The sequence below is a fragment of the Ferrimonas marina genome (genome assembly GCF_900129905.1).
GTDB classification, from domain to species: domain Bacteria; phylum Pseudomonadota; class Gammaproteobacteria; order Enterobacterales; family Shewanellaceae; genus Ferrimonas; species Ferrimonas marina.
This window is the reverse complement of sequence record NZ_FQXG01000005.1, coordinates 292,182-347,616: the sequence shown is the minus strand read 5'-3', so window position 1 is coordinate 347,616 and position 55,435 is coordinate 292,182. Positions and strand designations below refer to the sequence as shown.

Here is a 55,435-nt window from a genome sequence, read left to right as displayed (position 1 = left end):
GGGTATTGAGGCCGAGCAGGCCACCGTTGGCGTCGGCGTGGCAGGTGAGGCACTGGTTGCGACTGGGGAAGGTCCAGGTACGCTGCAGTGGGCCCACCGGGGTTTGCTGGGTGAAGGACCACTCCAGCCCATCACTGAGCAGCTCGGCGTCGGTGCCCGCCTCATTCCAGCGGTAGGTGACGCCATAGAGGTCGCGCTCGGTGCGCACCACGAAGCGGGTTTCCAGTGGGAACTCGGAATCGGGGTCGCTGCGATCGGCGCGCATGCCGAAGTGCTTGATCGCCACGGTGCCGGCGGGGAACTGCCATAGGTCCTGCTCGGCAAAGACGATCTGCTCCGCGGCGCTGTCGTGGCTGCCGTCGTTGGGCAGGCACAGCCAACGGTATTTCTCCGCCCCGTCAGACCAGAACGGCACGTTCATGCTGTAGGGGATGCAGCCGGGGTGGGGCTGCAGGCTTTGCAGATCGGTAAAGGCACCGGTTTGCGATAGCCATTGCGGCGGATCGTCCACCAGGCTGGCGCCGCCATCCCGGGTCAGCAGCTCGATGGTGCCGCCGGGGTCCTGACCGCCGTTGGTCTTGGCCATCAGGATCTGTCCTTTGCTGTCCAGCAGGTAGGCGTTGATGCCGTTGGGGAAGCCGGCGGTGACGCTGGTGATCTGCTCGATGTCATAGCCGTCGTTGCTGGCGGTTGCGGTCCAGAATCGGCCGGAGCCGAAATCGGAGAACAGGTACTTGCCCACCAGCTCCGGGTGGCGGTTGCCGCGATAGACCCCGGCTCCGATCACTGCCAGGCCTAGGTCTCTGTCGTACTCCCACACTGGCCCCCGTGGGGTGCCGATGATCTCATCCGGCTCCGACATTACCCCGCTGTGGTTGCCCTCGCGATAGCCCCACTGGTGGTTATCGCCCTTGCGGACCAGGTCGATCTCCTCCCACTTCTTCTCACCCACGTCGGCCACCCAGATATCCCCGGTGGTGTGGTCCAGGAACATGGTCCAGGGGTGGCGCAGGCCGATGCTGTAGAACTCCTCCAGCACGTCACCATCCGAGCTGAGGAAGGGGTTGTCGTTGGGGATGCTGTAGCCCTGGCTGTAGGAGCGGGGCCAGTGGTTGCCGTTGTCCTTGGGGTCTTTGCCCGGGTGGTGGGGCTGGCGGCGGATGGGGTGGCTGCGGTTGGGATCGTTGTCGACGTCGATGCGCAGGATCCCGCTCCACAGGCCGCCATCGATGCGCTGGGTGGAGAGGGTGCGGCTGCAGCAGCGGCCCTCATCGCCCACCGAAACGTAGAGGTAGCCGTCGCTGCCAAATTCCAGGTCCATGGCGATGTGCCACTGTTCCTGGTCGAACTGGTTGATCAGCACCTGCTCGGTGGCCAGATCGACCTTGCCGTCGAGCACCTCGAAGCGGGACAGCCGGTTGTAGCCGTCGACGGTGAACTCCTCGGAGAAGCTGCCGCTGTCGTCCGGTGACCAGCGATAAGAGAGGAACACGGTGCGCTCATTGGGTGAATCGGGATCGCCAAACTCCGGGTGAAAGGCCAGATCAGAGATCCCCCCTTCACCGGCCCCGGCCTTGCCGTGCATGATGGGGCGGATATCGAGAAACTCGGTCTTATCGGTGGCACCGTAACGGTGGCTGATCAGGTGGCCCATGCCGTCCTTGCCGAGGATCAGCAGCTTATCCTGGGTGGGGTGTTCGATGATGCGGATCGGCTCAACGAAGCGCACCTCGGGGAAGTAGTTGATCTGGACCCAGTCTCCTTCCTCCACCGCGGCATTGGGCGGCTGGTCCGGGAAGGCAGCATCAAGGTAGGCACCGACCGGCTCGCTCTGGGTCAGGCCCGGGGCGGCGTTAACGGCAAGGCTGAGTAGCAGGGATCCAAGCAGGGCAGGGCAGTGGATACGATCCATCATTAGGGTACCTTCCTGGCAATGACGCGGCACGATAACGGACTGCATTGGTCCGGGTTTTTCCGTCGCTCGTTACAGCCCACCAATTCATTGGCAGGTCCGGTCTTTCCCCTAAATCCCAGCAAGTATAGGTGACGCTGCGGCGCTGAGGTCCACCGCCGCTGGGTTTTTTGCTGGCAACAAAAACGCCGCCCCGGAGGGCGGCGTTGTCAGCGCAATGAGCGATTACAGCTCAGCGTTGTGATAGACGTTTTGCACGTCGTCGCAATCTTCCAGCATCGCCATGAACTTCTCGAACTGGGCCACGTCGTCGCCTTCCACCTTGGTGTAGGTTTGCGGGACGAAGGTGATCTCTTCCATCTCGAACTTGATCTCCGGCATCGCCTCGGTCAGCGCGGTCTTGACCTTGAAGAACTCGGTGTTGGGGGCGAATACGGTGGTCATGCCGTCTTCCACTTCCACGTCGGTGACGTCAACGTCGGCCATCATCAGGATCTCGAGCACGGCATCCTCGTCGTCGCCGGCGAAGGCGAAGATGGACTGGTGGTCGAACATGTGGGACACCACGCCGGGGGAGCCGATCTTGGAGTCGGTTTTAACGAAGCACTGACGTACGTCGGTGAAGGTACGCTTGTTGTTGTCGGTCAGACAGTCGACGATCACCATGCAGTTGCCCGGGCCAAAGCCTTCGTAGCGAGCGGTCTCGTAGTCTTCACCGGCGCCGCCCTTGGCTTTGTCGATGGCCTTGTCGATCACGTGGGAAGGCACCTGGTCCTTCTTCGCCTTTTCGATCAGGCTACGCAGCTGCAGGTTGGCCTCCGGATCCGGGCTGCCGTTTTTGGCCACCACGTAGATCTCTTTACTGTACTTGGAGTAGACCTTGGTCTTCTGACCGGCGGTCTTGGCCATGGAGGCCTTACGCACTTCAAAACTGCGACCCATCGGGAATCTCGCTCTTGTCTGGTTCAATCAATAACGGTGCAAGAGTGTACCAGTTAGGCCCCAGAGGGCAAAGGCTGTACGCCGGACATCTGGGCAAAGGGTCTTCGATTTGTCGTCAACGGCGGGTAAAGTGTGGGCTGGATTTGTTCAGAGCGTTCTCCAAGGAGTGGGAAGTTTGGATTATCAGACACTGAAGTTGCAGCATCGTGCCGAGCGGGAGCAGTGGCCCGAAGCGCTGTCGGTACGGGTTCACCGCGCCCTGAGCTGGCTACAGCGCGCCGAGCTGTGTGAGCAGGATGAGGACGCCGAGTTCCTGTTCCTCTGGATCGCCTTCAACGCCGCCTACGCCAACGACATCCGATCGGAGCACCCACCGGAAGCCAAGGCGTTTGCCGACTTCCTCTACCAGTTGCAGCGCTTTGACCGGGACAAGCAGCTGGAGGCCCTGGTCTGGCAGCAGTTCTCCGGCCCCATTCGGGTGCTGCTGGATAACCCCTATGTGTTCCAGCCGTTCTGGGAGTGCCAGAAGCAGCCCGGCTGTACCGATGGCTGGAAGTGGTCCTTTGACAAGGCTCAGACCCGGGTCAGTCGCGCCTTGAGTCAACGGGATACGGTGAAGATCCTGCGGGTGGTGTTCAGCCGGATCTACACCCTGCGCAATCAGCTGACCCACGGTGGCGCCACCTGGCAGGGCAAACTCAACCGGGAGGCGATCCGCGACAGCGTCGCCCTTATGCGGGCCTTTGTGCCGGTGATGCTGTCGATCATGATGGCCAGTCCCAACCAGGACTGGGGTCAGCTGCACTACCCCGTTCTTGCCTGAGCCGGCACTGAGCAAACACTGAAAAGCCCTGATCCGGCAGCGACTCGACACCGCCTGCGCCGAATCCGCCTACCCTTAGTGACACAGTGGCTCACTAGGAGGGTGACGGCGGCTTGGATATCCCCAAGAAGCGCAGGCCGGGCAAGCAGGCAGCGGCCTTGCGCCAGCTGGCGAAGCTGTTCCCCCACTGCGTGCAGGAGCGTTACGACCCGCAGGGCCGGTTGTGCCCGGCGGCGGACTGGCAGGCCCTGGCCGAAACCCTGGGCGGGGCGGAGCTGGAACGCTACCAGCTTAACTGGCCCGGCAAGGCGGCCGCCCAGGCCCTGGCAGACTCTGTCCCCAACGCCGCCTTTGCCCCGAGTGCCTGTCCCGACCTGACATCCCACAGCTTTATCGAGGGGGACAACCTCGAGGCGATGAAGCTGCTGCAGCCCAGTCACGCTGAGCGACTTAAGCTGGTGTACATCGACCCGCCCTACAACACCGGCAAAACCTTCGCCTATTCCGACAACTACCGAGCCAGCCCCGGCCAATACCCCGACTCCGATGCCGCTGCCCAGCACAGCCCCTGGCTGAGCATGATGCTGCCACGACTGATCCTGGCCCATCGACTGCTGCGACCGGACGGCGCCATCGTCATTCACATCGACGAGCACGAGCACGCCAACCTGGAGAAGCTGCTGGGGGAGGTGTTCGGCGAACATAACCACCTCGGCACACTGGTCTGGGACAAGCGCAACCCCAAGGGCGATGCCCGCGGCGTCGCTCAGCAGCATGAGCTGATCTGCCTCTACGCCAAAGACAAGGCCCGGCTGCTCAAAGCCGGCGGGCTGAAGCGGCCCAAGCCCCACGCCGAAGCGATGCGGGCTAAGGTGGCGGCGCTGGTGCGTCGCCATGGCGGAGTGAATGAGCCGGTGCGCAAGGCTTTCCGGCAGTGGCTGGAGGCTCAGCCGTTCAGCCAGGGGGCCAAGGCCTATCGCTTTATCGACGACGAAGGGGAGATCTACCGGCCGGTCTCCATGGCCTGGCCCAACAAGAAGGTGCCCCCCGAGGCCTACTTCCGCCCGCTTCGGCACCCCGGCACCGACCAGCCCTGTCCGGTGCCCAAGCGGGGGTGGCGCAACCCACCTGCGACCATGGCCCGGCTGCAGGCCCAGGGGGAGATCCTGTTCGGTGAGGATCATCGCACCCAGCCCACCCGCAAGTACCGCTTATGCGATCACATGCTGGAGAACCTGCCTTCGGTGATCTACCACGCCGGCAGCGATGATGCCCTTCTGGCCCAGCTGGGGATCCCCTTCGACACCCCCAAGGTGGTGGCGATCAGCCGGATGCTGATCGCCGCACTCTGCGGCCCGGGCGACATCGTACTGGATTGCTTTGCCGGCTCCGGCACCACCGGTCACGCGGTGCTGGAGCACAACCGGGCGACGGGGGATGGCCTGGTGTTTGTGCTGGTGGAGCTGCCGGTGCCATTGCCTGAGGACAGCGTGGCGGCCAAGGCGGGATTTACCACGGTGGCACAGCTGGGCCTGACCCGGTTACAGCGTGTGCTGCAGCCTGGGGAGCAGATGGGGCATGTCAGGCTGGTGGCCAAAACCAAAAGGCACAAAAAAACCCGAGCCAAGGGCTCGGGTTCAAATCGGGGTTCAGAGCAAGGCTCTTAGTTCATGCCGTACTTCTTCAGCTTCTTACGCAGGGTGCCGCGGTTGATGCCGAGGATGTTGGCGGCGCGGGTTTGGTTACCGCGGGTGTACTGCATCACGATGTCCAGCAGCGGCTGTTCCACTTCGCACAGCACCATTTCGTACACTTCAGAGGCTTCTTGGCCGTCCAGTTGAGCAAAGTAGTTGCTCACGGCGCGCTTTACGGAGTCACGCAGAAGCTGGGGCTTAACAGTGCCATTCGGGGTCTCGATCTGACCTACGGTCAGTTGGTGCGCTTCAGAAAAGGAGTTCTGCTGATCAAACATACTGTCTTTGCTCTGTCTATTTTAACAATCAAATTGTTCGAAGAAGCCGGCTAGGGCGTCCCGCTGCGCGGCGGCCGATTCAAGCTGGTTGAATTGGCGACGCAGTAGCGGCTGCTGCTGGTTATCCAGGTACCACCCCACGTGCTTCCGGGCGATGCGCATGCCGCGCTCTTCACCGTAGAAGTCGTGCAGGGATTGTAGGTGTTCCTGCATCAGCGCCTGTCGCTCCGCTTTTGGCGGTGGCGGCAGGTGCTCCCCGGTTTCCAGGTAGTGATGGATCTCGCGAAAGATCCAGGGACGGCCCTGGGCCGGCCGACCCACCATCAGGCCGTCGGCCTGGGTGTGTCTCAATACCTGGGCGGCTTTCTCCGGGCTGTCGATGTCGCCGTTGGCGATGACAGGGATGGAGATCGCCTGCTTAATGGCTGCAATGGTGTCGTACTCGGCCTCGCCTTTGTACATGCACTGTCGGGTTCGACCGTGCACGGCCAGGGCAGCGATGCCGGATTGCTCGGCGATGCGGGCAATCTCGACGCCATTGCGGCTTTCCGGGTCCCAGCCGGTTCGGATCTTTAAGGTCACCGGCACCTCGACGGCGTTAACCACCGCTTCGGCAATGCTTCGGACCAGATCCGGATGGCGCAGCAGGGCTGAGCCAGCCAGCTTCTTGTTAACTTTTTTGGCCGGGCAACCCATGTTGATATCGATGATCTGGGCACCGCGCTCCACATTGAAGCGGGCGGCCTGGGCCATCAATTCGGGCTCGCAGCCGGCGATTTGGACGGAGCGGATCCCGCTCTCCTCGCTGTGGTCCATCCGTGACATCGACTTCTCTGTCTTCCACACCTCAGGGTTGGAGGACAGCATCTCTGACACGGCCATTCCGGCACCAAGCCGGCGGCACAGTCGGCGGAAAGGCAGGTCGGTGACACCGGCCATCGGCGCCACGATCAGCTGGTTGTCCAGTTGATAGGGTCCAATTTTCATCGGTCACTCAGGTCCGCTTCCGAAACAAGGGGGCGAATCTTACTCTTTTTTATAGGGCCTGGGAAGGTTAGAAAATGAACGCAACGCAAATTTTTTAGCTTGACTTCTTTGTGAGCAAAGCCAACGCTGCGGCGGTTAGCCAAGTTAGCGGTTACTCACTTCCGCGTTTGTGCCTGAGTTGACTAATTTTTCACCAGGGAGGTTGGGCTGGGCGCCGAAATGCCTCGGCGCCCCATGGGGTTAGCGCTTAATGCCATCCAGTCGGCACCAGTCGCCATCGATGGCGGTGGGATTGAGCTCGAAGTACTCGCCGTAGATGGCACGCAGCTCCTCCGCCTGCTCCTGCAGCAGGCCGGACAGCGCCAGTTGACCACCGGGCTTAACCAGGCCACTGATCACCGGTGCCAGCTCCCGCAGCGGGCCGGCCAGGATATTGGCCACCACCACGTCGGCCTGCAGGTTCTCCGGCTGGTCCTTGGGCAGGTAGACGGTGAGCTTGTCCTCGATGCCGTTGCGCTGGGCATTGTCGGCGGAGGCGGTCAGCGCCTGGGGATCGATGTCCAGGCCAATCACCTCCTGGGCGCCGAGTTTGATGGCGGCGATGGCCAGAATGCCGGAGCCACAGCCGAAGTCCACCACCTGCTTGTCGGCCAGGTCGAGGCCGTCGAGCCAGGTCAGGCACAAAGCGGTGGTCGGGTGGGTGCCGGTGCCAAAGGCCAGGCCCGGATCCAGCAGTACGTTGACCGCGTCCGGCTCCGGCGCTTCGCGCCAGCTGGGGCAGATCCACAGTCGGTTACCAAACTTCATCGGGTGGAAGCTGTCCATCCACTCCCGCTCCCAATCCTTGTCTTCCAGCGCCTCCACCTTATAGGTCATCTGCTCGGCCAGCTCCGGCAGGGTTTTCAGCTCGGCAATCACCGGCTCCATCTCGGTGATGGCATCGAACAGGCCCACCACGTCGGTGTCACCCCAAAGGCGCGTTTCACCGGGGGCCGGTTCGAACACCGGGGTGTCCTGGGCATCGAGGAAGGTAACCGAGGCGGCGCCCAGCTCCATCAGGTGATCGCTGATGGTTTCGGCGGTGTCGGCGGTGGCGTTGAGGCGCAGTTGGATCCAGGCCATGTTGGGTTCTCTGTCGGTTTGGATGGGCGAATTGTAATGGCTGAAGGAAGAACCGCCAGCGGTTTTGCGGTAACGTGATTCAAACTGCAGTGAGTGTGATCAAGATCGCGCCCTTCGTTGGGCTGTAAAGGGGATGTTGATGCTTGTGATCCGGCTCACTGTGAGCGGCCTTCGCGCCGCCTAGGGTGGGTGCTAAGCGAGCAGAGGAGCGCGTATAGGTCATGCGAAAACTGTTGGAATGGAGCCGGGGCCCGGCTCGGATGGACATCTTACAGGGTGCCAGTGGGGCAGCCCTGACCCTGTTCCTGTTTGTACACCTTCATATGGAAGCCAGTGTGCTGCTCGGGCCGGACGCCTTTGACAAGGTGGCCTGGTTCCTCCACGCCGGTTGGGCCGATCCCGCTGGCCACGGCTATGCCGGCATGGTGATGCTGGCGGTGCTGTTCATTACCCTGCTGCTGCTCATTCACGTGGTAGCGGTGTTGCGCCGCTTCCCCACCGAGTATCGCCAGATGAAGGCGCTGCAGCAGCACATGAGCATCGTCCAGCACGCCGGCACCCGGCTGTGGCTGGTACAGGTGCTGACCGGGGTGGCGATGATGATCCTGATCCCCATCCACCTGGTGACCATGCTGACCCAGCCCCATAGCCTGGGGGCGGAGCCCTCCTCCTACCGCATCGTCTACGAAGGCGGCTGGCTGCTGTACGGCCTGCTGCTGCCGGTCTCGGTGATCCATGGCCTGGCGGGGATCGCCCGGCTGTGGCTGAAGTGGTGTCCCTATGCTGAGCCCCGCTTCCAGGGCCGTCGCTGGATGCGCCGGGTGGCGGTTTACCTGATGGTGCTGGGTGTGGTCAGTCTGCTGATGCACGTATATAACGGCTTGTTTGTGTTTGGAGGCTCGGCCTGATGAAAACCCTCTATACCGATGCACTGGTGATTGGTGGCGGCCTGGCGGGTCTGCGTGTGGCATTGGCCTGTAAGGAGCGCGGCTTCGACGCCATCGTACTCTCCCTGGTGCCAGCCAAGCGGTCACACTCCTCGGCGGCCCAGGGTGGCATGCAGGCTAGCCTGGGTAACTCCGTAATGGGGGAGGGCGATAACGAAGACGTCCACTTCCACGACACGGTGAAGGGCTCCGACTGGGGCTGCGACCAGGACGTGGCGCGAATGTTTACCCATGTCGCGCCCAAGGCGGTGCGTCAGTCGGCCAACTGGGGCGTGCCCTGGAGCCGGATCAAGGCCGGCTCGCGCAAGGCGGTGGTGAACGCCGAACAGGTCACCATCAAGGAGCCGATGGCGGCCCATGGTCTGATTCATGCCCGTGATTTTGGTGGCACCGCCAAGTGGCGTACCTGCTACACCTCCGATGGCACCGGCCACTCGCTGCTCTATGCCCTGGACAACGAGGTGATCGGCGCGGGGATCCAGGTGCATGAGCGAGTAGAAGCGCTGCGCCTGATCCACGACGGCGAGCGCTGTCACGGCGCCGTGGTACGGGACCTCATCACAGGTGAGCTGATCACCTACCTGGCCCGCACCACCACCATTGCTACTGGTGGCTGGGGCCGACTCTGGTCGGTCTCCACCAATGCGCTGATCTGCGAAGGCACCGGCGCTGCGTTGGCGCTGGACGCTGGGGTCGCCCTGGGCAACCCGGAGGCGGTGCAGTTCCATCCCACCGCCATTGTGCCGGTGGGGATCCTCACCACCGAGGGCTGCCGTGGCGACGGCGGCCTGCTGCGCGACGTCGATGGCCACCGCTTTATGCCGGATTACGAACCGGAGAAGAAGGAGCTGGCCTCCCGCGACGTGGTGTCCCGCCGGATGACCGAGCACATGCGCAAGGGTAAGGGCGTACCCAGCCCATACGGCGATCACCTGTGGCTCGATATCACCATCCTGGGGCGCGAGCATATCGAGAAGAACCTGCGGGAGGTGAAGGAGATCTGCCAATACTTCCTGGGCATCGATCCCGCCGAGGAGTGGATCCCGGTCCGCCCCACCCAGCACTACTCCATGGGCGGGGTGCGCACCAACGCCGACGGCGAGAGCGATGGCCTCAAGGGCCTGTTTGCCGTGGGCGAGGCCGCCTGCTGGGACATGCACGGCTTTAACCGCCTGGGCGGTAACTCCCTGGCAGAGACCGTGGTGGCGGGGATGATCGTCGGCGAAAAGGTGGCGGACCGCTGTGAGCAGGTTGCCATGGGCGAGCCGGCGGTGGCCAAAGCTCATGTGGCCGCGGTGCAGCAGGAGATCGACCAGCTACTGGCCGGTGACGAGGAGGGCGTAAGCCCCATCGCCCTGCGCCAACAGATGGAATCGATCATGATGGAGCGGGTGGGGATCTTCCGTAATGGTGAGGATCTTGACCAGGCCGTAGCGGAGCTGACCAAGCTGGTGGCTCAAAGCGAGCGCCTGGCACTGACCACCGGTAAGCGCCACAGCAACCCGGAGCTGGTGGATGCCCTGCGGGTGCGCAAGATGCTGAAGGTGGCGCTGTGTATCGCTCAGGCCGCCCAGGCCCGCACCGAGAGCCGCGGTGCCCACGCCCGCGAAGACTACCCGGAGCGTAACGATCGCGACTGGCTCAAGCGTACCCTGGTTCGCTGGCCGGAGGGCGACAGTGCGCCGAGCGTCGGTTACGAGGATCTGGATGTGATGGCGATGGAGCTGCCGCCGGGCTCCCGTGGCTACGGCAAGGATCTCACCATTCCTCACCCGGACACCGACAAGCGCCAGGCGCAGATCCGCGCCTGGGATGAGGCCAACCCGGACGCCGACCGGGAAACCCGGCAGCGGGCGCTGATGCCCTATGATCTGCCTGAACCCCTGCGTGGCAGCAATGCTCGCCGTGAACCGAATGCCCGCCGTGAAACGAAAGCCGGAGGCCAAGCATGAGTGCCCGTACCCTGACCTTTGAGATCTTCCGCTACGACCCCTTTGATCCGGAGGATAAGCCGACCACCCAGCAGTACCAGCTGGAGGAGGCACCGGGGATGACGGTGTTTGTCGCGCTGAAGCTGATCCGCGAAACTCAGGATCCCAGCCTGCAGTTCGATTTTGTCTGCCGGGCCGGGATCTGCGGCAGCTGCGCCATGGTGATCAACGGCAAGCCGACCCTGGCCTGCCGTACCCTGACCAGCCAGTACGAGGGCGGCACCATCAAGCTGATGCCGTTGCCGGGCTTTGAGCTGATCGGCGATCTGTCGGTCAACACCGGCAAGTTCATGCGCTCGCTGTCAGAGCGTGTGGGCGCCTGGCTGCACCGGGAGAAAGAGCATAACATCGATGCTATGGAGCAGAAGATGGATCCCCATCTGGCGGAGTCCATCTACGAGACCGACCGCTGTATCGAGTGCGGCTGTTGCGTCGCCGGCTGCGCCACCGCCCAGATGCGCGAGACCTTCCTCGGTGCGGTGGGCTTCAACAAGGTGGCCCGTTTTGCCCTGGATGACCGGGATCATCGCAGTGTGGATGATTTCTACCACATCATCGGTGACGAGGATGGGGTGTTTGGCTGCATGACCCTGCTGGGCTGTGCGGACAACTGCCCGAAAGATCTCAACCACCAGGCCCAGATCGGCTACCTGCGCCGTAAGCTGGCCCTGCATCCGCGCATCCTCTAAGCGGCGCGCGGGCCCATTGATAAACACGGCTACGGCCGTGTTTTTTTGTGGCGGTTGGGCCGGCGGAGAACTAGTTTCTAAGGTCAGCATCCGGTGTAAGCAGGGGATCGAATCATGTTGGCCTCGTGGGTTCTGGGCGTATCGCTGTCCGCGGCGGTGGTGTTGCCGCAGCAACGCTGGATCCTCGAGGTAGAGGATCCCGAAGCGGCGGCCGCGCTGGTGGAGGATCTCGGTGGCGAGGTGTTCACCGCGTTGCCCCAGCACCAGGCCCTGGCGGTGAGCCTGCCGGTGGGCACCGAGGCACAGCTGACCGACAGCCAATGGCTGTTGGCATTGGAGCCAGACCATCCCCGCTTCCCGTTGATCACCGATTCATCCCATTTTCCCGCAGAGCCTGATCTGCCCAGACTCCCCCAAAGCGAAACCCTGCCCTATGGGCTGCCCATGGTGCAGGCCCAATTGCTGGACTCCAGTCTGATCGACGGCGTATTGCTGTGCGTGGTGGACTCCGGCTATGCGCTCAACCACGAAGATCTTCCCTCTGCCCTGGTCACCGGCTATGTCGATAGCCAGGCCGGCCCCTGGTACCAAGACACCATGGGCCACGGCACCCATGTAGCGGGGATCCTGGCCGCCATCGGCGGCAACGGTGTCGGCGTGGTGGGGGTGCTGCCCAATGCTGATCCCCGGCTGCACATCGTCCGGGTCTATGACGCCAGCGATTGGACCTACTCCTCCACTCTGGTCAGTGCAGTGGATAAGTGTGTGGTGGAGGCGACACGGCAGCAGCGGCCGGTGGTGATCAACCTGAGCCTGGGCGGGCCGGATGCCTCCCGCTTTGAGCGCCGCGCCTTCGACAGCTTCCACCAGTTGGGCGCGCTGATGGTGGCGGCGGCGGGCAACCTGGGCAACCAGGATTACGCCTATCCGGCTTCCTACGATGGGGTGATCTCAGCAGCGGCAGTGGGGGAGAACCGGCTGCGCGCCAGCTTCTCGCAAAGCAATGACCAGGTAGAACTGGCGGCACCGGGACTGGGCGTCCCCTCCACCTTGCCGCAGGGCTATGGCCTCAAGAGCGGCACCTCCATGGCCACCCCTTACATTGCCGGGGTAGCGGCGCTGGTGTGGAGCCGACACCTGCATTGTGATCACCTGACCCTGCGCCGAGCCCTGGCGGAGAGTGCGCTGGATTTGGGCCTGCCGGGGCGGGATCCGGACTATGGCCATGGCCTGGTCCAGGCCATGGCCGCCAGTGACTGGCTCACCCGCTTCTGCCCCTTGGTCGACCGTCAATAGCGGACTGAGCTTAGGGCATCGGGAGCCAATGCTGACTGGGGTTCAGCCTTGTCGCTTGCGACGATGGGCCCGACCACCTAGCTTGGGGTTACAGGCTGATAACATGGAGATGGGTGGATGCGCATACTCTGGATGGCACTACTTTGGCTTTGCTCAATATCGCTGGCAGTGGCCAGCCCCTTCTATGGACAGGCCCTGCTGCCTAAGTTTCAAACCGAGACGCGGCTTGAGCTGACCCAACAGGACGGTCAGTGGCAACTGCTTCACCTGTCGTTGCACGGCGGCTGGCCTGATCTGCAACGGGTGGAGATCTATCAGCAGCAACGGCTGATCGCCCGTTCTCCCCAGGCACCCACTCGCCAGTACGGCGTGTTTCACCGCCCCGCCAGCGCCCACCTTAAGGTGCTGCGCTTCGCCCTGGACACCGCCGTTCTGCCAGCGGGCGTGCCACTGCGGGTGCAGCTGGTAGGCCCTAAGCAGAGCCGGTGGCACACCATTGAACTGGAGTGACTCTGGTTCGTGAGGACTGTCCCGTCCGCACCGAACAGCTCAGCATAACCACAGACAAATCGTTAACCTTGGCGGCCAGATGGAGCTAAGTTGTTGAGGTTACGTGAAAAGGACGTGGGTGGTTGCCATGATGGCGACGACGATGCTAGTGGGGCCTTTGGCGCAGGCGGCACCGCAGCTGGGGGGCTCACTGCGGCTCAACTACAACTGGAAGGCGTTCGATCCGGCCAGTCGGGACGTGGGTGGGGATCTCGCCTTCGATATGCTGGAGCTGAAGCTGGATGACCGCTTCGCCGATGATCGCTTTGGTTTCAGCGCCAACTATCGTTTGATGCAAGGGCACGACTACCTGCGCTACGGCTATCTGTTCTATAACCCCAGCGACGATTGGCAGTGGCAATTGGGGGTAGTGGACAAACCGTTCGGCAGCCTCAACCTGGCCTCCAACAGCTGGTGGTTCAGCATCAACTACTACGTGGGCTTTGAATCCGATCCGGACACCGGCGTCGTCAGTCGTTACCAGCGCGACAACCACCGGCTTGAGCTGGGCTTTTTCAAGAATGCCGAGTACGGCGATGGTCGTGGCCTGGCTGCGGACATCAGCCACGGTGAGATCGGTCAGCAGACCTACCACAACAAGGAAACCAATCAGCTTAATGCGCGCTACAGCCACTTCCTGGAGCAGGGAGATTGGTACGCCATCCTGGGCGGTTCGCTGGAGCTGGGCCAGATCGAAAACATCCGCTACCGCGAGACCGGGGATCGGGTCGCCGTGGCCGCGCACCTGGATCTGAGCTGGCGCGACTGGAACCTGCTGCTGCAGGCCCTGCACTACGACTATCGTCAGTACGACGAGGGCCAGGGGTTTGATACCAGCCGCATCGGTATGGGGATGCTCAACAGTCGCTTCGAGATCGCCAGTCGGGCCCAGATCTACACCCTCAACCTGGCCCGTGGGTTCGACACCCCGCTGGGTCGACTGAAGCTGTACAACGATTTCGGTTACCTGACGCCAGACACCGGTAATCAAAGCCAGGACATATCTCGCCTGAACGTCACCGGTGCCTCCCTGTCCTACCAGAAGTTCTTCCTGTACCTGGACCATATTGCCGGTGACAACCTGCTCTGGACCAACGGTGACGGCGATCAGCACCTGGGACTGGCCCAATCCGGTGATGGCTGGGGCCGCCAAGTGAACCTGAATGTCGGTTACTACTTCTGAGCCGCACTGGCTCGGCAGGCAACAAAAAAGGACGACCCTGGGGTCGTCCTTTTTTACGCTGAGGCGGCCTTACTTCTCCGCTTCCAGCTTCTTCTCCAGGTAGTGGATGTTGGTACCACCGTTTTGGAAGTTTTCGTCATCCATGATGCGCTGCTGCAGCGGCACGTTGCACTTGATGCCGTCGATCACCAGCTCACGCAGGGCGTTGCGCATGCGGGCGATGGCGATACCCCGGTTCTCACCGTAGGTGATCAGCTTGCCGATCATGGAGTCGTAGTGCGGCGGCACCGAGTAGCCGGCATAGATGTGGGAGTCCCAGCGGATCCCCATGCCACCCGGCGGGTGGAAGTGCTCGATCTTGCCCGGCGACGGGATGAAGCTGTTCGGGTCCTCGGCGTTGATCCGGCACTCGATGGCGTGGCCACGGATCTGCACCTCGTCCTGGGTGATGGACAGGGGCTGACCGGCGGCAATGCGCAGCTGCTCCTTGATCAGGTCGACACCGGTGACCATCTCGGTCACGGGGTGTTCCACCTGGATCCGGGTGTTCATCTCGATGAAGTAGAACTCACCGTTCTCGAACAGGAACTCGAAGGTACCGGCACCGCGGTAGCCGATCTCGATACAGGCGCGGGCACAGCGCTCACCGATGAACTTACGCATCTCCTCGGTGATCCCCGGCGCCGGGGCTTCCTCAACCACCTTCTGGTGACGGCGCTGCATGGAGCAGTCGCGCTCACCCAGGTGGATGGCGTTGCCCTGGCCATCGGCCAGTACCTGCACCTCAACGTGGCGCGGGTTCTCCAGGAACTTCTCCATGTACACCACGGAGTTACCAAAGAAGCTGCCGGCCTCGGACTGGGTGATGGCGATCGCCTCCACCAGCTCGTCTTCGGTGCGAACCACGCGCATACCGCGACCACCACCGCCACCGGCGGCCTTGATGATCACCGGGTAACCGATGCGCTTGGCGATCTGCAGGTTACGCTTGTTATCGTCGGTCAGCGGGCCGTCAGAGCCGGGTACACAAGGTACCCCGGCCTTCTTCATCGCCTCGATGGCGGAGACCTTGTCGCCCATCAGGCGGATGGTTTCGGCCTTGGGGCCGATGAAGATGAAGCCGCTCTTCTCCACCTGTTCGGCGAAGTCGGCGTTCTCCGACAGGAAGCCGTAACCGGGGTGGATGGCGATGGCGTCGGTGACCTCGGCCGCCGCAATGATCGACGGGATATTGAGGTAGCTTTCGTTAGCCGGCGGCTTACCGATGCAGAAGGTCTCATCGGCCAGCAGCACGTGCTTCAGGTCCTTATCAGCGGTGGAGTGCACCGCCACGGTCTTGATCCCCAGTTCGCGACAGGCGCGCAGGATCCGTAAGGCAATTTCGCCACGGTTGGCGATGACCACTTTATCCAGCATGATGGCCTTCCTTACTCGATGATGAACAGCGGCTCATCGAACTCCACCGGGTCGCCGTTTTCCAGCAGGATTGCCTTAACAACACCGGCCTTGTCCGCCTCGATCTGGTTCATCATCTTCATTGCTTCGATGATGCACAGGGTGTCGCCCACGTTGACGCTGTCGCCCACTTCAACGAACGGCTTGGCGCCCGGGGTAGCGGCACGGTAGAAGCTGCCTACCATCGGGGATTTCACCTGGTGACCGGCCGGGGTGCTGTCCGCCGGTGCGGCGGCAGCGGCAGGCGCGATGGCAGCAGCCACCGGAGCTGCCGGGGCGGCCGGAGCCATCGGGGCCGGAGCGGCGTAGGTGACCGGGGCCGGGGCCGCGGTGCTGGTGCTGGCGATGCGAACGCTCTCTTCGCCCTCGGTGATCTCCAGCTCGGCGATGCCGGATTCCTGTACCAGTTCGATCAGTTTCTTGATTTTGCGAATGTCCATAGCGGCGCTTAATCCTGTTGCTCTGTCTGTTGTTTTTGCAAATGAGAGATGGCGGCATCGAGGCCGTAACGGTAGCCATCGGCCCCCAGTCCACAGATCACCCCTATCGCCTTGTCGGAGAAGTAGGAGTGGTGCCGGAACGGCTCCCGGGCGTGGACATTGGATAGGTGGATCTCGATAAAGGGCAGGGCCATTCCCAATAAGGCATCACGCAGGGCGACACTGGTGTGGGTAAAGGCCGCCGGGTTGATCAAGACAAGATCGGCGTTGGTGGCATGAATGGCGTCGATCAGGGCCGCTTCGCTGTTGCTTTGCAGGTGGGTCAGGGTCACCCCGGCCTTGGCGGCCTGCTGCTCCAGCCCTTCCACGATCCGGGCCAGGGTCTGGTGACCGTAATGACCCGGCTCGCGACGCCCCAACAGGTTCAAGTTGGGTCCATTTAGCAGCAATATCTCTAATTTGTCCGACATTGTGCGTCCATCCTCGGCAATCTCAACGTTAACAGTCGGCCAAACAGAAAATCTACTGTAATCAGTCTGGTCCGACCCGTCGTCTTATTTTGATGACGTCATTATAACGACTTGCCAGAGTTTGGCAGCCATTTACTGGTCTAATCACCGAAGATTGCCGCAGCTTTTCGCTGTCAGTAGCTGGTCTTACGCCGCAGTGCCTTGGTCTGGCCGTGGCGCTTCTTGCTGTCGACCCGTTTGCGCTGGGAGCTGCGGGTGGGTTTGGTGGCGACCCGCTTCTTCTGCACCACCATGGCGGCGTCGATGTGGGCCTTGAGACGGGCCAGGGCATCCTGCCGATTCATCTCCTGGGAGCGGTGCTGCTGCGCCTTGATGATGATCTTGCCACTGGCGGTGAGGTTGGGGTGGGTGTGGGCCAGGATCCGCTGCTTGTAGTAATCCGGCAGCGCCTGGGAGGCGCGCACGTCGAAGATCAGCACGATGGCGGTACTGGTTTTATTGACGTGCTGGCCACCGGCCCCGCTGGCTCGGATCATCTGAAACTCGAGCTCGTGGGCGGGAATAGTGACGCGCTGGGAAAGGGTTAGCATGGGGCCGATTGTATCGGCCCCAGAGGCAGACGCAAGCGAGGCGGATCAGCGGCAGCTGATCTCGACGATCTGCTCGATCACCACATCTTCCACCGGCACGTTGCCGTGGAAGCCAACGCTGTGGGTATCGACTATGGCGATCTGGTCCACCACCTCCATCCCCTTGGTCACCTTGCCAAACACGGCGTAGCCGATGCGATTGGGGTCGTTTTCCCAGTCCAGGAACAGGTTATCGACGTGGTTGATGAAGAACTGCGAGGTGGCGGTGTCCGGCTGCGATGTGCGGGCCATCGCCAGGGTGCCACGCTCGTTGCTGAAGCCGCCCTTGGCTTCGTTCTTGATGGGATCGTGAGTGGGCTTTTGCTCCATCCCCGGGGTGAAGCCACCGCCCTGGATCATGAACTGGTCGATCACCCGGTGGAACAGGGTGCCATCGTAGAAGCCCTCATCCACGTAGCGCTTGAAGTTCTCGCCGGTGATCGGGGCGTGGCTGGCGTCGATGGCCAGCTCAATCTCGCCCAGACTGGTGGTCATCTGGTAGCAGTAGTCGGCGGACATGGCCGGTGGTGGCGGTGGGGTGTCATCCGAGTCGCTGGTGCAGGCAACCAGCAGGGGCAGGCAGATCAAAGGGTAGAGGGTCTTCATTGCGTATTTCCTTAACGGCTAGAAAGGCGATGACCAGGCGCCCCTATAGATACTGGAAACAAACGCAAGATGAAAGAGTTAGTATGGGTTGGTTCGACCAGAACAAAAAAGCGGCGTCCGAGGACGCCGCTAAGGTCAGGAAAGGGGGCTTACAGGGCCAGGGCGCGGTGGATCACGGCATCACCGGTCAACACTTCTACCGGCACTGCCTGGTTGTTGCTGACCAGGGCGACACCCTGCTCAGTCTTGGTGATGGTGTAGTTGGCGTTGCCTTGGGCATCGAATACCAGGTGCATCGGCTTGGATACGGTGTATTCGTTCTGCTCACGGTTGTGGATGATGTTCTGCTCGTAGCGAACGGTCACGATCTGTTTGCCCTGGCTCAGGGTTACGGCGTCGGCGTGAACAGACACCTTGTCACCGTTGACCGCGGTGGCGAAGAAGCCATCGGACAGGGCCAGTTGGCCGGCGGAAGCGCCGGTGCTCAGCAGCAGGGTAGTAGCCAGAGTTGCAGTAAGAGTTGTAATTTTGCGCATGATGATTCTCCTTCCTAGTTACAGCGCCAGAAGGTCCATCGTCGGCGTGAAACCGTGATGACCCTGCAAGCCGCCGGCGGTGTCCTCGGTCCATGGAGGCCCCACCGTGAACGAGTGTGATCCCGGTCACTGCGACTTTGATTAAGTTTTACCACTACGTTAAAGAAAAGTGAACTCGGCAGCGACAGTAAACTGTGCGACCGGGCATTCGTCAGAGCATTCTGCTGCACGAGTGACTTTATTTGGTGGGACCGATCGATGCGCCAGCTGTAAAATGCATCGATATCAGGGCGGTAATGCCGAAAAAAGGCGCACAAGCTCCAAATTTTAACAACTTTAAAACGCATAGGTATGCGACTGATGTTCGCAACTTTATGCCTTTGAACAGCGCTTTGTTCTTTAACGAAGTGTTACAAAAGATGAGTGTGCAAGGAAGGGAAGGGCACCATGTTACAACTGGTCGCAGGTGTGGAAGCACGTCGCCAAATCGCGCAACAGGGGCTCACTCCCAAACTGTTTGATAAATGGATAGCGGCCAGTGGCGGACCGAAATGGTTGCCACTGGCGGCGCTGGACCGTCACCTGAGTCAGCACTTCTTAAGCTCGACTCAGCCGCTGACACTGATGGGGACCTCCTCCGGGGCCTGGCGCTGCGCTGCCCTGTGTCACCCGCAGGTCGAAGCGGCCCATCAGCGCCTGCAATATCACTACATCCATCAGCGCTACGACGCGCCGCCCAGCCAGCAGGAGGTGGCCCAGCAGTGCCGGGCATTGCTGGAAGCCGCGTTTGAGCCGCAAAGCCGCGCCGCCCTGGTAGGGCACCCCCATCGTCGACTCAACCTGATCGTCTGTCGTGGCCCTTTTGCCCGGGGCGACAAGGCTAGCATGCTGACCGCGGCGGGGCTGACGGCCCTGGTCAACCTGCTGTCTCGCCGTGCCATCAGTCTGTTGTGGCAGCGCTGGGTGTTGCACAGCGGTGAGGCCGGCCCCTTTACCCGGATGGAAGACCTGCCCACCTACTGCGCCCCGCTAAGCGGCGACAGCCTGATCCCGGCGCTGCTGGCCAGCGGCAGCATTCCCATGGTGCTGCCGGGGGAAACCGCGCTGCCCGGGGTGTCGTCCGGGCGCTATTTCGATGGCGGCATTACCGATTACCACCTGGATCTGCCGGCACTGTCACAGGGGGGACTGACGCTTTACCCTCACTTCTATCCCAGTGTGACCCCGGGGTGGTTTGATAAGGCGCTGCCCTGGCGCCGGGCCAGCGCCAACCTCAGTAAGGTGGTGATCCTGGCACCCACCGCCGAGTTCGTGGCCCAGCTGCCTGGCGGCAAGCTGCCGGATCGTACCGACTTCAAGCGGCTGCCCACCGAACAGCGGATCCAGGCCTGGGAGCGGGCCTCAGCGCATGGGGAGCTACTGGTTGAGGCGTTTGAGCGGCTGAGAGAGGATCCCATGCGCCACCTAGTTGTGGGAAAAACCGATTAGGGTAAGCAGATATTTGCCGTTGCAACGCAACTGATAATCGTTATCATTTGAATTGTGGCGACACGGCAACCCATCATTATTCGGAGGTAACCCCATGGCTAAGACTGTCTCCTTTGGCATCATGCACTTCATCATCGCCTTTGTGTTGGCTTACCTGCTGACTGGCAGCTGGGTCATTGGCGGTCTACTGGCGGTAATCGAACCGCTGGTCAACACCTTCGGCTACGCTATCCACGAGCGTGTCTGGGCCCGTATCGAAGCTCGCCGGGCGGAGCCTGTCTTCGCCTGAGCTCGCCACTCCCTGCAATGTTGATTGCCACCCCGATGGGGTGGCTTTTTTGTGTCCTGTCCAATTTATCTATTTCTCCTGTAAACCTGATGATTCCTCCTATCATTCTTTGCTAATAGCTTTGCCGGGTTGCCGGCAGCAACCAAAGGGGCGTTCCGCCCCCTTGGAACCCCCGCTTGCCTCCAATCGTCGCTAATCCTCTCTCTCGTAACCAATGTCTGCGGCTCTGGCTTGAGTCGACATCCCTGTCTCCGCAAGCCACTCAGGCCGTCCTGGCCTTCAGCCTGGTCTTTGGCTACTTCGCTCGGGCGACTTCAAGTCGGCGAAGAGCTGGTGGGGCACACAGTTCTGTTGGATTGAATGACTATGGAGAGTTCAGAACCCAATTAGGACAGAGGCTTTTTTGTGCCTGTCGCCCTGGGGGAAGGGCACAAAAAAAACCGGCTCTGGGCCGGCTTTTTGCGAGGGATGATGATGAATTCGGTCGAGGGGATGTCGTGAGAACCTCGACCTACGAAGCGGGGTATGGGAAGGACCCGTCTCGATGGAATGACTATCCCACGATGGCGGTGATAACGGCCAACGGGAATATTCCATTGCGCTAATCGAAGAAATCGTGGAACCGGGAAAAGAAAGCGAAACCGGGAAAAAGCGGTCTCCATAGGGAGATGAACTACACTGAAATGACTTACTAACCAATCCTTTTGGAAGGCCTGCGGGCTTGAAAACCTAAGGTTTTTTGCCCAAAGAGTCGCAGCTGGAGGCACTATGGAGCGAATCGAGGCGGCACTGCTTCCCATCGAGGCCCCGGTCTTGCCTCAGGGGCGCAAAGAGCTGCGCATCGTCACCCCGGGGCAGTTGCGGGTGGTGGCCGAGTCCCTGCGCAGCGGTAAGCCCTGCCTGGTGGCCTGCATGAACCGGGAGGAGGGCGATCTGCCGGTCTACCCGGTGGCAGCGCAGGTGCAGGTGGTGGATTTTTACCAGCTGGAGGATGACACCCTCTCCATCGTGGTGGAGGGGCTGCAGAAGGTGCGGATCTCCGACGTTTGGGCCGCTCCGGACGGGGTGTGGATGGGCAAGGTGCTGCCGATGCCCAACTGGCCGTCCCGCCCGCTGGGCGACAACTACGCCATGCTGGGGGAGGCGCTTAAGCGCCTCTATGACACCCAGCCCGACCTGGCGGATCTCTACTCCGATCTGATGCTCGAGGACGCCTGCTGGGTCAGCCAGCGCTGGCTCGAGGTCCTGCCCCTGATGGAGCAGGAGAAACAGATGCTGATGGAGCAGCCGGACTGCCGCAAGGCTATGCAGTACGTGATGTCATTGATACTTTCGCACCGAGACTAGCCTTGTTGCGCTCCAGGATCTGCTCCGCCATACCGGCACCCGCCGCTTCGTAGATGTTGTAGACCTGGCTGACCCCCAGGTCATACAGCTCCGCTTCCTCTTCCGGCCAGCGCGACACCGCGGCCACTTCCGCCTTGAACTTAACCCGCTTGAGCTGACGTGCGGTGAATTCGTTACCGTGGTGCGAGGGCATCGCCAGCAGCACCAGCTCGATGCTGTCCGAGTGCTCCAGCTTCTCCCAGAAATCGGTATCGGTGGCATCCCCCAGCACCACCTGGCGGCCGGCATTGTTGTGGTGATCGACGATCTCCTGCTTGTGGTCGATGCCAAGGATGTTGTCGCCATAGTGCTGGCGCAGATCGTCATAGGCACCGGAGCCGATCCGGCCCATACCGAAGATCAGCACCCGCGGCTGGCCCAGCCGGATTGGTTGATCCTCCGGGTGGGAGGGGTAGCGCTCCATCTTCTTAAGACGGGCGCGCCAGCGGCTGTAGATCTCCTGGCCGCGATCCGACAGCGGCGCCGCCAGCAGGAAGCTGAAGGTCACCATCAGTGCCATCACCCGCAGCCAGCTTGGATCCATGCTGCCCACGGCGATGGCCGCGGTCAGCACGATCAGACCAAATTCACTGAAGTTGCCCAGGGTCAGCGAGGCCATCATGGCACTGCGGGCACGCAGGCGGAAACGGGTCAGCATCGCCAGGAACAGCGCACTCTTGAACGGCAGCAACAGGGTCAGCAGCAGCGCAGCGACGATCTCGCTGCCGGTGGGCAGCCCCTGTTGACCGATGCTGAGGAAGAACGCCACCAGGAACAGCTCCTTGAACAGGAACAGTGACTTGGACAGCTCATTGGCCTTGCGGTGGCCGGCCAGCAGCAGACCCATTACCAGGGCACCGAGATCCGGCTTCAGCCCCACCAGGTCAAACAGCGCCGCGCCGGGTACCAGCGCCATGGCCAGGCCGAACAGCACCAGCACCTCGCCGTGGCCCACCCGGTCAAGCAGACGGTAGAACAGCGGCCGGGCCAGCGGCAGCGCCAGCAGACCTAGGGCCCAGACCGAGGGCAGCGCGCCCTTACTGGCGGTGAGGTACACCACGGCAAACAGGTCCTGCATGATCAGGATGCCGATGGCGGTTCGGCCGTACAGGGTCTGGCTGTCGCCGCGCTCCTCCAGCACCTTGATGGCAAACACCGTACTGGAGAATCCTAGGGCAAAGGCCAGCAGCAGGGTCTGGTCCAGACTCAGGGCGGCAAACTGACTCAGGCCCACCAGGCCCAGTCCCTTGATGAACAGGCTGGAGACCAGCACGGTCAGACCCAGGTGGATGCTGGCGCCGCCCCAAACCTCGGATTTGGCCAGGCTGCGCAGGTCGAGCTTGAGGCCGATGGCGAACAGCAGCAGCAGCACACCAAGATCGGCGATGGGCTCGAGGAAGGGCAGCGCCTCGATGCCTGCACCGTACAGGGCGAAGCCCGCCAGTAGGTAGCCAATCAGAGGGGGGAAGCCCACCACGGTGGCCAGAATGGCCAACAGCAGGGGCACGAGAAGCAGCATAGGGTCCAGCATTGAAAGGTGTTTCCGTTTCTTGTTTTCGCGCACAAAAATGCTAATTAGGCGCTCAGTTTACGGGCTGGAAGGGGTTGCCGCCTACCCCTTTTTGTGTCAGGTGGAGGTGGGGCGGATCTGGATCACAGTTCCGCCCACAGACAAGGAGGGATTATTCGTAGCGCAGCGCTTCGATGGGATCGAGATTGGCGGCCTTGTAGGCGGGGTAGAAGCCAAAGCCGATCCCCACCAGGGCGGTGGCGCCGATGCTGAGCAGGATGATCATCGGCGACAGCGCCATGCTCCAGCCAAAGGCCCCTTGCAGCACCAGCAGTGCCGCCAGGGAGAGGGCTAGGCCCATCAGAGCCCCGAGCAGACAGAGCACCACCGATTCGATCAAAAACTGCCAGAGGATGTCGCGGGGGCGGGCCCCCACGGCCATGCGCAGACCGATCTCCCGGGTACGCTCGGTGACCGACACCAGCATGATGTTCATCACCCCGATCCCCCCCACCAGCAACGACACCGCCGCGACCCCGGCCAGCAGGGAGTTGAACACCTGGTTGGCCTGGGCCCGGGTTTCCATCATCTGCGACAGGTTCATCACGCTAAACGGTGAGGTCTGATTAGCGCCGATGCGATGGCGCTGATCCAACAGGGCCACCACCTCTTCGCTGACGTAATCCATGTTGCGGGCGTCGTCCACCGACAGGGTCAGGCGCGAGACCCGGTTGATGTCGGAACTGCTGAATCCCAGCACCCGGCGGTTGGCGGTGCTGATCGGGATCATCAGCACGTCGTCCTGGTCCTGGCCGCGCATATCCTGGCCTTTGCCGTGGAGCACGCCGATGATTTCCAGCGGCACCTTGTTCACCCGCACGGTTTCTCCCAGCGCGTAGCGGGGATCGCCAAACAGCTCGGTGGCCACGGTCTCGCCGATCAGTGCCACCCGACCCGCCTGGGCGATCTCCTGCTCGCTGAAGCCGCGGCCATCGGCCAGGGTCCAGTTGGAGGCCAGCAGCATGTCGTTGTTGATGCCGGAGATCTGGGTATTCCAGTTGCGGTTGCCCCAGATCACCTGGCTCTGGCCGTTGTTGGCGGCTCCAGCGGCGACCACCTGGGGGATCTGCTGCTTGATCGCCTCGACATCGGCCAGCTGCAGTCGTTGATTGGCTCCGGCAGCGCCAACGGCACCGCCGCTGCTTCTGGCGCTGGTGCGCACCATCAGCAGGTTGGAGCCGAGGCTCTCGATCTGTTTCTCCACCTCGCGCTGGGCCCCTTCGCCCAGGGCAAACAGGATCACCACGGCGCTGATGCCGATGACGATCCCCAAGGTGGTGAGGATGGAACGCAGCAGGTTACGGCGCAGCGACACCAGGGCAGTAATAAACAGGGTCATGACAACGCCTCCTCGGCGGAGGCACTGACCAGCTGGCCATCGCGCAGCAAGATGGTGCGATCCGCCAGGGCAGCCACCTCGCGCTCATGGGTGATAAGCACCACGGTCAGTCCCTGTTGATTGAGCTGGCGAAACAGCGCCATGATCTCGCTGCTGGTACGGCTGTCCAGCGCACCGGTGGGCTCGTCCGCCAATAGGATATCCGGCCGGTTGATCAGCGCCCGGGCGATGGCCACCCGCTGCTGCTGGCCACCGGACAGCTGGCTGGGGGTGTTGTCCAGTTTGTCGCCCAGCCCCACCTCCTGCAGGCACTGGATGGCGCGCTGTTTGCCGTCGGTCACCAGGTTGTCCTGGTACATCAGCGGCATCATCACGTTGTCCAGCGCCGAGGTACGGGCCAGCAGGTTGAATTGCTGGAACACGAAGCCGATGTGGTCCCGGCGCAGCTGGGCCAGGGCATCCCGGTCCATGCCGCGGGTGCTTTTGCCCAGCAGCGCCAGCTCACCGGACTCCGGTGTCATCAGGCAGCCGATCAGATTCATCAGGGTGGACTTGCCGGAGCCGGAGGGGCCCATGATCGCCACCATCTCGCCGGTTTTGATGGTCAATTCCACCTCGCTGAGCACCTGGAAGCGCTCCCCTGCCATGGGGAAGCTGTGGCTCAGCTGGCGGCAGCGGATGGCGCTGCTCATAAGCGGCTCCGCATCTGGGTGATCACCTCACGGCCTTCCAGCTCCGGGCTGAGCAGGGCGGTGTGCTCGCCGTCGCTCAGGCCCAGCTGCACCGGGATCAGGGTCGGCTCGCCCTGCTCCAACACCAACAGGTGGCCGGCGCGGACCGCGCCGCTGTCCAGCTGCGCCTTCAGCACCTTCTGCTCGTCGGTGAGGATACGGTCCATCAGCTGGTCCATGCGTTGACGCATCTGCTCACGGTTGCGATCGCCACCGGGGCCCATGCTGGCACCGGCATCGCGGGCCGGGCGGGCCGCCCGCAGCTGCTCTCGCTGTTCATCGGTCAGATTGAGCGCCTCCAGGCTGCCCATCCGCGCGTTGCCGCTGTCATTGCTGCCGGCTTCCCGCTGGCCCAGGCGCACGGCGGCGTTGGGAATGCGTGCCACCTGGCGCAGGTTGTCCACCTGCAGCTCCAGGTTGGCGGTCATGCCCGGCAGCAGGATCCCCTCGCGATTGTTGGCGCTGATGATCACCGTGTAGCTGACCACGCCGGAGTTGTTTTGTGGGGCCTTGCGGATCTGACTGACCTCGCCCTGGAAGCGACGATCCGGGTAGGCGTCCACATCAAAGCTGACCCGTTGTCCTTCGGCCACCTGGCCGATGTCGGACTCATCGATAAAGGCCTCGATCTCCATCTCCGCCAGATCCCGGGCCAGTACGAACAGCTCCGGGGTGTTGAGGCTGGCGGCCACGGTCTGGCCGGGCTCGATGGTGCGGTTGATGACAAAGCCGTCGATGGGGGCGCGGATGTCGGTTCGGTCCAGTTCGATCTGGCCCTGGGCCAGGGTCGCCAGGTTCTGGGCCAGGGTGGCCTCCAGCGCGCCCAGCTGCAACTGCGCCTGCTGGTGCTCCAGTACGCTCAGCTGCGCCGCGGTGGCCAGACGGTCGAGCTCTTCTTCGGAGATGTGCTGTTGCCCCTTAAGGGCCTGGGCACGCTCCAGGTCGCGCTGGGCCAGCTCGGCATTGACCTGGGCCCGCTCGATGGCGACCTGCTGCAGCGCCAGATCCGCCGCCATCTTATCGACTTGGGCCTGGTACTGATCAACCCGGGCCTGGAAGGTGCGGGGATCGATCTTGGCCAGCAACTGGCCTGCCTCGACCGGGTCGTTGAAGTCCACCAGCACCTGGTCGATCTGGCCGGACAGCTGGGCGCCCACCACCACGTCGTCCACTGCCGCCAGGGTGCCGGTGGCGGCGATCACCTTGCGGATGTCGCCACTGTCGATGGCCTGGCTGCTGTAGAGGATCTCATCCTCGGGCTGGCCGCTGGGCCAGTAGAGGGCCGTCAGGCCCAGGGCCACCACGACGGCAGCCAGTGCGATGCGCTTCATAGCGACTCCCATGGGAAAATGTGGCCCCATGCTAGCGCTTTCCCCGGCCAAAAGCCGTCGATTATGCACACTCTTACCACTGGTTACATTTTGCGAAATTTGGCCGCAATCGGGGACAAAAAAAGCGGGGCCGAAGCCCCGCTTTTTTCATGCTTTGCTGCGTTACAGCTTGAGCACCTGGTCCAGGTGGTTGGCAAACGGCTGGGCCGCCATAAAGCCGGTGACGCGCAGCTGGCTCAGCTCTTCACCGTCGGCGGAGAAGAACAGCAGGGTGGGCAGGCCAAGCACGTCGAACGCCTCCAGCAGCTCGATATCCTCGGCGTCATTGCGGGTCACGTCCGCCTGCAACATCACCATGGTGTCGGTGCGTTCACGCACATTGGGCTGCGGGAAGGTCTTGTGCTCGAACTCCTTACAGGCCACACACCAGTCGGCGTATAGATCCAGCATCACTGCCTTGCCTTCGGCGTTGGCCTTGGCCACCTCGCGCTCCAGATCCGCCAGGGTCTTGATGTGGACAAAGGCCAAATCGTGGGCCGGGTTGACCGCATCGCGGTTCATCACCGCCTGCATGCCATAGGAGACCGAGCCCAGCAGGGCCAGACCCAGCACCACGGTGCGGCTGACCTTGAGCCAGTTGAACTGGGTGCGCTTGTTGGCCAGCAGCAGGTAGCCAGCCAGGGTGATGCCCCACAGGGCCCACAGCAGGTCGAGCACCAGGCCGGCGTAGAGGCGGTCCAGCATCATCAGTGCCACGGCGATCATCAGGAAGCCGAACACGTGCTTGATGGTTTCCATCCAGGCGCCGGCACGGGGCAGCAGCTTGCCACCGGAGGTGCCCAGCAGCAGCAGCGGCAGGCCCATGCCCATGGAGAGGGCGTACAGTGCCGCACCACCCAGTACCAGGTCACCGCTTTGTGCCACGTACAGCAGCACGCCGGTGAGCGGGGCAGTGGTGCAGGGGGAGGCCACCAGGCCGGAGATCAGGCCCATCACGAACACGCCAACGAAGGAGCCGCCCTTCTGTTGGTTCTGGGCGTTGTTGAGGCGGTTCTGCAGGCTGCTGGGCAACTGCAGGTTGTAGACCCCGAACATCGACAGCGACAGCACCACGAACAGCACCGCCAGACCGATCAGTACCGCCGGGCTTTGCAGCGCCGCCTGGTACTTCATCCCGGCGGAAGCCACCACCAGACCCAGCAGGGTGTAAGTCAGCGCCATGCCCTGGACGTAGGTCATCGACAGGGCGAAGGCCTTGCCGGTGGACAGCTTGTTGCCCTGGCCGCCGATGATGGAGGTCAGGATCGGGTACATGGGGAACACACAGGGGGTGAACGCCAGCAGGATACCGAGGCCAAACAGGGTCAGCAGCGGCAGCACCAGGGAGTCGGACGCCAGCATGCTGGCCAGGCCGTCCTGCTGGGTTTGCGGGCCGGTTTGCGCCGGGGCATCCGGCAGCACGCCGTCGTTGGCCGCCACCTCACTGAGGTAGATGGTCTCGCGGGTCGGCGGGTAACAGAGGATCCCGTCCAGGCAGCCCTGGTAGGTCACGGTGATGGTGGCGTCCTTGCTGGATTCGAGGATCGGCACTGTCAGGGTGACCTGGTCGAAGTAGACCGGCTGGTCGCCGAACCAATCGTCGAAATGGTTCTCTGGCTGCGGGTAGCGGATCTCGCCCACCACCGCTTCGCCGTCGATGGCCAGCTCAAACTTCTCTTGGTAGAGGTAGTAATCCTTGCCCGCCATCTTCCAGCTCAGCTGCAGCTGATTGTCCTGCTGGGCAAAATCAAAGGTGTAGGCCTGGTCAACCGGAAGGACCTGCGGCTCCTGCTTGAGGAAGGAGAAGCTGGCGCTGGCCTGAAGGCTGGTCAGCGTGAGCAGGAGTATGGTCAGTATTCTTTTCATAGTCACAGCGTTTGCGAAATTCCATGATACGGCAAGGCTCAGCGGCCGGGCATCGCCTCTCTATTGAGGGTCGATACGGCCCCGACGACCGGCTCGCTCAATGGCGAACAGGCAGAGTACCCCAAGCCTGAAAAATAATCCCCACCGAATGTCACAGTCCCGCACCCCTCCCCGAGCGAGGCTCAGGCGACGGCGACGACCGCTTCGGCTTGAAATCAGACCCGACAACCCCCATCTGAGTTTCATCACACCCAATAATTTCTCGAGGTACCGGTGGTCTTTTATCTGTTTTTGCTGTTTGCGGTGATGCCCATTGTGGAGATCTACGTGCTGATCCAGGTGGGTAATGCGTTCGGCGCCATGACCACCATTGCCCTGGTGCTGCTGACCGCCGCCGTGGGGGCGTCACTAGTACGCAGCCAGGGGCTGAGCACCATGATGAACGTGCAGCAGCGCCTCAACCAGGGCGAACTGCCCGGTCAGCAGATCGTCGAAGCGATGCTGTTGGCGGTGGCCGGGGTACTGCTGGTGACCCCGGGCTTTGTCACCGACCTGTTTGGCCTGCTGATCCTCACTCCGGCCACCCGTGCGCCAATTGCCCGCTACCTGATGGCGCGGATGCAGCTGCGGGTGGTGCACGGCGGCGGCATGGGCGCCGGCTTTGGCGGTGGCTTCGGGGCCGGTCCGCAGCAACCGCCTTTCGGTGATGACCGCCAGTCGCCGTTTGGCGATGATCCCCACCGCGGTGGCGGCAGCCAAAACGGCCAGACCATCGATGGGGACTACGAGCGCAAGGAGTAAGCCTTGCGGTAGCAAAAAGGGACGCCGAGGCGTCCCTTTTTTGTTGGGCAGATGGCTTAGGCGGTGGCCTTCACCTGGCCGTAGCGGGAGAACTAATAAAGCCCATTCAGCCGACTGCATAGTTAGTGGGAGCCATTGGTCTGTTTGCTTTGACACTTTCGACATCGGGAGAAATAATCAAGCCCTCGATTTATGTTTGCAAACATTTGAATTTTAATCACTTTGTTTGATTTTTTCATGATGCAATTTGCAGGATGCACCCCATGATCCCGTCTGTATTTGAAAGCTTCGATGATCGCCCGACCGATGTGTTTGTTGATCTGATGAAACGCGATTCCCGCTCAAGGGCCGAGCTGACCGAACTGCTGACCAACACCGCCATTGAAAATGGCTTTGTGGGCCCCCGTGAGCCCGTACCAGGTTTAGCGCTGGTGGAGTGGAACAAGGAAAAGAAAGCCCCCATGTGGGCCCGCCGAGCGGCGCTAGAGTTGCTGATCGCCCACGGTTGGACCCCCACCACCGCCAAAGAGTGGGCGCGATTTGCTAAGTTGTGGGTCCAGCGTCAGCGCCGGGCCAATCTGGAACGATTGCTGGAAGAATTGCCCAGTGGCTTTGATCCCGTGATGGCCCAGGCCTGGCTGCTTGCCGCGCTGGAGTCCGACCGCCTGTTCAGGGCGAACAAGCAAATAAAAGAAGGGAAAGCCCGTGGCTGAAACAAGAACTCACCTTTATTACCTGGTCAAAGAAGCGTTCCGAACCACCAGGCCCCAGCTTGCGATGGCAATGATGGCCCGCCTGGTGGACAGCCCAGAACTCAAGCTGACCCGCGACGAACTGGCCGAGGCCACGGCAGGTATGTTTAATTCAGTGAATCATCACGCTACCAACGTGGGCCGCACGGCGAAGGAACTGGAACGGGAAGGGCTGGTGAAAGTTCGCTTTGTCCGACCGGATGGCAGCTTCGCCCCCAACCCTAGCGCTGGCGTGAAAGCCAACTACTACGTCACTCGCAAAGCGGTTGACCAGCTTTGGCCTTCTCATGCCCTCCAGAAAGAATTCAACATTGATGAGATTCTGGCGGCGAACGGGATAGAGGAAGCCATTGATGGCTGATCTCTTTTATCGTCTGGAGCTGGGGGGCCGTCCCCTAGTGATCGATTCGCTGTTGTTCCAAGCACGGCAGCAATCCATGACCCAGGCCGAGTGTGCCGAGGCGCTGTTAGCACGGTGTCAATCTCAGGACTACACCCAACGGACTTCGCTCAATGGCAATAACCTGGCCGGCTGGGCTGGGCAGCACGCCATGACCACGGGCCAGGGTGCCAGGTTGAAGAAAGGCGGTGATTGCCCTTGGTGGGCGGTGCGTGGTGCGCTGGATCTGTTATTGGACGCTACCTGGTTGCCGCGCTCTCCCCAGGAGTGGGCTGTGATGGCTAAGCACTTGGTTCAACTGGCCGGCGATAATGCTGGCTTTGTGCAGTGGCTGGCTCAGGCTCCTGATCATCTGCCAAAGGATACGCTGGCCGGCTGGCTGGTGGCGTTCTCTGAACACCGGGCCGGCAAGGAGTTGGCTAAGCAGCTTCGCCATTGTGCCTTGCTAAATTAAACATATAGCTCTGAAGGATGCTGACTATGAGTTTGATTAAGAAGTTTTACCGAATTGTGCGAAAAGAAGATCCCGTAATGATCGTTGGGGTTTTGGTGTTCGTCGCTGCTTTCTTTTTAACTGGAATATTTCTCTAATTAAATCAGAGAACAAGACCAATAAATCGGGTTATTCTGAACACAAAAAAAGGGACGCCGAGGCGTCCCTTTTTTGTTGGGCAGATGGCTTAGGCGGTGGCCTTCACCTGGCCGTAGCGGGAGAACTGACCGACGTAGGTGAGCAGGGCCCAGATCCCCACCACCACGAACCAGCCGATGGGGGTGGTGGCCAGCAGATAACCGATCACCGTGGCGCTGCCCACGCCAATCAGCCCCGGCAGCATAAAGCTGTGGTTGAAGATAAAGCGGCCGATGCGGGTGGTACCGGAGCGGTCAAAGTTGATGGCCGCCAGATCGCTGGGGTAGAAGCAGAACACGAAGTAGGCGTAGCAGGCCGGCAGGACGCCGATCATCACCTTGGGATCCACCCCCAGCACAAAGCCCATCGGCAGCATCACCGTCAGGGTAGCGGCCTGACTCTTGAGGAACATCGACACCGCGAACATGGCGATGGCGAAGGTCCAGGGGGCCGCCGCCACCATGTCACTGATCTGCTCGATGATGTAAGGCTTGTGGGCAGCCACGATGGTGTCGCTGAACCAGGCGATACCGAACACGGTGATCACCGCGGTCATGCCGGCCTTGAACACGCTGGAGTTGGGGATGTCGGCGGTCTTGATGCGGGTGCTGAGCAGGATCAGGCCCCCCACCGTCAGCATCATGAACTGCAGCGCCACCGACAGGGACAACGGCTTGCCGGATTCGGTCACCGGCAGCAGCGCCGGGAACAGCGCCACCACCACGATGGCGGCGATGCCAGCGAGGAATACGCCCAGGCCGATCTTGGCTTCCCGGGTCACGGCCTTGTCCAGGGTGGTGGCCTGACCGCCTTCGATGTAGGCGCGCTGGTCAGGATCCGCCAGGCGTGCCTGGAACTCGGGGTCGTCGGCCAGCTCCAACCCACGCTTGACGCTCCAGGTGGCGGCAATCAATACCCCCATCAGGGTGGCGGGGATGGTGACCGAAAGAATATCCAGCAGGCTGACTGAGACGTTGTTGGTGGCGGTGGTGGCCAGCACCACGGCGGCAGCCGCGGCGATGGGGCTGGCGGTGATCCCCATCTGCGAGGCAACGGTGGCGATGGCCATCGGCCGCTCCGGACGGATCCCCTTGCTGTAGGCCACGTCGTAGATCACCGGCAGCAGCGGATACACCGAGTGGCCAGTCCCCACCAGGGTGGTTAGGCTCCAGGTGCACACCGGGGCCAGGTAGGCCACCTTTTCAGGCCGGCGACGCAATAGCCGTTCGGCAACCTGTACCAGCAGGGTCAGGCCACCAGTGACCTCCAGCGCGGCCGAGGCGGCCACCACTGCCAGGATGATCAGCATCACGCTGACCGGCGGCGAGCCGGGCACCACGCCAAACACGAAGGCCAGGATCGAGACCCCGAGGCCACCGAGCAGGCCCAGGGCCATGCCGCCGTAGCGAATACCGATAAAGATGATGCCAAGCAGTAGAGCGAAGTGGATCCAGAACATGTTTCCCATCCTTTTGTGACGCTTCCTGCTGCTCAAATTAGCGTCGCTGGCGGGGGAAAAACCTCGGCTGGGTCATGTTTGCCGGTCTCCGCCAAAGCGACGGCCCAAGTTGGGATCCCGTGTAAAAAAAAAGCCTTAGCGCAGAAAAAGGTTTCAGGGACCGGGCAGCTCAGACAGGTAGCCAGCGGGCATCGCGGTGCCCTGACCCTGTTGGCGGCGCTGGCGGGCCAGGCGGTAGCAGTAGAGACCAAACACCAGGTTGATCACCGCCATGGCCAGGAACAGTCCCTGGGCACCGCCCAGCCGGGTGGCCAGCCAGGCCAGTGGCAACAGGGCCGCCACCCGGGCGACGCTGAGCAGCAGGGCACGCATCGGCTGACGCTGGGCGTTGTAGGCCACCACCATCATGATGACGATGGCCAGGGCACCGTAACCCAGTGGCACCCACAGCAGGTATTGGCTCAGGTAGCTGTGGGTTTGCGGATCGGTGGCAAACAGCCCGGCCAGGGCGTCGATGTTGGGCCAGAGCACGAGGTAGACCGCCAGCTGCAGCAGCAGGATGACGTGGATGCTGCCCATCAGGGCGCGGTTGGCCCGGGCACTCTGACCGGCCCCCAGGTTTTGCGCCATAAAGGGCGCCAGCGCGCCGCACAACGCGGTGACGCCGATGATCAGCAGCGATTCGATCCGGTTGGCGGCACCGAAAGCCGCCACCGCGTGGGTGTCAATGCGCGCCAGCAGGGCGATGATCACCGCGTTGGCCAGGGGATTGAGCAGGTAGGAGAGGGTGGCCGGGCGGGCGATGTGCAGTTGCACCTGCCAGTGGGGGCGCAAGCGGCGACGGCAGGGGCGGGCCAGCAGCCGGTGGCGGCGCAGCAGCATGGCACCGGCCACGACGAAAGCCACCATCCATGCCAGCACGGTGGCGATGGCCGCCCCCTGCAGGCCAAAGGCCGGCACCGGGCCGAAGCCAAAGATGAACAGCGGATCGAGCAGGGCGTTAAGCAGGGCAACAATGCCGGTAACCAGGGCCGGGGTCAGGGTGTTGCCGGTGGCCCGAATGGCCTGGTTACCGACAATCGGTAACACCATAAAGGCCGCCCCCAGGTACCACACCAGCATGTACTCGCGCACCATCGGCAACAGCGATTCTGAGGCGCCGAGCAGGCGGAACATCGGGTCGATGGTGAGACAGCCGACGGCACCCACCACGCTGATCACCAAAAGCGCCAGCAGCAGACCATGGCTGCAGAACTGCTCCGCTTCACGCCGCCGGCCCTGGCCCAGCAGGCGGCCCAGTTGCACCGCCATGCCGGTGCCCAGTCCGAGGGCGATGGAGATGGTCATCAGGGTGGGTGCCAGGGTCAGGCCGAAGGCGGCTAGGGGCTCGGTGCCGAGGCGGGAGATAAAGAAGGCGTCGGTCAGCTGGAACAGCAGCAGGCAGCAGACGGCAAACAGGTTAGGCAGGGACAGGCGAAACAGGGTACGGGCAATGGAGCCATTCAGCAGATCCAGCTCTTTTCCCATAACTACCCCGCGTAACCAACAACACACCTGCTGGGATTGTACGTTCAATCCTCAGGCGAGGATGGTATCAACAGCACAACTGGGTGAGCAAAGGATATCTGTGGCTGTGTGACGGCAAAAAAAATTCCTCTCCCCCCTTGTTTTCCCCCGGCTGCCACCCCCATATACCGATTCAGTTGGCGGCGAGAGCCGACATACCCGTATTTGTACCGAACAACACGGAACCGTTCTTAGGAGAGATTACAGATGAAAATCCGTCCGTTGCATGATCGCGTTATCGTTAAGCGCACCGAAGTTGAGTCCAAGTCCGCTGGCGGCATCGTTTTGACTGGCAGCGCTGCTGAGAAGTCGACTCGCGGTGAGGTGGTGGCCGTAGGTAAGGGCCGCATCCTGGACAATGGTGACGTTCAGCCGCTGGACGTGAAGATCGGCGACACCGTGATCTTTAACGAAGGTTACGGCGTGAAGACCGAGAAGGTCGATGGCGAAGAAGTGCTGATCATGTCCGAGTCCGACATCCTGGCGATCGTTGAATAATCTGTATCCAATTCTGAAGGAAGAAAGTAATGGCTGCTAAAGACGTAAAATTTGGTAACGACGCCCGCGTAAAAATGCTGGCGGGTGTAAACATCCTGGCCGATGCGGTTAAGGTCACCCTGGGCCCGAAAGGCCGTAACGTGGTACTGGACAAGTCCTTCGGCGCGCCGGCCATCACCAAAGACGGTGTGTCCGTGGCGAAGGAGATCGAACTGGAAGACAAGTTCGAGAACATGGGCGCCCAGATGGTCAAGGAAGTCGCTTCCAAGGCCAACGACGAAGCCGGTGATGGCACCACCACCGCCACCGTGCTGGCCCAGTCCATCGTCAACGAAGGCCTGAAGGCCGTTGCCGCTGGCATGAACCCGATGGATCTGAAGCGCGGCATCGACAAGGCTGTTGTGGCCGCGGTTGCCGAGCTGAAAGAGCTGGCCGTACCCTGCGCCGACTCCAAGGCCATTGCCCAGGTAGGCAGCATCTCCGCCAACTCCGACACCTCCGTGGGCGAGATCATCGCTACCGCGATGGAGAAGGTAGGTCAGGAAGGCGTGATCACCGTTGAGGAAGGTCAGGCGCTGGAGAACGAGCTGGACGTGGTTGAAGGCATGCAGTTCGACCGCGGTTACCTGTCTCCCTACTTCATCAACAACGCTGAGAATGGCACTGTTGAGCTGGACGCCCCGTTCATCCTGCTGGTGGACAAGAAGGTCTCCAACATCCGTGAACTGCTGCCGATCCTGGAAGGCCTGACCAAAGCCGGTAAGCCGCTGCTGATCGTGGCCGAGGACGTGGAAGGCGAAGCCCTGGCCACCCTGGTTGTGAACAACATGCGTGGCATCGTTAAGGTCGCCGCGGTTAAGGCTCCGGGCTTTGGCGATCGTCGTAAGGCGATGCTGCAGGACATCGCGATCCTGACCGGCGGCACCGTGATCTCCGAAGAGATCGGTCTGGAGCTGGAAAAAGCCACCCTGGAAGACCTGGGCAGCGCCAAGCGCGTTGTTATCTCCAAGGACAACACCACCATCATCGATGGTGTGGGTGAAGAGACCCAGATCAAGGGCCGCGTTGAGCAGATCAAGCAGCAGATCGAAGAGTCCACCTCCGACTACGACAAAGAGAAGCTGCAAGAGCGCATGGCCAAGCTGGCCGGCGGTGTTGCCGTGATCAAGGTTGGCGCTGCCACCGAAGTCGAGATGAAAGAGAAGAAAGACCGCGTTGAAGATGCCCTGCACGCCACCCGTGCAGCGGTAGAGGAAGGCGTAGTAGCCGGTGGCGGTACCGCCCTGGTACGCGTTGCGGCCAAGATCGCTGACCTGACCGGTGACAACGAAGACCAGAACGTGGGCATCAAGCTGGCCCTGCGTGCGATGGAGTCTCCGCTGCGTCAGATCGCCTACAACGCCGGTGTGGAATCCTCCGTGATCGCCAACCAGGTACGTGACGGCGCCGGTAACTACGGTTACAACGCCGGTACCGGTGAGTTCGGTGACATGCTGGAGATGGGTATCCTGGATCCGACCAAGGTAACCCGCTCTGCGCTGCAGTTCGCCGCTTCCGTGGCTGGCCTGATGATCACCACCGAAGCGATGGTGACCGACCTGCCGAAGGACGAGGCTGCGGCCGGTGCCCCGGACATGGGCGGCATGGGCGGCATGGGTGGCATGGGCGGCATGATGTAAGCCCAGCCCCGGCTGCAACAAACGGACGCTTCGGCGTCCGTTTTTTTATGCCTGCGAACTGCTAAGGCTTGTTTTATCTACACTTAGAGTTTAAAAAATGGCGGTAATTCACCAAGGTGGAGGGCGCATTGTGGTAAAGCTTGTACGATTCTTGAACAGAGCGCGGCCCGGTCGCAATCTTTTTGAATCTTTTTCCCTGCGCCGCTTCTAACACCTTGTATGAAGTCACCTGTAGAGGAGTGGGCAATGAAGAGACTGTTATGGCTGGCGGCGGCATTGGTCAGTGGCAATGCCCTGGCAGAAGAAGCACCGGAGTGGCCGACGCAGGACGGCGCGGTCACCGTCATCTGGCAGCAGCCGGATGATTACACCGACGTGCGCACCGGCACCGGGATCCAGTCCCGCTATCAGAATCACGTCTTTGCCACCTTGGGCAAGCACCTGCAAAAGCAGATCGAGCCGATGCTGACCGAGGGGCAGACCATCACCTTCACCGTCACGGATCTGGATCTGGCCGGGGATGTACGCCCCTCCATGGGCCGCACTACCAGTGATATCCGCATCATCAAGAGCGTCTATCCACCCCGTATCGCCTTTAACTACGAGGTGAAGGACCCCGCCGGTCAGGTGGTGACCCAAGGTGAAGAGAACATCCGCGATATGGGCTTCGACTCCCGACCGCCGAGCCGCTATCGCAACGAATCGCTGCGCTATGAGCTGCGCATGCTGGATGACTGGGTACGCAAATCGCTCCCAGACCAGCTGGCCAGTAACTGAAAAAGCCGCCCGGGAGGGCGGCTTTTTTATCCTTTCAGCGACTGCCGAAGCTGCTGCAGTGTGGTCAGCAACAGCTCTAATTTTCTAACCATTTCAGGTAGCTGCTCTGGGTTTGGCTCAGCCTCGAAGGCTTGCAGCTGCTCCCCCAGCTCTTTAACGTAGGGGGTGAAGCGATTGGCCTGGCAGCTGAAGCCGGCGTCTTCGCGGAACACGGCAGCAAACTTGCCCTTGCCCTCTTTTTGCATCGCCTCGAGCAGGCTGTCGGCATCCAGCGCCTGGCGGTAGGCGGCCTGCAGGCTGGTACGGTATTGTTCAATGATGGTGTCGTAGGACATGATGGCTCCCCCAAATTTCTGGGGCAGATTATAGAAAGCCAGGGGAAGCGACTCAAATCCGCTGTTTCTCTGGCAGCGGTGGCCTGTATGGGTTGCCGTGGCGCTTTTTTGGTAACACAAACATGGAAGTGAACGCCCACTGGGCAAATTGATCAGGAGAGAATGGAATGAAACGAGGCTGGACGTTGCTGCTAGCGGCTTGGTTGGGCTTACTGGCTATGCCGGGCTGGGCCGCACCAGAGGATAAGCCGGTGTTCTACCGGTTGGATTACCAAGGGCACCAGGCCTGGCTGCTGGGTTCTATTCATGTGGGGCTGCCGGATTTCTACCCCATGCCCGAGCGCATCGAGCAGGCGCTGTCCGGTGCCGAACAGCTGGTGCTGGAGGCGGATCCCAACGACCCTAATATCCAGGCCCTGGTGATGCAGAACATGCTGGCCACTTCGCCGCTGCCAGCGGAGCTGGCTACCCAGCTGCAGGAGTTTTGCCAGGCCCAGCAGCTGCACTGCGATCCGCGCTTGCGCCCCTGGATGCTCAGCTCCCAGATTGCCATGGGGATGATGGCCCAGGCGGGCTTCCGGCCGGATCTTGGGGTGGAGCAGCAGCTGATGGCGCAACTTAAGGACAGGCCGGTGCTGGAGCTGGAGGGGATGGCGTTCCAGCTGGAGGTGTTCAACAGCTTTAGCGACGAGGCCTCCCACGCCATGCTCAAGGCCACCCTGGAGACTTCGGGCGCCGAGGAGATCGAGGCGTTGGTGGGGGCCTGGCGCGAGGGCGATAAGGAGGAGCTGGCAGAGCAGATGCTGGAGGGGCTGCAGAACCACCCCGAGCTGTGGCAGAAGCTGATGCTGGATCGCAACGTAGGCATGAGTGAGGGGATCCAGGCTCTGATGCAGCAGCACGACCACCTGTTCATTGCCGTGGGGGCGGGCCACCTGGTGGGTGAGGGCTCGATCCCCAGCCTGCTGGGCAAAGCCGGTGTCCAGGTGACCGACTGCTGGCAGAGCGATTGCCAGCGCTAGAGTCTGGGGCAGATAGCAACAGCGGGGCATGATGCCCCGCTGTTTTGTGCTTTGTCCGAATTAACTGTTGTTCTAGTTAGCCTGACGATTTTTCTCACCATTGGCTGTAAATAGCTTTGCCGGGTTGCCGGCTGCAACCAAAGGGGCGTTCCGCCCCCTTGGAACCCCCGTTTGCCTCCAATCGTCGCTAACCCTCACTTTCGTTACCAAAGTCTGCGGCTCAGGCTTGAGTCGACGTCCCTGTCTCCGCAAGCCACTCAGGCCGTCCTGGCCTTCAACCTGGGCTTTGGCCACTTCGTTCGGGCGACTCCAAGTCGGCGAAGAGCCGGCGGGTCACACAGTTCTGTTGGATTGAATGAGTAAGGTGTATTCAACACCTAACTAGGGCAGAGCTCTTTTTTTGTTGCCCGCGGTGGATCAGCGCTGCTGCAGCCACTGCACAGCGTCAGCCAGCGCGGTGTCAGCGGCGTTGGCGTCGAAGTGGGGGCTGCGGGGGTTGATAAAGCCATGGCCGGCCTCGCTCAGCTCAACCTGGCAGGCCCGCGCCAGCGGGGCCTGGTGTTCCAGCACCCCAGCATCGTCCCGGCACAGCAGCAACTGGGTTGGGCTTTGCGGCGTTAGCGTCGGCTGAGCCAGGATCTGGTTGCCGTAGCACAGTGACGCGCGGGTTACTCGGCTGGCCAGCTCGGGCTGGCTCAGCAGCGGCCAGGCGGCATTGGCACCGGCACTGAAGGCCAGCAGCAACAAAGGCTCGCTACCCTGGCTCAGTCGTTCTGCCAATTTCTGCTGGTAGATACGGGCGGTACAGCGGCGCTGGAAGTACTCGTAGGCTTGGGCCTCGTCCTCAAAGGCGAAGCGCTGACCGCTGTAGGGATCGAGCACCTCAACTTGGTCAAACTGCGCCTCCAGGCGCGACAGCAAGGGATCCAGACTGGCGTGCTGGCCCCAGATATCGGTCACAAACAGCAGCGTGGCCATAGACATCCTTATCAGTGAGTAAAATTGGGCGACCCATCCTAGGCGGGCTCGAGGCGCAGATCAATCGGCGTCTTGGCACTGTGGCCCGGCAGTTCCCGCACCAGGCGGGGCACCAGGAAACCGGGCAGGGTGGCCAGCAGTTGCGCCATCAGCGCCCGGGCCTGCTCATCACTGACCTCGAAATGCCCCGCTCCCTGCACCTTGTCCAGCTGATGCAGGTAGTAGGGCAGGATCCCCGCCTCAAACAGCCGCTCGGACAGCTGGGCCAGCACCTGGGCATCGTCATTGACCCCCTTGAGCAGCACCCCCTGGTTGAGCAGGGTGACACCGGCCGCCCGCAAGCGCTGCATGGCAGCGACCACCTCGTCGTCGATCTCCCGGGGGTGATTGATGTGCAGCACCATCACTACCGGCCAGGGCGCCTGCTCCAGCAGGGTCACCAGCGCATCGGTGACCCGGTTTGGGATCACTACCGGCAGGCGGGTATGGAAACGCACCCGCTTGAGGTGCTTGGCCTGGGTTAGACGCTCGAACAGCTGGGCCAGGTGGTCGTCCTTGGCCATCAGCGGATCGCCACCGGACAGCAGCAGCTCATTAATCTGGGGATCGGCATTGAGATAGGCTACTGCCTGCTCCAGCTCGGCACGGCCCACCTTGTGATCCTGGTAGGGGAAGTGACGGCGAAAGCAGTAGCGGCAATTGATGGCGCAGCCGCCGCGCAGCATCAGCAGAACACGGCTGCGGTATTTGTGCAGCAGGCCCGGGGTATCGCCCCCCTGCTCGCCGGTGGGATCGACGCCAAAACCGGGCTGAGCCAGGAACTCAGCGCCCAGCGGCAGCACCTGGAGCAGCAGCGGATCCTGGGCATCGCCGGGGGTGATTCGATTGGCGTAGGGCCGGGGCACACGCATCGGAAACAGCCGGCGTGCGGCCAAGCCTTCGCCAAACTGGGCCGGATCGATCCGCAGATGGGTCAGCAGTGCCACAGGATCGCTGAAGGCCGAGGCCAAATCCTGTTGCCAACTGGCTTGAGGTCGGTGCAAAGGGGCGGGATTTCGGGTTATCATTAGCCGGTTAACATCAACTTATAACAGCTGGAAGAGAGCAGAAATGGCTTCTTATTCTACCAACGAGTTTAAATCCGGGCTAAAGATAATGTTGGACGGCGAGCCGTGCAACATCGTTGAGAACGAGTTGTTCAAACCGGGTAAGGGTCAGGCCATCAACCGCGTGAAGATCAAGAAGCTGATCAGCGGCAAGACCCTGGAGAAGACCTTTAAGTCTGGCGAGAGCGTGGAAGGCGCCGACGTCATGGATCTGCAGATGGCTTACCTCTACAACGACGGTGAGTTCTGGCACTTCATGAACAACGACACCTTCGAGCAGATCGCTGCGGATAAGAAAGCCGTCGGTGACGCGGAGAAGTTCCTGGTCGAGCAAGACCTGTGCACCATCACCGTGTGGAACGACAACCCGATCGTGGTGACCCCGCCGAACTTCGTCGAGCTGGAAGTGACCGAGACCGATCCGGGCCTGAAGGGTGATACCCAGGGTACTGGCGGTAAGCCGGCCACCCTGAGCACCGGCGCTGTGGTTCGCGTACCTCTGTTCATCTCCATTGGTGAGGTGGTGAAGGTGGATACCCGTACCGGCGAATACGTTGAGCGGGTGCGCAAGTAAGCACCGGCAAGATGAAACAGGAGTGGGCTTCGGCCCACTCTTTTTGTTTGGGCGTCGCTCATGCTCAACCCAACAGCCCAGCGACACCCTCACCCCATAAAGCAGGAGCATTGTGATGACCACCGAATGGCATCCCACCACCAGCCGGGAGCAGCTGCGTCAGCGAGCGGCGGTGATCGCCAAGATCCGTGCCTTTTTTGCCCAGCGCGATGTACTGGAGGTGGATACCCCGGCGTTGTCGCAAGCAGCGGTCACCGACGTCCACCTGGTCAGCTTCGAAACCCGCTTTGTCGGCCCCGGCGCCGCCGATGGCCTGCCGCTCTACCTGATGACTTCCCCTGAGTTTCACATGAAGCGGTTGCTGTGTGCTGGCTCCGGTTGCATCTACCAGCTGGGTAAGAGCTTTCGCAACGAGGAATCCGGCCGCCATCACAACCCGGAGTTCACCATGCTGGAGTGGTACCGGGTGGGGTTTGATCATCACGACCTGATGGCGGAGATGGCCGAGCTGCTGCAAGCCACCCTGGGTTGCGGTGAGCCGGAGAAGGTGAGCTACGCGGAAGTGTTTGAGCGGGTGCTGGGGCTGGATCCACTCGAAGCGAGCGTTGAGCAGCTGCAGGCCAAGTGCCGGGAGCACAACCTGCAGGATGTGGGCGATCAGGAGACGACCGAGGCGCCGTTGCAGCAGCTGCTGTTCTCCATGGTGCTGGAACCGCAGATCGGTCAGCAGGTGCCCTGCATGGTGCATGGCTTTCCCGCCAACCAGGCAGCGCTGGCGCGGATCAGCGCAGAAGACCCCCGCACCGCCGATCGCTTTGAGGTGTACTTCCGCGGCATCGAGTTGGCCAACGGCTTCTATGAGCTGGCCGATGGCGATGAGCAGCTGGCCCGGTTCGAGGCGGATAATCTGCAGCGAGCGCAGATGGGCCTGCCTCAGCGGCCGATCGATCAGCACCTGATCGCCGCGCTGCGTCATGGCTTGCCCGACTGTGCCGGCGTCGCATTGGGGGTAGATCGATTGATAATGCTGGTTCAAGGTCTCAATCACATAGAAAACGTGATCGCCTTCCCAGTGTCTCGCGCTTAGGTTACACTGCCGCCATCATGACAAGGAGTCAGATGCAGGGCGATGATACGGGCAGGGAGACCCCGAGGGGTCGGATCCATTCTAATGGTGTTGTGGCTGCTGGCGTTGGTGCTGGCGGCGCCGATCCATGAGCTGTCCCATCATCATGATCATTCTCATGCGCACACCCATGCCTCCGGCCATGGTCACCAAGACGATGCGTTAGAGCACTGCGACTTCTTTGTCCACCAGCAGCAGTTGGCCTCGATGTTTTGGCACGAGGTACCGCTGCTGCCTGGCAACGCCCCCCTGGCCCTTGCGCCCGCCCTTGAAATCCACGCCTGGTTGCAGGGCGATTCTCATCGATATCACGCCCGGGCGCCGCCGGCGCACTCCTAAATCCGACCCTGTTGTATCGGCATCGGCACACGCATCGATGCCCACTTTATTGTCTTTTTAGGAAATAGAATGATGTCTATGAAGTTGAACGGTACTGCCTTTGCAGTTGCTGCCCTGCTCGCTACTCCTGCTCTGGCCAACACTGGAAGCCTGACCAACCCCAACATCAGCCTGGTACTGGATGGCTACTACCAGGATGGCGAACGTCCCATGGGCGAGCGTGAAGAGGGTTTTGGCCTGGGTCACACTGAGCTTGCGTTCTCCGCGGCGGTGGATGACAAGCTGTACGGCAAGCTGACCACCGTGCTGGAAAGCCACGATGGCGAGACCGAGCTGCTGGTGGAAGAGGCCTTTATCCAGACCCTGGCGATGCCGGGTGGCCTGTCTCTGCGCGCCGGTCGTTTCCTGTCTGATATCGGCTACCTCAATAATCAGCACATGCACACCGATGCCTTCGTCGAGCGTCCGGCGGTGTACCGGGCCTTCCTCGGTAATCACTACTACGACGACGGTGTTCGCCTGAACTGGGTGGCGCCGACCGATCTCTACTTCGAGCTGGGTGCCGAGGTGCTAGGTGGTGACCCGCTGATGGCGGAAGGCCTGGTGGACCCGGAGACGGTCGGGGTTTATCACCTGTACACCAAGCTGGGTGGTGACATCGGTCAGTCTCACAGCTGGCAGGCCAGCCTGTCCTGGCTGCGCAACGAGAACGGCATGGCAGCCATGCATGAGCATGACGACCATGATGAGCATGATCATGATGAGGAGCATGACGAAGAGCATGACCACGATGAAGAGCATGGTCATGACGAGGAGCACGGTCACGACGACGAGCACGGCGATGAGCATGGTGACGAGCATCTCCACGATGACCACGGCCATGACCACAGCCACGGCGCCGCCTTTACCGGCCGCGACCTGTTCAACGCCTCCTTCGTGTACAAGTGGGCGCCGGGCGGTAACTACAAGTACAACCACCTGACCATCAGCGGCGAATACTTCTACCTGGATAAGCCCTATGCGTTTGAGGAGCACGGCCACGAAGAAGAGGGGCACCACGAGGATGGCCCGGACTACTTCGACGGCTGGTACCTGTCCGGTGTTTACCAGTTCAACCCCAGCTGGTCTGCGGGTCTGCGCTACGGTGAGCTCAGTGCCGCACTGATGCACGAAGAGCATGCCCACCTGCACGACGCCAAGATCAAAGAGAGTGAGGCGATGATCGCCTGGCATCCCAGCCACTTCTCGGTGGTCCGTCTGCAGTACACCCACCAGGATCTGACCGAGTTTGCCGCAGCGGATGACCACATCATCACCCTGCAATACAACGTGACTCTGGGGGCCCATGGTGCGCATCAATTCTAACTGGATCGCGGCGTGCGCAGCCTTGCTGCTGACGCCGTCTGCGTCTGCGCTGGAGATCTTTGCCTGTGAGCCCGAGTACGCCGCCCTGTTGACGGAGTTGGCGCCGGAGGCGGAGGTCTACAGCGCCACCACAGCGCTGCAGGACCCACACCATGTCCAGGCGCGCCCCAGCCTGATCGCCAAGATGCGCAAAGCGGATCTGGCAGTTTGTGCCGGCGCAGCGCTGGAGGTGGGCTGGCTGCCGGTGCTGCAGATGAAGGCCAACAACCGCAAGCTGCGCGATGGTCAGCCCGGCATGTTCTACGCCGCCGACCAGGTGGAGACCCTGGATCAGCTCACCCAGGTGGATCGCACCATGGGGGATGTGCATCCGGAGGGCAACCCTCACCTTCACTTCTCACCCTACCGCATGCTGACCATTGCCCAGGCCCTGGCCCAGCGTCTGGGGGAGATCGACCCGGCCAACAAAGCCAGCTACCAGGCCAACCTGGCGGCGTTTGAGCAGCGCTGGACCGAGGCAACCGCCAAGTGGGAGGCCAAGGCCGCGCCGCTCAGAGGCCAAGGGGTGATCGCCTACCACACCGCGTTTCGTTACCTGTTTGATTGGTTAGGTATCGAGCAGCGGGGGGATCTGGAGCCCAAGCCGGGGCTGCCACCCACCAGCGCCCACCTGGCGAGCCTGGTGGAGCTGGCGAACTCGGGACAGGTGAAGGCGGTGATCCACACCCGCTTCCAGGACCCGCGGGGAGCAAACTGGCTGGCTCAGCGCAGCGAGCTGCCGGTACTGGCACTGCCGTACTCCACCGGTAGTGAGGGGATCGACAACCTGTACCAGCTGTATGACCAGGTGATCGACGCCCTCTTGGCGGAGCTGACGTCGTGATGGACATGACCCTGCTGAGCATCCTGGCGCCCGCCATGGTCGCTGGGATCCTGGTGCTCTCCACCCATGTGGTGTTGGGCCGCCAGGTGCTGAAGCGGGGGATCATCTTTATCGATCTGGCCATTGCCCAGTTCGCCGCCCTGGGGGCGGTGTTGGCGCATACCCTACACGCCCATCATGACCACGGCAGCCATGCTGATCATGCCGGTCACGGTGCCATGATCGGCTTGGAGTTTCTGTTACCGGCCTTGTTTGCTTTGGTCGCTGCGGCCCTGATTGCGGCGCTCGAGCGCTACTTCAAGCCGGAGCTGGAAGCCTTGATCGGCAGTCTCTACGTGGTGTCTGCGGTGGCGGCGATGCTGTTGCTGTCCGGCGATCCCCATGGGGGTGAGCTGCTGCATCAAATCCTGTCGGGCCAAATCCTGTGGACTGGCTGGGGGGATCTGATCCTACCGGCGCTGTTATCGCTGCTGGTGTTGGCACTGATCCTGTTTTGGCCGCAGTCGCTCCATGGGCCGCTGTTCTACCTGATGTTTGCCCTGGTGATCCCCTTTTCGGTGCAACTGGTGGGGGTCTACCTGGTGTTCTCCAGCCTGATCCTGCCGGCACTGGCGGTGAATCAGCTGCAGGGACGTCGCGCCCAGATCTGGGGTTTGATCACCGGCATCACCGGTTACGGCATCGGTCTGTGGCTGTCCGCCGGCTTTGATCTGCCCTCCGGCGCCACCGTGGTGGTGACCCTGGCGGCGGTGGCGATCCTGGTTCGGGTGGTGGTGAGGCCGAAGTAACCTTAACCTGAAACGACAAAGGGACGCCGCGGCGTCCCTTTTTTCTGCTTCCTGAAGGCCGCTAGCCCTCCTCTTCCTCGATCATCTGCGCTTGCTGGTAGTTCTGGATCCCGACTTTGTCGATCAGCTCCAGTTGGGTCTCCAGCCAGTCAACATGGTCCTCTTCATCCTCAAGGATGTTCTGACACAGATCGCGGCTGACGAAGTCGCGCACCTCTTCGAAGTAGGCGATGGCGTTGCGCAGGTCCGGGATTGCGTCCATCTCCAGCGCCAGGTCGCACTCCAGCATCTCCTTGGTGTGCTCACCGATGCGCAGTTTGCCCAGGCTTTGCAGGTTGGGCAGGCCCTCAAGAAAGAGGATCCGCTCGATCAGGTGATCGGCGTGGTTCATCTCGTCGATGGACTCGTGGTACTCCTTGTCGGCGATCCGCTTCAGACCCCAGTCCTTGTACATGCGCGCGTGAAGGAAGTATTGATTGATGGCGATCAGCTCATTGCCCAGGATGGTATTGAGGTGGGCGATGACATTGGGATCGGTTTTCATGGGAGCCCCCGTGATGAGCTAAGGAGCAGTAAGCATGGTCAAGGGGCGCAAACAGGGCAAGGCCCGCAAGCAGATTGGCTCGCGAGCGGAGGAGTTTGGTGCTGGGCCTTAGGCCACTTCGTAGTAGTTCGGGATGCAATCCAGCTCTTGTTCCATCACCTCCCGGGCCATGCGGATGCACTTGCCACACTGGGCACCGACACCCAGTTGCGATTGCAGGGTCTTGACGTCTGTGGCCCCTTTGGCCACCGCTTGCTTAATCTGCGTATCCGTGACGCCGTAACACATGCACACGTACATTCGACACTTCCCAACCGTTTGCTCAATTACATAACGAATCGTAAATGCAAACGATTCGCATGTCTAATAACATTGTAGGCAAGTTTTCGAACAATGCGTCTTGCTGGGTTATAAAAAATGGTGAAGGCAATCACGCCTTAGCCAAAAAGGAGCGATCCCATGGATCAGGAGCAGCGCAACAACGCCATTCGTCGGTTTCTCAAGCAGGTCGGGATCCAGTCCCACCAGGAGCTGGATCAGCTGCTGGCGGACGCCGAAAAAGCCGGCACCTTAGGAGGTGAGCCGGTGAAGGTGGTGATGACCCTGTCGGTGCCGTCACTGGACTTTGAGCATCGAATCGCCGGTGAGCTGAGCAAGGAGTAGGGCCGTTCAGCGGCGGTGCTAATAGCCGCGCTGAAAATCGATGCGGTGCTGCAGGTCATCGCCGCGACGGTAACGCGCCAGGTTGTCGGCAAACTGGCTCACCACCTGCTCGGGGAAGCTGGTGGCGGCGATGTGGGGGGTCAGGGTGACTTGCGGATGCTGCCACAATGGCGAGTCGGCGCTGACCGGCTCCTGCTCGAACACGTCCAGTACCGCCTGAGCTAGCTGACCGCTGTCCAGCGCCATTAGCAGGGCATCCAGGTCGAGCACATTGCCGCGACCGACGTTGAACAGGGTGGCGTCCTTGGGCAGGCAGGCCAGGGCCTCGCTGTTGAGCAGGTGGTGGGTATCACCGGTGGCCGGCAGCACCGACACCAGTACCTGGGCTTGCGCTAGCGCCTGGTGCAGCTGCGTTACTGGGTAGACTCGGTCGAACGGGGCCACGTCAGCGCCGCTGCGGCTCACCCCCAGCACCGCCATCCCAAAGCCTTTGGCCGCCCGGGCGATGTGCTGGGCGATATCGCCGGTACCCAGCAGAACCAGGGTTTGCCCCTCGAGTGTGCCGTAAGGGTGGGGCTGCCACAGCGTTTGCTGTTGCTGGGCGGCGTAGCGGGGTAGGTGGCGCAACTGGGACAGCAGGTGGGCGAAGACATACTGGGCCATCAAGGGGCCGAACAGGCCGCGGATATTAGTGAGTTGGTAATCCCTGGGCAGATCGGTCGCCATCAGGGGGTCGACGCCAGCGTAGGTGCTGGCCAGCCAACGCGGCTTATACCCCTGGCGCAGTGCCTCGGCCGCCAGGGCCGGTTCTGCCAGCCACACCTCGGCCTCTGCCGGCGAGGCACTGGCCTCGATGTCGCTTTGCCCCAGCAGGGCGTGGTAGGCGTTCGGGTCTTGGGTCAGCAGGGCGATGGCGGTCATGTTGGAGTTTCTCACTGAGACAGTCGCTGTTAGGCTACGTCCCTGATGTTGTTTTGGAAAGCTCGATGAATTGGTTGCTTGATCTCACCGGCCACGTGGGCCGTTCGCTCTACCCCTACCTGGGGGACATCGCCATCGCCCTGCTCGCTTGTGTGCTGGTGGTGCTCAGTCCTGACATTCAGCTCTTTATCCGCCGCCGCATCATCACCTGGCCCTTCCTGGCCCGCACCCTGGTGTTTGTCCTGCTGGTGGCGTTTGGCTACGGCATGGTGATCACCCAAGCGGCCCCCTACCTGGCCAGCCAACTGGCCCAGCTGTCACCCCAGTGGCTGCTGCTGGTGGTGTGCCTCAGCTTTACCCTGATAGGCCTGTGGGCCGAGCGTCACCGCCAGATGTAACTCAATCCCAGCCGCGCGGAGTGGGGTCAGTCAGGCCCAGCTGTGCGCGACTGCGAGCGGGGAAGTTGGTAAACACCCCATCAACCCCAAGCGCCGCCATCTGAGCCAGATCCTCCGCCTTGTCTACGGTGTAGACGTACACCTTGAGCCCGCGCTGCTGGGCGTCGGCAATCAGGGCCGGATCGGCAAAATCCACGTCCAGATGCACCGCATCTGCCGCCAGTTCACTGGCAAATTCGGCGTAATTCAGTGGGCAGCTGGCGGTGAGGGCGCCGATCCTCAGATCCGGCTTCGTCCCTTTGATGCGGGCCAGCATCGGGTGGTGGAAGGAGGAGACCAGGAACTGCTCCCAACGGTAGCCCAACTGCGCCACCGCCTGCTCCAGCAACGGCAGTAGCAGCTCATCGGTGGCCATCCCCTTCAGCTCGATGTTCAAGCCGCAGCGCGCGCCAACGCACTCCAGCACCTGCCACAGGGTGGGTACCCGCTCTCCTTGGCCCGCATCCAGCTGCGCCAGCTGTGCCAGGGTGGATTGGCTGACTGGCCCACGGCCCGAGGTGGTCTTGTCGAGGAAGCGGTCGTGGATCACCACCAGTGTGTCCTCGACCCGATGCACGTCCAGCTCGATGGCATCCGCCTGTTGGGCAACGGCCAGTGTCATGGCGGCCAGGGTGTTCTCCGGTGCCTCGCCCGAGGCACCGCGGTGGGCAATGATCAGCATGTCGGCGTGTTAGCGGATCAGGCCGCTCTCCTTGGCGTCGTTGGTGTTGAGGTGCAGATCCATCTGGGGGTAGGCCAGTACGATCCCCTTGTCGCGGAACTTGCTGGTGATCCGCATGTGCAGATCATGCCGCAATGGCCAGCGTTTGCCCATCTCGTCGGCGTAGGCGCGCACCTCGAAGTCCTGGGTGTGGGCACCAAAGCCGGCGAAGAAGATCTCCGGCTCCGGCTGGGCCAGGGCCAGCGGACACTCCTGAACGGCCTGGTGCAGCACTGCTTCCACCAGCGCCGGATCGGAGTCCCGGGCCACCGAGACGGTGAGGATCACCCGGGTGATGGCGTCGGACAGCGACCAGTTCACCAGCTGCTCGGTGATGAAAGCCTTGTTGGGGACGATGATTTCTTTGCGATCCCAGTCGACGATAGTGGTGGCGCGGATCTGGATCTTGGACACCGTACCGGTCAGCTCACGGATGGTGACGGTGTCACCGATGCGGATCGGTTTCTCAAACAGGATGATGAGGCCGGATATAAAGTTGGCAAAGATCTCCTGCAGACCGAAGCCGAGGCCCACCGTCAGGGCGGCAATCAACCACTGCATCTTGCTCCAGGCCAGGCCCAGGGTGGAGAAGGTGGCAAACACCCCGATCATGAACACCACGTACTTACTGACGGTGGAGATGGCAAAGCCGGTGCCTGGGGTCAGCTCCAATCGCTGCAGCAGCAACAGCTCCAGCAGGCCGGGCAGGTTACGGGCGATCATCCAGGTGAACACGCCGATCATCAATGCCGCCACCAGCGACATCAGGGTGATGGGCACCGCTTGCTCCACCCCGTCCACCAGCTGGCTGCTGGAGTAGAGGGTGATCCCCTCGAGGAAGCTGAACATCGCCGGATGGGTCTGGCTCCACAGCGCCAGCAGCGACAGGGCAAAGGCCAGGATCATCAAGGAGCGCACCAGCCCCAGTGACTGGGTCGAGATGGTGTCCAGATCCAGGGTGGGCTCGTCCAGGGTATCGAGCTGACCCTCGGCACTGGTGTTGCTGATCCCCTCGGAGCGCTCCTTTTCCCGCTGGGCCAGTACCTCGGCCCGTTTGGCCTTGGCCAGTTCAAACTGCAGCTTGCGTCGCTCGATCAGCATCCAGCGTTTAACCAGCAGATAAGCCAGCAGGAACATTATCCCCAGGGTAACGGTGATCTGGGCCTGGCCCAGCAGCTGCTGGGCGCTGTAGTAGTAACCGCGCCAGGCCAGCACCAGACAGACCAGTGGCAGCACGATCAGCACCAGCCAGATCAGTCGTTCAATGAAGCGGCGATTGATGTTTTCCCGGCTGTGATGCTTGTGATACTGACCGGCGAACCGGCTCAAGCGCCGGTAGGCGTAGGCCAGCAGCAGACACAACAGAATAAAGGCCAGGCGCCCGAGGCTGTTGCTTAGCAGCGCCATGTCCAGGTATTGGGTAAAGGCCACCAGCGCCAGCAGTGGCGCGGCAATCAGGTGGAGCTTGCCCAGCACCCGCCGTACGTGGGCCATCAGGGGGGCATTGCGGCGGAAGTGGGCCACCATCAGGCCATCTTCGTGGCTCAGGTGGTAGATCAGCCAATACAGCTGCAGCACCAGGGCAATAGCCAGCAGCCCCTGTCCCACGGCCTGGGCAAACAGTGGCCCCTCGCCGAAGCGCAAGATACTGCCGGCAACCCAGAACGGCGCAGGCAACAACAGGCTGACCGCCATGGCCATCAGTAGCACCTTGAAAGAGGCGCTGAACTTATCCTGGGTTACGTTACCAACGAAGCGACTGTAGTGCTCACGGGCGCGGGCATAGGGGCCCTTGAGCAGATCCCAGCTGGCCAGGATCAGCACCAGCAGGGCCAGCCAGCCGCCCCAGTAGTTGATGTTGTTCTGGTACGACTGCTGCAGCTCCTGCCAGCGCAGGGGGCTGGTCAGCCAGCTCAGGCCCAGCCCCAGGTTGGAGAAGGTCTCGGCACCGATGCGGCGGGCATTAGGCAGCCAGAACAGGTACTCGGTGATCAGCCGGACGAAACGTTCGCTCTGTTTGTCGAGCTGCTCCTGCTGCAGCTTGAGGCGGCTCAGTTCCACTACCCACTGTTCGTGGGTGTCGATCAGCAGGCTGAGCAGCTCCACTTGACGCTGCCACAGGGGCTGGTGGGGCAGATCCGCGTCGCCGTCGCGGATCTTGCGCTCGGTCTCGTCGCGCTGGTGGTCGTAGTCGTAGCGCTGCAAGCGCGATTGGGTCAGCAGTTGGCTGGTGGCCTGACCGCCGTCGTGCAGCTGCAGCGATTTGAGGCGGCGGATCAGCGATTCGCCAAAGTCGGCGCTGACGCTGCCCCACTCCAGCTGTTCCTGGGTCTCACGCAGCTCCGCTGCCTGCGCTTGGTACTGCTGCTCAGCTGAGACCAGGTCACGGCTGGTCTGCTCCATGCGCTGGTTGAGCAGGGCCAGGGCGCGGGCCAGATCGGCGTTCACCTCACTCAAGGCGCTGAGGCTGGGGTCCTGCATCGGCCCCACCGGGTTGTCGCTCAGTGCCGCTTCGCTTTGGTTGCGGCGGGCCTGGGCGGCGCTGTCATTGAGTCGGTTGAGACGCAGCTCCAGCGCCGCCAACTGGTTTTGCACCAGGCGCTGGCGCAGCTGGATCAGCTGCAGTTGCAGCGGCAGGGCCTGCTGCTCCAGCTGCAGGGTATTCACCAGGCTCTGGTAGTAGAGTTGCCGTGCTGCCACCTGGGGAGCGCTGCCGGACTCGTTGCGGGCCAGGCGCAGTTGCACCGAGGCCTGCTGTTCGGCATCCGGCAACTGGTTGAGGCGCTGGCGGGTCTGGCTATGCAGCGAGGCCAGTGATTCGGCGCTGGTTTTCAGCTCCTGCAGCTGCAGGTGCACCCAGGATTGCTGTTGGCTGACGGGCTGTTCGCTGTCCACCTCGGAGCTAAGCGGTTGGCGCAACTGCTCCTTGAGCTGGGCCTGACGGGCGACGAACTGCTCCAGCAGCTCCTGGTACTCTTCGGCCTGTTGGTCAAGCAGCCGTTGCTGGCTGGTCCACTGCTCCAGGGTGACCGACTGGGGGTTATTGGAGCCAAAAGGGGTGAGTCGCCGCTCCATGGAAAAGGGCGAGTTGGCCTGGGCCAGGGTACTGGCCAGGAGCAGTAAGGAACAGAGAAGGCGCCACATGGTGATCAGCTTAGTATCGAGGGCAAAGGAACGGCGCAAGTTTATCGAAGAAAGTTGTGGCTGCCTATGCAGTTAGCTGACAAAGCTTGCTCTCACAGGCGGAACTTTGAGCAAGGCCAAAAAAACACCGGCCTGCCTATGGCAAGCCGGTGTTGTCAGGTTTTTTTGGTCGCCTATTTGGCAGTAGCCATGGCCTGACCCAGACGGGTCTTGGCGCCGGCGGTGAAGGCTTCGTCAAAGCCCTCGAGCATCTCGGCACCAAAGCAGGCCACCACGGTGCTGCCCAGCTTGAAGCGGCCCATCTCCTCGCCCTTCTCCAGGCGGATCGCCTGCTCGCCCTCGGCCGGGTAGTCCCAGCTCATGATCTGGGCACCGGCCGGCGGGGTGACGGTACCGGACCAGACGGTTTCGATGGAGGCGACGATGGTGGCGCCCACCAGCACCATGGCCATGGGGCCGTGCTCGGTATCGAACAGGGTCACCACGCGCTCGTTGCGGGCGAACAGGCCCGGGACATTCTCGGTGGTCAGCGGGTTCACTGAGAACAGGTCGCCGGGCACGTAGATCATCCGACGCAGGGTGCCGGCGCAGGGCATGTGAATGCGGTGGTAGTCCTGGGGCGACAGGTAGATGGTAGTGAAGTGACCATCCTTAAACGGAGCGGCGTCGGCCTTGTGGCCACCGAGCAGCTCCAGCAGGCCGTAGTCGTGGCCCTTGGCCTGAAAGATGCGCTCATCAACGATGGGACCCAGCTGGCTGACGCAGCCATCCACCGGTTGCACCAGGGTCTTCTCGCCCTCGTCCAGCGGACGCAGGCCCGGCTTCAGCTCACGGGTGAAGAAATCGTTGAAGGTCTTGAACCCTTTCGGATCCTCGATCAGCGCTTCCTGCATGTTGATCTTGTACTGGCGAATAAACCAGTTGATGAAGGCGGTGGTGGCCCAGCCTGACTCGGAGGCGGCGAACTTGCCGACCAAACGGGAGAGGGCGTGCTTGGGCATCACGTACTGCAGGTTAACTTTCAGTTTGTCCAGTGACACTGGGGGGTTCCTTAGTGGTTATTTGTCGTTCAGCGGATCGGCAAAGTGTCGGGTCGGCCGTTCCGACACCATAGATTCTAGGATCCGGTGATAGTTTTCAAATCGTTGGGCGTCAATTTCGCCCTGTTCTACCGCGGCTCTCAGGGCGCAGCCGGGATCGTTGCCATGCTTGCAGTCGCGGAACTTGCAGCCACCGACGTGCTCGCGAAACTCCTTAAAGCCCCAGGTCACCCGCTCGGGCGCCAGGTGCCAGAGGGCGAACTCCCGTACTCCGGGGGAGTCGATCAGATCGCCGCCACCGGGGAAGCGCAGCAACCGGGCGGTGGTGGTGGTGTGCTGACCCAGACCGGAGTTGCTGGAAACCTCACCGGTTTCCAGTTCAATGCCGGGCATCAGGGCATTGATCAGCGACGACTTGCCCACCCCGGACTGGCCGACAAAGATGCTGACCTTGTCCTGCAGGCAGTGCTCCAGATCGGCAACCCCTTCACCGGTCTCACTGGAAACCAGGTGGATGCGATAGCCGATGGCCAGGTAGGGCGCCAGGGTGGCATCCACCGCTTGGCGCTCCTCTGCTGACAGCAGATCAATCTTGTTGAGCACCAGCACCGGGGTGATGCCGGTGTCCTCCGCCGCCACCAGGTAGCGATCGATGATCTGAGTGGAGAGCTCGGGCACCACCGCCGAGACCACCAGGATCTGGTCGATGTTGGCGGCAACAACCTTGAGCCCATCATAGTAATCGGGGCGCTTCAGCTCGCTGCGTCGCGGATGTACCGCTTCCACCACCCCGGCGATTCCCGCCATGGCTTCGTTGCCCTGACGCCACTCTACCCGGTCGCCCACCACGACGCTGCCGACGGTGCGACGAAGGTTGCAGCGAAACACCTCGCCCTCTTCGGTTTCCACGTCGGCATGCTGACCAAAGCGGGTGATAATGCGCCCAGGGATCTGCGGGCCCAAAGTATCGTTATCCCACTCGGGTTCGTTGCGCTTGTTCAGCCGTTTGTCACGGTTGGCCCGGACCCGGCGTAACTGACCTTTTGTCAGTCGTTTCTTGCCTTTGCTCACTCTGCTCCTGGCAAAACGTGTCTAAATTAAAATAAAGCCGTATGATACTCCATTCTGACCAAAAAGCCCGTCGCCAGTACCGTTTCATAGGGAAAGTGACAGGTGCAGAGCGCACAAAACTGAGGATGTCACGGTGCCGTCGTTCCCTAATGATCGATCTGATTGCCGTGATGGCAACGTAGCGATCACCGACCGGATGCGCCCCGCTGTATAAGCCACATCACCTGACAAGCGAGACTAGAGGATTTGATGACACAAAATGCCAGTAATCTGATCTGGATTGATCTGGAGATGACCGGCCTGGATCCGATCGAGAACACCATCATTGAGATCGCCACCATTGTCACTGACAGCCAACTCAACGTGTTGGCCGAAGGACCGGTGATGGCCATCCGACAGCCTCAGTCTGAACTGGATAAGATGGACGATTGGAACGTGCGCACCCACGGTAACAGCGGGCTGACTGAACGGGTTCAGAAGAGCACCATTACCCTGGCCGAGGCGGAGCAGAAGACCCTGGCCTTTCTGGAACAGTGGGTACCCAAAGGGGCCTCTCCCATCTGCGGCAACAGCGTGGGCCAGGATCGACGCTTCCTGGTCAACTACATGCCCCAGCTCGAGGCCTACTTCCACTACCGGTACCTGGATGTCAGCACCATCAAGGAGTTGGTGCGCCGTTGGCAGCCGGAGCTGATGAACCGCTTTACCAAGTCGGCCTCCCATAAGGCCTTGGATGATATCCGTGAGTCGATCGCCGAACTGCAGTTCTACCGTGAGACGGTTTTCAAAATTTGAGCAAACGGGCTGAATTTGCCGATAGGGGGGTTGCGGCCCCCCGGATTTTGCTTATAATGCGCCCTCGCTGTTGAGGGGAATCCCCTGTCGATAACAGCACTCGGAATGCGGCACTAGCTCAGTTGGTAGAGCGCAACCTTGCCAAGGTTGAGGTCACGAGTTCGAACCTCGTGTGCCGCTCCAAATTTTCACTCCGCGCCAAGGCGAGGAGATGTGAGTCGCTCAGTTGATAGAGCGCAACCTTGTGAAAGGTTGAGGTCACACTCTCGATGAAGATCGGGAACCTCGTGTGCCGCTCCAATTTGAAGTCTTCGCAAGAAGCGGTTTTAGCCTCAAGGCTGGAACGACAATTTATGCGGCACTAGCTCAGTTGGTAGAGCGCAACCTTGCCAAGGTTGAGGTCACGAGTTCGAACCTCGTGTGCCGCTCCAA

General features: G+C 61.7%; 56 protein-coding genes and 2 tRNA genes (1 of these 58 running past the window's edge). 30 read left to right on the top strand and 28 right to left on the bottom strand.

The features are described 5' to 3' along the window. Both BUC04_RS13945 and BUC04_RS13940 read right to left on the bottom strand, forming a co-directional pair. A protein-coding gene (locus BUC04_RS13945; RefSeq protein WP_067661743.1) for a PQQ-dependent sugar dehydrogenase crosses the window boundary here: on the bottom strand, positions 1 to 1,915 show its 5' portion. Its footprint begins 1,682 nt before the window's first position; the window shows 1,915 of its 3,597 coding nt (coding positions 1-1,915); it begins with the start codon at positions 1,913 to 1,915; the stop codon falls past the left edge of the window. 222 nt (positions 1,916 to 2,137) lie between these two features. Then, a complete protein-coding gene (locus tag BUC04_RS13940) occupies positions 2,138 to 2,854 on the bottom strand; it encodes a YebC/PmpR family DNA-binding transcriptional regulator (protein WP_067661746.1) in 717 nt (238 codons plus the stop codon). A 175-nt stretch (positions 2,855 to 3,029) separates the two neighbouring features. Between BUC04_RS13940 and BUC04_RS13935 the strand changes: the two genes are divergently transcribed. Continuing rightward, positions 3,030 to 3,677 (top strand): HEPN domain-containing protein, encoded by a 648-nt coding sequence (locus BUC04_RS13935; RefSeq protein WP_067661748.1) that lies wholly within the window; start codon positions 3,030 to 3,032, stop codon positions 3,675 to 3,677. Positions 3,678 to 3,790: 113 nt separating this feature from the next. Continuing rightward, positions 3,791 to 5,344, top strand: a complete 1,554-nt coding sequence (locus tag BUC04_RS13930) for a site-specific DNA-methyltransferase (protein ID WP_067661750.1) — start codon at positions 3,791 to 3,793, stop codon at positions 5,342 to 5,344. Here the strand turns inward: BUC04_RS13930 and fis are convergent. From fis to prmA, 3 genes are all read right to left on the bottom strand, one after another. Next, positions 5,341 to 5,649, bottom strand: coding sequence for a DNA-binding transcriptional regulator Fis (gene fis / locus BUC04_RS13925; protein ID WP_013343972.1), 309 nt, complete (start codon positions 5,647 to 5,649; stop codon positions 5,341 to 5,343). The genes BUC04_RS13930 and fis overlap by 4 nt on opposite strands. Positions 5,650 to 5,670: 21 nt before the next feature. After that, entirely contained in the window at positions 5,671 to 6,636 is a 966-nt protein-coding gene (gene dusB, locus BUC04_RS13920; RefSeq protein WP_067661752.1) for a tRNA dihydrouridine synthase DusB, read from the bottom strand. A gap of 240 nt (positions 6,637 to 6,876) precedes the next feature. Beyond that, a complete protein-coding gene (prmA, locus tag BUC04_RS13915) occupies positions 6,877 to 7,758 on the bottom strand; it encodes a 50S ribosomal protein L11 methyltransferase (RefSeq protein WP_067661753.1) in 882 nt (293 codons plus the stop codon). A 221-nt stretch (positions 7,759 to 7,979) separates the two neighbouring features. Here prmA and BUC04_RS13910 point away from each other — a divergent pair, with 221 nt between their 5' ends. The 6 genes from BUC04_RS13910 (at position 7,980) to BUC04_RS13885 (ending at position 14,413) form a co-directional block, all read left to right on the top strand. Then, positions 7,980 to 8,666, top strand: coding sequence for a succinate dehydrogenase/fumarate reductase transmembrane subunit (locus BUC04_RS13910; RefSeq protein ID WP_082766726.1), 687 nt, complete (start codon positions 7,980 to 7,982; stop codon positions 8,664 to 8,666). After that, entirely contained in the window at positions 8,666 to 10,657 is a 1,992-nt protein-coding gene (locus tag BUC04_RS13905) for a fumarate reductase flavoprotein subunit (protein ID WP_067661757.1), read from the top strand. The genes BUC04_RS13910 and BUC04_RS13905 overlap by 1 nt, the downstream gene beginning before the upstream one ends. After that, positions 10,654 to 11,385: a fumarate reductase iron-sulfur subunit gene (locus BUC04_RS13900; RefSeq protein ID WP_067661759.1), complete on the top strand. Its 732-nt coding sequence runs from the start codon at positions 10,654 to 10,656 to the stop codon at positions 11,383 to 11,385. Before BUC04_RS13905 ends, BUC04_RS13900 begins: the two co-directional genes overlap by 4 nt. A gap of 114 nt (positions 11,386 to 11,499) precedes the next feature. After that, positions 11,500 to 12,681 (top strand): S8 family peptidase, encoded by a 1,182-nt coding sequence (locus tag BUC04_RS13895; protein ID WP_067661761.1) that lies wholly within the window; start codon positions 11,500 to 11,502, stop codon positions 12,679 to 12,681. A 117-nt stretch (positions 12,682 to 12,798) separates the two neighbouring features. Then, positions 12,799 to 13,191, top strand: coding sequence for a hypothetical protein (locus BUC04_RS13890; protein ID WP_143165725.1), 393 nt, complete (start codon positions 12,799 to 12,801; stop codon positions 13,189 to 13,191). Positions 13,192 to 13,318: 127 nt separating this feature from the next. Next, a complete protein-coding gene (locus BUC04_RS13885; RefSeq protein WP_143165724.1) occupies positions 13,319 to 14,413 on the top strand; it encodes a hypothetical protein in 1,095 nt (364 codons plus the stop codon). Between the two features lie 69 nt (positions 14,414 to 14,482). Here BUC04_RS13885 and accC read toward each other — a convergent pair whose 3' ends face one another. From accC to BUC04_RS13855, 6 genes are all read right to left on the bottom strand, one after another. Continuing rightward, positions 14,483 to 15,829, bottom strand: a complete 1,347-nt coding sequence (gene accC / locus BUC04_RS13880; RefSeq protein WP_067661767.1) for an acetyl-CoA carboxylase biotin carboxylase subunit — start codon at positions 15,827 to 15,829, stop codon at positions 14,483 to 14,485. A gap of 11 nt (positions 15,830 to 15,840) precedes the next feature. After that, positions 15,841 to 16,308, bottom strand: coding sequence for an acetyl-CoA carboxylase biotin carboxyl carrier protein (gene accB / locus BUC04_RS13875; RefSeq protein ID WP_067661769.1), 468 nt, complete (start codon positions 16,306 to 16,308; stop codon positions 15,841 to 15,843). A gap of 8 nt (positions 16,309 to 16,316) precedes the next feature. Then, the gene (gene aroQ / locus BUC04_RS13870) at positions 16,317 to 16,778 is read right to left on the bottom strand and encodes a type II 3-dehydroquinate dehydratase (RefSeq protein WP_067661771.1); all 462 of its coding nucleotides are present in this window, start codon (positions 16,776 to 16,778) and stop codon (positions 16,317 to 16,319) included. 173 nt (positions 16,779 to 16,951) lie between these two features. Beyond that, positions 16,952 to 17,368 carry an alternative ribosome rescue aminoacyl-tRNA hydrolase ArfB gene (gene arfB, locus BUC04_RS13865; RefSeq protein WP_067661773.1) on the bottom strand — a complete coding sequence of 139 codons (417 nt, stop codon included), beginning with the start codon at positions 17,366 to 17,368 and terminating at the stop codon, positions 16,952 to 16,954. A 45-nt stretch (positions 17,369 to 17,413) separates the two neighbouring features. After that, complete coding sequence (locus BUC04_RS13860) at positions 17,414 to 18,013, bottom strand: peptidylprolyl isomerase (protein ID WP_067661775.1); 600 nt, start codon at positions 18,011 to 18,013, stop codon at positions 17,414 to 17,416. Positions 18,014 to 18,162: 149 nt separating this feature from the next. After that, positions 18,163 to 18,549 carry a DUF2057 family protein gene (locus tag BUC04_RS13855; RefSeq protein ID WP_067661777.1) on the bottom strand — a complete coding sequence of 129 codons (387 nt, stop codon included), beginning with the start codon at positions 18,547 to 18,549 and terminating at the stop codon, positions 18,163 to 18,165. Positions 18,550 to 18,996: 447 nt separating this feature from the next. Between BUC04_RS13855 and BUC04_RS13850 the strand changes: the two genes are divergently transcribed. From BUC04_RS13850 to BUC04_RS13840, 3 genes are all read left to right on the top strand, one after another. Continuing rightward, the gene (locus BUC04_RS13850) at positions 18,997 to 20,037 is read left to right on the top strand and encodes a patatin-like phospholipase domain-containing protein (RefSeq protein WP_067661779.1); all 1,041 of its coding nucleotides are present in this window, start codon (positions 18,997 to 18,999) and stop codon (positions 20,035 to 20,037) included. A 94-nt stretch (positions 20,038 to 20,131) separates the two neighbouring features. Further along, positions 20,132 to 20,326, top strand: a complete 195-nt coding sequence (locus tag BUC04_RS13845) for a DUF2061 domain-containing protein (protein WP_067661781.1) — start codon at positions 20,132 to 20,134, stop codon at positions 20,324 to 20,326. Positions 20,327 to 21,094: 768 nt separating this feature from the next. Continuing rightward, complete coding sequence (locus BUC04_RS13840; protein ID WP_067661783.1) at positions 21,095 to 21,673, top strand: LON peptidase substrate-binding domain-containing protein; 579 nt, start codon at positions 21,095 to 21,097, stop codon at positions 21,671 to 21,673. On the opposite strand, the gene BUC04_RS13835 is transcribed toward BUC04_RS13840, so the two are convergent. The 5 genes from BUC04_RS13835 to BUC04_RS13815 form a co-directional block, all read right to left on the bottom strand. Then, positions 21,630 to 23,231, bottom strand: coding sequence for a cation:proton antiporter domain-containing protein (locus BUC04_RS13835; protein ID WP_234977415.1), 1,602 nt, complete (start codon positions 23,229 to 23,231; stop codon positions 21,630 to 21,632). The two genes, BUC04_RS13840 and BUC04_RS13835, sit on opposite strands and share 44 nt — an antisense overlap. A gap of 163 nt (positions 23,232 to 23,394) precedes the next feature. After that, the gene (locus tag BUC04_RS13830; RefSeq protein WP_067661785.1) at positions 23,395 to 24,621 is read right to left on the bottom strand and encodes an ABC transporter permease; all 1,227 of its coding nucleotides are present in this window, start codon (positions 24,619 to 24,621) and stop codon (positions 23,395 to 23,397) included. Further along, positions 24,618 to 25,313 (bottom strand): ABC transporter ATP-binding protein, encoded by a 696-nt coding sequence (locus BUC04_RS13825; protein WP_067661786.1) that lies wholly within the window; start codon positions 25,311 to 25,313, stop codon positions 24,618 to 24,620. Before BUC04_RS13825 ends, BUC04_RS13830 begins: the two co-directional genes overlap by 4 nt. Beyond that, the gene (locus BUC04_RS13820; RefSeq protein ID WP_067661788.1) at positions 25,310 to 26,683 is read right to left on the bottom strand and encodes an efflux RND transporter periplasmic adaptor subunit; all 1,374 of its coding nucleotides are present in this window, start codon (positions 26,681 to 26,683) and stop codon (positions 25,310 to 25,312) included. Before BUC04_RS13820 ends, BUC04_RS13825 begins: the two co-directional genes overlap by 4 nt. A 162-nt stretch (positions 26,684 to 26,845) precedes the next feature. Next, entirely contained in the window at positions 26,846 to 28,588 is a 1,743-nt protein-coding gene (locus tag BUC04_RS13815) for a protein-disulfide reductase DsbD (RefSeq protein ID WP_067661790.1), read from the bottom strand. Positions 28,589 to 28,861: 273 nt separating this feature from the next. On the opposite strand from BUC04_RS13815, the gene BUC04_RS13810 reads away from it, so the two are divergent. From BUC04_RS13810 to BUC04_RS13795, 4 genes are all read left to right on the top strand, one after another. Continuing rightward, a complete protein-coding gene (locus BUC04_RS13810; protein ID WP_082766728.1) occupies positions 28,862 to 29,389 on the top strand; it encodes an FxsA family protein in 528 nt (175 codons plus the stop codon). A gap of 263 nt (positions 29,390 to 29,652) precedes the next feature. Continuing rightward, positions 29,653 to 30,102, top strand: coding sequence for a hypothetical protein (locus BUC04_RS13805; protein ID WP_067661793.1), 450 nt, complete (start codon positions 29,653 to 29,655; stop codon positions 30,100 to 30,102). Next, complete coding sequence (locus BUC04_RS13800; protein WP_143165723.1) at positions 30,095 to 30,502, top strand: hypothetical protein; 408 nt, start codon at positions 30,095 to 30,097, stop codon at positions 30,500 to 30,502. Before BUC04_RS13805 ends, BUC04_RS13800 begins: the two co-directional genes overlap by 8 nt. After that, the gene (locus tag BUC04_RS13795) at positions 30,495 to 30,995 is read left to right on the top strand and encodes a hypothetical protein (protein WP_067661797.1); all 501 of its coding nucleotides are present in this window, start codon (positions 30,495 to 30,497) and stop codon (positions 30,993 to 30,995) included. Before BUC04_RS13800 ends, BUC04_RS13795 begins: the two co-directional genes overlap by 8 nt. Before the next feature lie 226 nt (positions 30,996 to 31,221). Here BUC04_RS13795 and BUC04_RS13790 read toward each other — a convergent pair whose 3' ends face one another. Next, the gene (locus BUC04_RS13790; protein WP_067661799.1) at positions 31,222 to 32,631 is read right to left on the bottom strand and encodes an anaerobic C4-dicarboxylate transporter; all 1,410 of its coding nucleotides are present in this window, start codon (positions 32,629 to 32,631) and stop codon (positions 31,222 to 31,224) included. Positions 32,632 to 32,784: 153 nt separating this feature from the next. Further along, the gene (locus BUC04_RS13785; RefSeq protein WP_073325930.1) at positions 32,785 to 34,158 is read right to left on the bottom strand and encodes an MATE family efflux transporter; all 1,374 of its coding nucleotides are present in this window, start codon (positions 34,156 to 34,158) and stop codon (positions 32,785 to 32,787) included. 246 nt (positions 34,159 to 34,404) lie between these two features. Here BUC04_RS13785 and BUC04_RS13780 point away from each other — a divergent pair, with 246 nt between their 5' ends. The 3 genes from BUC04_RS13780 to BUC04_RS13770 all read left to right on the top strand — a co-directional run bounded on the left by BUC04_RS13780 (position 34,405) and on the right by BUC04_RS13770 (position 37,151). Next, positions 34,405 to 34,695 carry a co-chaperone GroES gene (locus tag BUC04_RS13780; RefSeq protein WP_067661801.1) on the top strand — a complete coding sequence of 97 codons (291 nt, stop codon included), beginning with the start codon at positions 34,405 to 34,407 and terminating at the stop codon, positions 34,693 to 34,695. 29 nt (positions 34,696 to 34,724) lie between these two features. Then, complete coding sequence (gene groL / locus BUC04_RS13775) at positions 34,725 to 36,374, top strand: chaperonin GroEL (RefSeq protein ID WP_067661803.1); 1,650 nt, start codon at positions 34,725 to 34,727, stop codon at positions 36,372 to 36,374. A 246-nt stretch (positions 36,375 to 36,620) separates the two neighbouring features. Next, on the top strand, positions 36,621 to 37,151 hold the full coding sequence (locus BUC04_RS13770; RefSeq protein ID WP_067661805.1) for a DUF3016 domain-containing protein: 531 nt from the start codon (positions 36,621 to 36,623) through the stop codon (positions 37,149 to 37,151). A 26-nt stretch (positions 37,152 to 37,177) separates the two neighbouring features. Here the strand turns inward: BUC04_RS13770 and BUC04_RS13765 are convergent, their stop codons facing one another. Then, on the bottom strand, positions 37,178 to 37,486 hold the full coding sequence (locus BUC04_RS13765) for a hypothetical protein (protein WP_067661807.1): 309 nt from the start codon (positions 37,484 to 37,486) through the stop codon (positions 37,178 to 37,180). Between the two features lie 167 nt (positions 37,487 to 37,653). Between BUC04_RS13765 and BUC04_RS13760 the strand changes: the two genes are divergently transcribed. Next, on the top strand, positions 37,654 to 38,508 hold the full coding sequence (locus BUC04_RS13760) for a TraB/GumN family protein (protein ID WP_082766730.1): 855 nt from the start codon (positions 37,654 to 37,656) through the stop codon (positions 38,506 to 38,508). A gap of 417 nt (positions 38,509 to 38,925) precedes the next feature. Here the strand turns inward: BUC04_RS13760 and BUC04_RS13755 are convergent, their stop codons facing one another. Beyond that, positions 38,926 to 39,486, bottom strand: coding sequence for a dienelactone hydrolase family protein (locus BUC04_RS13755; RefSeq protein ID WP_067661811.1), 561 nt, complete (start codon positions 39,484 to 39,486; stop codon positions 38,926 to 38,928). A gap of 38 nt (positions 39,487 to 39,524) precedes the next feature. After that, positions 39,525 to 40,553, bottom strand: a complete 1,029-nt coding sequence (gene epmB, locus BUC04_RS13750) for an EF-P beta-lysylation protein EpmB (protein WP_067661814.1) — start codon at positions 40,551 to 40,553, stop codon at positions 39,525 to 39,527. Between the two features lie 43 nt (positions 40,554 to 40,596). On the opposite strand from epmB, the gene efp reads away from it, so the two are divergent. The 6 genes from efp to BUC04_RS13720 all read left to right on the top strand — a co-directional run bounded on the left by efp (position 40,597) and on the right by BUC04_RS13720 (position 45,667). Continuing rightward, on the top strand, positions 40,597 to 41,166 hold the full coding sequence (efp, locus tag BUC04_RS13745; RefSeq protein ID WP_067661816.1) for an elongation factor P: 570 nt from the start codon (positions 40,597 to 40,599) through the stop codon (positions 41,164 to 41,166). Between the two features lie 112 nt (positions 41,167 to 41,278). Next, a complete protein-coding gene (gene epmA, locus BUC04_RS13740; RefSeq protein WP_373277968.1) occupies positions 41,279 to 42,253 on the top strand; it encodes an elongation factor P--(R)-beta-lysine ligase in 975 nt (324 codons plus the stop codon). A gap of 84 nt (positions 42,254 to 42,337) precedes the next feature. Then, positions 42,338 to 42,631, top strand: coding sequence for a hypothetical protein (locus tag BUC04_RS13735; RefSeq protein WP_067661819.1), 294 nt, complete (start codon positions 42,338 to 42,340; stop codon positions 42,629 to 42,631). A gap of 69 nt (positions 42,632 to 42,700) precedes the next feature. Beyond that, a complete protein-coding gene (locus tag BUC04_RS13730) occupies positions 42,701 to 43,996 on the top strand; it encodes a hypothetical protein (protein ID WP_067661822.1) in 1,296 nt (431 codons plus the stop codon). Next, positions 43,980 to 44,879: a metal ABC transporter solute-binding protein, Zn/Mn family gene (locus tag BUC04_RS13725; RefSeq protein WP_067661848.1), complete on the top strand. Its 900-nt coding sequence runs from the start codon at positions 43,980 to 43,982 to the stop codon at positions 44,877 to 44,879. The genes BUC04_RS13730 and BUC04_RS13725 overlap by 17 nt, the downstream gene beginning before the upstream one ends. Beyond that, complete coding sequence (locus BUC04_RS13720) at positions 44,876 to 45,667, top strand: metal ABC transporter permease (RefSeq protein WP_067661824.1); 792 nt, start codon at positions 44,876 to 44,878, stop codon at positions 45,665 to 45,667. Before BUC04_RS13725 ends, BUC04_RS13720 begins: the two co-directional genes overlap by 4 nt. Positions 45,668 to 45,728: 61 nt before the next feature. Here the strand turns inward: BUC04_RS13720 and bfr are convergent, their stop codons facing one another. Continuing rightward, complete coding sequence (gene bfr, locus BUC04_RS13715) at positions 45,729 to 46,211, bottom strand: bacterioferritin (protein WP_067661826.1); 483 nt, start codon at positions 46,209 to 46,211, stop codon at positions 45,729 to 45,731. Positions 46,212 to 46,319: 108 nt separating this feature from the next. After that, complete coding sequence (locus BUC04_RS13710; protein WP_067661828.1) at positions 46,320 to 46,511, bottom strand: bacterioferritin-associated ferredoxin; 192 nt, start codon at positions 46,509 to 46,511, stop codon at positions 46,320 to 46,322. A 159-nt stretch (positions 46,512 to 46,670) separates the two neighbouring features. Here BUC04_RS13710 and BUC04_RS13705 point away from each other — a divergent pair, with 159 nt between their 5' ends. After that, the gene (locus BUC04_RS13705; protein ID WP_067661830.1) at positions 46,671 to 46,874 is read left to right on the top strand and encodes a DUF6494 family protein; all 204 of its coding nucleotides are present in this window, start codon (positions 46,671 to 46,673) and stop codon (positions 46,872 to 46,874) included. An 18-nt stretch (positions 46,875 to 46,892) separates the two neighbouring features. Here the strand turns inward: BUC04_RS13705 and BUC04_RS13700 are convergent, their stop codons facing one another. Continuing rightward, the gene (locus BUC04_RS13700; protein WP_143165721.1) at positions 46,893 to 47,810 is read right to left on the bottom strand and encodes a D-2-hydroxyacid dehydrogenase; all 918 of its coding nucleotides are present in this window, start codon (positions 47,808 to 47,810) and stop codon (positions 46,893 to 46,895) included. A gap of 50 nt (positions 47,811 to 47,860) precedes the next feature. Between BUC04_RS13700 and BUC04_RS13695 the strand changes: the two genes are divergently transcribed. After that, positions 47,861 to 48,193, top strand: a complete 333-nt coding sequence (locus tag BUC04_RS13695; RefSeq protein ID WP_067661834.1) for a DUF3392 domain-containing protein — start codon at positions 47,861 to 47,863, stop codon at positions 48,191 to 48,193. A gap of 1 nt (position 48,194) precedes the next feature. Here the strand turns inward: BUC04_RS13695 and BUC04_RS13690 are convergent, their stop codons facing one another. The 4 genes from BUC04_RS13690 to rsgA all read right to left on the bottom strand — a co-directional run bounded on the left by BUC04_RS13690 (position 48,195) and on the right by rsgA (position 54,208). After that, positions 48,195 to 48,914, bottom strand: coding sequence for a glycerophosphodiester phosphodiesterase (locus BUC04_RS13690; RefSeq protein WP_067661836.1), 720 nt, complete (start codon positions 48,912 to 48,914; stop codon positions 48,195 to 48,197). 9 nt (positions 48,915 to 48,923) lie between these two features. Continuing rightward, on the bottom strand, positions 48,924 to 52,097 hold the full coding sequence (locus BUC04_RS13685; RefSeq protein WP_073325955.1) for a mechanosensitive ion channel domain-containing protein: 3,174 nt from the start codon (positions 52,095 to 52,097) through the stop codon (positions 48,924 to 48,926). A gap of 173 nt (positions 52,098 to 52,270) precedes the next feature. Continuing rightward, the gene (gene asd / locus BUC04_RS13680) at positions 52,271 to 53,131 is read right to left on the bottom strand and encodes an archaetidylserine decarboxylase (protein ID WP_082766731.1); all 861 of its coding nucleotides are present in this window, start codon (positions 53,129 to 53,131) and stop codon (positions 52,271 to 52,273) included. Between the two features lie 24 nt (positions 53,132 to 53,155). After that, entirely contained in the window at positions 53,156 to 54,208 is a 1,053-nt protein-coding gene (gene rsgA, locus BUC04_RS13675; protein WP_067661840.1) for a small ribosomal subunit biogenesis GTPase RsgA, read from the bottom strand. Positions 54,209 to 54,457: 249 nt separating this feature from the next. Between rsgA and orn the strand changes: the two genes are divergently transcribed. The 3 genes from orn to BUC04_RS13660 all read left to right on the top strand — a co-directional run bounded on the left by orn (position 54,458) and on the right by BUC04_RS13660 (position 55,434). Next, positions 54,458 to 55,003, top strand: coding sequence for an oligoribonuclease (gene orn, locus BUC04_RS13670; RefSeq protein WP_067661842.1), 546 nt, complete (start codon positions 54,458 to 54,460; stop codon positions 55,001 to 55,003). A gap of 107 nt (positions 55,004 to 55,110) precedes the next feature. Then, positions 55,111 to 55,186 (top strand) — tRNA-Gly (locus BUC04_RS13665). A gap of 172 nt (positions 55,187 to 55,358) precedes the next feature. Beyond that, positions 55,359 to 55,434 (top strand) — tRNA-Gly (locus BUC04_RS13660). The last annotated feature ends 1 nt before the right edge of the window (position 55,435 follow it).

Bases quoted from the DNA above. Each gene is read 5' to 3' on its own strand.
- BUC04_RS13840 (WP_067661783.1), top strand. From the start codon at position 21,095: ATGGAGCGAATCGAGGCGGCACTGCTTCCCATCGAGGCCCCGGTCTTG.
- groL (WP_067661803.1), top strand. From the start codon at position 34,725: ATGGCTGCTAAAGACGTAAAATTTGGTAACGACGCCCGCGTAAAAATG.
- BUC04_RS13755 (WP_067661811.1), bottom strand. From the start codon at position 39,486: ATGGCCACGCTGCTGTTTGTGACCGATATCTGGGGCCAGCACGCCAGT.
- BUC04_RS13735 (WP_067661819.1), top strand. From the start codon at position 42,338: ATGGTGTTGTGGCTGCTGGCGTTGGTGCTGGCGGCGCCGATCCATGAG.
- BUC04_RS13795 (WP_067661797.1), top strand. From the start codon at position 30,495: ATGGCTGATCTCTTTTATCGTCTGGAGCTGGGGGGCCGTCCCCTAGTG.
- epmB (WP_067661814.1), bottom strand. From the start codon at position 40,553: ATGATAACCCGAAATCCCGCCCCTTTGCACCGACCTCAAGCCAGTTGG.
- prmA (WP_067661753.1), bottom strand. From the start codon at position 7,758: ATGGCCTGGATCCAACTGCGCCTCAACGCCACCGCCGACACCGCCGAA.
- BUC04_RS13830 (WP_067661785.1), bottom strand. From the start codon at position 24,621: ATGACCCTGTTTATTACTGCCCTGGTGTCGCTGCGCCGTAACCTGCTG.
- BUC04_RS13730 (WP_067661822.1), top strand. From the start codon at position 42,701: ATGATGTCTATGAAGTTGAACGGTACTGCCTTTGCAGTTGCTGCCCTG.
- BUC04_RS13895 (WP_067661761.1), top strand. From the start codon at position 11,500: ATGTTGGCCTCGTGGGTTCTGGGCGTATCGCTGTCCGCGGCGGTGGTG.
- BUC04_RS13765 (WP_067661807.1), bottom strand. From the start codon at position 37,486: ATGTCCTACGACACCATCATTGAACAATACCGTACCAGCCTGCAGGCC.
- efp (WP_067661816.1), top strand. From the start codon at position 40,597: ATGGCTTCTTATTCTACCAACGAGTTTAAATCCGGGCTAAAGATAATG.
- BUC04_RS13685 (WP_073325955.1), bottom strand. From the start codon at position 52,097: ATGTGGCGCCTTCTCTGTTCCTTACTGCTCCTGGCCAGTACCCTGGCC.
- orn (WP_067661842.1), top strand. From the start codon at position 54,458: ATGACACAAAATGCCAGTAATCTGATCTGGATTGATCTGGAGATGACC.
- BUC04_RS13850 (WP_067661779.1), top strand. From the start codon at position 18,997: ATGTTACAACTGGTCGCAGGTGTGGAAGCACGTCGCCAAATCGCGCAA.
- BUC04_RS13780 (WP_067661801.1), top strand. From the start codon at position 34,405: ATGAAAATCCGTCCGTTGCATGATCGCGTTATCGTTAAGCGCACCGAA.
- BUC04_RS13860 (WP_067661775.1), bottom strand. From the start codon at position 18,013: ATGAAGACCCTCTACCCTTTGATCTGCCTGCCCCTGCTGGTTGCCTGC.
- BUC04_RS13690 (WP_067661836.1), bottom strand. From the start codon at position 48,914: ATGCTGATCATTGCCCACCGCGGTGCCTCGGGCGAGGCACCGGAGAAC.
- BUC04_RS13760 (WP_082766730.1), top strand. From the start codon at position 37,654: ATGAAACGAGGCTGGACGTTGCTGCTAGCGGCTTGGTTGGGCTTACTG.
- BUC04_RS13845 (WP_067661781.1), top strand. From the start codon at position 20,132: ATGGCTAAGACTGTCTCCTTTGGCATCATGCACTTCATCATCGCCTTT.
- accB (WP_067661769.1), bottom strand. From the start codon at position 16,308: ATGGACATTCGCAAAATCAAGAAACTGATCGAACTGGTACAGGAATCC.
- arfB (WP_067661773.1), bottom strand. From the start codon at position 17,368: ATGCTAACCCTTTCCCAGCGCGTCACTATTCCCGCCCACGAGCTCGAG.
- BUC04_RS13885 (WP_143165724.1), top strand. From the start codon at position 13,319: ATGATGGCGACGACGATGCTAGTGGGGCCTTTGGCGCAGGCGGCACCG.
- BUC04_RS13705 (WP_067661830.1), top strand. From the start codon at position 46,671: ATGGATCAGGAGCAGCGCAACAACGCCATTCGTCGGTTTCTCAAGCAG.
- BUC04_RS13855 (WP_067661777.1), bottom strand. From the start codon at position 18,549: ATGCGCAAAATTACAACTCTTACTGCAACTCTGGCTACTACCCTGCTG.
- BUC04_RS13940 (WP_067661746.1), bottom strand. From the start codon at position 2,854: ATGGGTCGCAGTTTTGAAGTGCGTAAGGCCTCCATGGCCAAGACCGCC.
- BUC04_RS13905 (WP_067661757.1), top strand. From the start codon at position 8,666: ATGAAAACCCTCTATACCGATGCACTGGTGATTGGTGGCGGCCTGGCG.
- BUC04_RS13890 (WP_143165725.1), top strand. From the start codon at position 12,799: ATGCGCATACTCTGGATGGCACTACTTTGGCTTTGCTCAATATCGCTG.
- BUC04_RS13820 (WP_067661788.1), bottom strand. From the start codon at position 26,683: ATGAAGCGCATCGCACTGGCTGCCGTCGTGGTGGCCCTGGGCCTGACG.
- BUC04_RS13710 (WP_067661828.1), bottom strand. From the start codon at position 46,511: ATGTACGTGTGCATGTGTTACGGCGTCACGGATACGCAGATTAAGCAA.
- BUC04_RS13785 (WP_073325930.1), bottom strand. From the start codon at position 34,158: ATGGGAAAAGAGCTGGATCTGCTGAATGGCTCCATTGCCCGTACCCTG.
- BUC04_RS13695 (WP_067661834.1), top strand. From the start codon at position 47,861: ATGAATTGGTTGCTTGATCTCACCGGCCACGTGGGCCGTTCGCTCTAC.
- accC (WP_067661767.1), bottom strand. From the start codon at position 15,829: ATGCTGGATAAAGTGGTCATCGCCAACCGTGGCGAAATTGCCTTACGG.
- BUC04_RS13815 (WP_067661790.1), bottom strand. From the start codon at position 28,588: ATGAAAAGAATACTGACCATACTCCTGCTCACGCTGACCAGCCTTCAG.
- dusB (WP_067661752.1), bottom strand. From the start codon at position 6,636: ATGAAAATTGGACCCTATCAACTGGACAACCAGCTGATCGTGGCGCCG.
- aroQ (WP_067661771.1), bottom strand. From the start codon at position 16,778: ATGTCGGACAAATTAGAGATATTGCTGCTAAATGGACCCAACTTGAAC.
- BUC04_RS13790 (WP_067661799.1), bottom strand. From the start codon at position 32,631: ATGTTCTGGATCCACTTCGCTCTACTGCTTGGCATCATCTTTATCGGT.
- fis (WP_013343972.1), bottom strand. From the start codon at position 5,649: ATGTTTGATCAGCAGAACTCCTTTTCTGAAGCGCACCAACTGACCGTA.
- BUC04_RS13770 (WP_067661805.1), top strand. From the start codon at position 36,621: ATGAAGAGACTGTTATGGCTGGCGGCGGCATTGGTCAGTGGCAATGCC.
- bfr (WP_067661826.1), bottom strand. From the start codon at position 46,211: ATGAAAACCGATCCCAATGTCATCGCCCACCTCAATACCATCCTGGGC.
- BUC04_RS13910 (WP_082766726.1), top strand. From the start codon at position 7,980: ATGCGAAAACTGTTGGAATGGAGCCGGGGCCCGGCTCGGATGGACATC.
- BUC04_RS13900 (WP_067661759.1), top strand. From the start codon at position 10,654: ATGAGTGCCCGTACCCTGACCTTTGAGATCTTCCGCTACGACCCCTTT.
- BUC04_RS13825 (WP_067661786.1), bottom strand. From the start codon at position 25,313: ATGAGCAGCGCCATCCGCTGCCGCCAGCTGAGCCACAGCTTCCCCATG.
- BUC04_RS13805 (WP_067661793.1), top strand. From the start codon at position 29,653: ATGATCCCGTCTGTATTTGAAAGCTTCGATGATCGCCCGACCGATGTG.
- BUC04_RS13835 (WP_234977415.1), bottom strand. From the start codon at position 23,231: ATGCTGCTTCTCGTGCCCCTGCTGTTGGCCATTCTGGCCACCGTGGTG.